The organism is Roseivirga sp. (assembly GCF_965216855.1).
In the GTDB taxonomy this organism is placed as follows: Bacteria; Bacteroidota; Bacteroidia; order Cytophagales; family Cyclobacteriaceae; genus Roseivirga.
Genome location: NZ_OZ244204.1, coordinates 2,464,632 through 2,522,302, shown reverse-complemented (window position 1 = coordinate 2,522,302; position 57,671 = coordinate 2,464,632). Strand labels below are relative to the sequence as shown.

Genomic DNA, 57,671 nt, shown 5'->3' with positions numbered 1-57,671 from the left:
TGTGTAAAGGCATACTGTATATTTAAGCGAAAATAAGAAAACTTTGGCCGGACTCTACCTACACGTTCCATTCTGCAAAAAAGCATGTCATTATTGTGATTTTCACTTCACTCAATCTCTTAAGCAAATTGATGAAATGGTAGATGCACTTTGCCTGGAGCTGGAGATGCAAAGTGAATTTCTGGGAAAAGACTCAATCTATACCATTTACTTCGGAGGTGGCACGCCTTCATTACTTGAGCATCAACACCTGAAGAAGATCATGAAGGTGATACAATATGAGTATGACCTGGCCAGCAATATTGAAATCACCCTGGAGGCCAATCCTGATGACCTGAGCCCGGAAAGGCTGGAGGCTTTTTACAGCAATGGCATCAACCGATTGAGCATTGGCATTCAGAGCTTTCATAATGAAAACCTGGAATGGATGAATCGTCAGCATACTGGTGATGAAGCGATAGAAGCGGTCTTAAATGCGCGACAAGCAGGGTTTGAAAACATTAGTATTGATCTTATTTATGCTGTCCCCGCTGTAGATCACTCCATCTGGGAAGCTGATTTGAAACAGGCCATCAGGCTCCGACCCGAGCATATTTCTTCTTACTGCTTAACAATCGAACCCCGAACGGCCTTCGGTAAATGGCTCGAAAAGGGTAGAATTCAGGAAATAGATGAGGACTTTGCTGCTGAACAATTCGAGATATTGTTAGACACCATGTATCGACATGGCTACGACCAGTATGAGATTTCCAACTTTGCGCAACCCGGATATGAATCAAGGCATAACAGTGCTTATTGGAAGGATGAGAAATATCTGGGTATAGGTCCATCGGCACATTCCTACAATGGTAAATTCCGAAAAGCGAATGTCGCCAACAATGCGAAGTACCTGAAAGGAATGGAAGAGGGCAAAATACCATTCGAGGTGATTACACTCAGTCGGGAAGATCAGATCAACGAGTATATTCTGACCTCTCTTCGTACTAAGTGGGGATGTAGCCTGGATTTGCTAAAGGAAAAGTATGGGGTAGACTTGCTGATGGAGCACCGGGATTACCTCAATAAAATCTCACTTCAGGACCTTATCTACGAAGATGAAAGGCACCTCATCCTGACTGATTCAGGCAAGCTCCTGGCAGATAAACTGGCGAGCGACTTGTTTATTGAGGCAGAAGAATAGGTTCACTTTTTCGAAGATTGCCATTCTTCAATCAACCCATCTATTTCTTCTGCTGAGAAATTATCGAAATAGTCGTTAAACATCTCTCTCACGAAATCTTCGCCTAAATCGGCATCTAAGTAATCATGCATCATTTTGATCTCCGATGCCTTCGTCTTTTTTGGCCCGAGGTCTTCATTGATCATTTTTACTACTTCTTCAGACATAAGGGCTATTCTTCTGAGGTTTCCCGTCCTGTCTTGAGCCGCAATTCTGAACTTAAAGAAGTTGAATCGGTTATCGGCATTTCTTGTCTGATATTCCATTGATTCCTTTGACCATGACTGTGCAATGTTTCTATACAGCTGACCGTGTTCGGTCATCATTCTTTCGGCATGTTCAAGCCTTTTGATAAATGAATGGAGTTTGGAGAGTTGATCGTAGAGCTCAAAGCTTACTACATCGGTTCCCTTCTGATTCATTGCATATTCTATGATTTTGTAGTTGTATTGTGGCTCGAGATAACGCCAGTTATAAAAGTCTCCTACCTCCCTTACAGCAAAAAGACTATCCCACTCCTGGTTCTTATCTGCCTGGAAATTGGCATAGCGAGGGAAGCTGGTTCTAAAGTCATCGAGTTCATATTTCAGACTGATTAAAACTTTATCTCTTTCCTGAGCAAGCTTTTGATTTTCAGCATATTGTTGAAAGAGAAAAGCCATATAAACACCGACAAAAACAACGAACAATTCAAGCAGAATCCATTTGAGGTTTTTACCAACTTTAAAAAGCTTTCTCATAAACATACAACCATACTTTCCTTAAATATTGGTTAATTTAATAGTGAAGACAAACGTCAAGCCCCGAATCAGTACATTTGACATCTGAACCTGAAAGAATTAGCGATGAGGAAGAATGAGAAAAGCAGAAAAGGTGAACCTGAATCATTAGGTGAGGCTATTCAGGAAATGTTGAAGTCATTTCACATTGAAGAGAAATTCCATGAAACCAATCTGATTAATTCATGGGAAAAAATTATGGGGGCTCCTATTGCCAAGCGTACCTCGAAGGTCTATATCCGAGACAAGAAGCTATTTGTTCACATCAGCTCAGCTCCTTTGAAACACGAACTCACCATGTCACGAGATAAAATATTGGTACTAATCGCCAGAGAGCTGGGAAGCTCAATCGTCAATGAAGTCATTATCAAATAAAAGGGGCACCAATTGGCACCCCTTTTACGATTTAAAAACATAGACTAATTTTTCTTAATCTCCTGCTGTAATTCTGCCTTCTTACTCTCAGGCATCCTTACGGTTTTGATCATATTATCTTCATTAATGAACTTATTCATGGCTTCAACAATGGCTTCCTTGGTAATAGCATCGGCTCTTTCATTACCCTGAAGAATCAATTCTAAATCGTCCCCCGAACGCAGGTATGCAGTCATAATGCCTTCCCAGTAATTATTTTGCTTAATCTGTTCTTCGAAGTTCTGTTTTCTGGCAGCAATCACCTTGTCCAGGTCTTCCTGAGTGAAATTGCCTTGTTTGATGTTCTCCAGTTCTTTCATAGCCGCTTCTGCCAGGGCATCGGCATTGTCTGGCTTACAAGGGAATGAGATATTGAACATGATGCGTGGATTCGGAATATCAACCACCTGTGCACTGGCTCCTGCTCCATAAACACCTCCCATTTCTTCTCTAAGGGTTTCAATCATTTTATTGGAAAGCAGACTGGCTGCTGCATTCATCAACCCATTGTTCTCCAATGAATATTCATAGTCCCCGCTGATGGTAATATTAACCTGGCTCTTATCATCTACTCCGACAAAAATATTCTGGTCGATGGTGCCATCTACTACCTCCAACCCTATATCGCGATATTTCTCATTGGAACGGGTGGCTGGTAAAGAGGCCACATAGGTTTCCAGCAAAGGCTTAAAGGTGTTCATGTCGATATTCCCCACAAAGACAAACTGGAAATCGGCAGCATCGGCAAACCTTTCCTTATAGATTTCTATGGCTTTATCCATTTCAATAGCATCGAAGCTGGCCTCATCAGGAAACTGTACTCTTGGGTGATTATCATACATGAGTTGCTGTCTCTGAATGGAGTACTGCAAATCAGGGCTTGAGCTAAAGTTGGCGTAGAGATTCTTGGTTCTGGTAATCCAGCTGTTAAAGGCGGCCTCATCCTCTCTTACTGTGGTAAACTTGAGATGTACCATTTGAAAGAATGTTTCCAGGTCTTTAATACTGGAAAAGCCGGTTACTCCCTCTTCATAGGCATTGACATAGGTTCTGACACTGGCTGTTTTTCCCGTCATAAATTTACCCAGATCAATCTGGCTCAGTTCTCCAAGACCCATTTCTGTCACTACGGTAGAAGCATTGGCAGCAGACCAATATACCTCATCGGGATATAGAGAGGTACCTCCATAGCTAAAGGCGGACATCCTGACCTCGTCATTTTTAAACTCAGTTGGCTTCACATAAACGGTTGCTCCATTACTGAGCGTCATTTTGGTAATGCCGGTTATCTCATTGGTCTCTTCGGAGGTAACTTTACCGGCAGCAGGAATCTTGGTAATCAGAGAAGAGGCAATTTCTTCTTCGGCATAAGGTTCAATGGTCTGATCAGAAGTAATGTTATCCAGAATTTCAATCATTGCATCCGCTGAAGGTATTTGATCGGCTACATCCGATTTAGCGGTTACTTCAATAGTTCTGTTTTCTTCGCTCCACCATTGCTTAAGTAAGGCGTTGATCTCTTCCAATTGAATCGTTGGAATCATCTTCTCTGCATATTCCAATCTTTGCTGAGGGCTGATCAATGAGCCTCCCTGCAGAAAGTGGCTGAGGTACTGGTTGATGATTCTCCATGATTCCATTTTATCGGCTTCCTTGGCATAGCGTTCAATAGAGTTCATGTAGGAAGCTTTCGCTCTTTCCATTTCCCCCGCAGTGAAACCATATCTTCTCACACGTTCATTTTCACGGACAGCGGCTCTCAAACCGCCTTCAAATTCTCCTTCTTTTACCTGAATACCAATGGAATACTCTCTCTTATCCTTGCCCAGCGAACTTCCATAGCCACTGTATGCATACTGGAAAGGAGGGTTTTCGGACTGAACCAACTCTCTCAACCTTTGATTCATCATTTGAGAGTAAAGGCTGTGCATGAGACTCTCTCTCAAGTCAGCCTCTGTATTTTCTGACTTATCTGTTCCCGGCTGGATAAAACTGATATTGATAGAGTTCCCGGTAGACTCATCGTCTGAAGCAATCGCTACACGTGTACCTTCAAAATCAGGCATGGTGTAGTACTTTCTTTCTCTTGGATTAGCCGGCATTTCAATGCCCCCGAAATACTCCTTCACCATGGCTTCCATTTCAGCCACATCGAAGTCGCCTACCGCAACAAGCCCCATAAGATCTGGTCTGTACCAGTCTCTGTAGAATCTTTTGGCAGCATCATACTCAAAGTGTTCCAGGATATCGGGCTCTCCGATAGGTAGTCTTTCTGCATATCTGGAACCAGCTAGTGTGATAGGCCAAATCTGCTTTCTCATGCGCTCATAAGCGCCAAGTCTAAGCCTCCACTCTTCCATAACCACTCCTCTCTCCTTATCAATTTCTTCATTCTCGAAAGTGGCCTGGTGCGCCCAGTCACTGAGAACAGTCATCGCATCCTTTACATTTTCAGGCTTATCTGAAGGAATCGGTAACATGTAGACTGTTTCATCGAAGCTGGTGTAAGCATTCAGATCTCCACCAAACTCAAGGCCCATTTTTTGAAGAAAATCGACCAACTCATTCTTCTCAAAGTTCTTAGTACCATTGAAAAGCATATGCTCTGTAAAGTGAGCTAAACCGAGCTGATCTTCATCTTCCAGAATGGAACCGGCCTTAATGGCCAGACGAAATTCGATCCTGTCTTCAGGCAGAGGATTGGATCTTAAATAATAGGTAAAGCCGTTGTCTAGCTTTCCGATTTTAACATTGGGATCTACAGGCAGTTCCTGAAAAGCCCATGATTGAATTGGACAGAGAATCCAAAAGGCTATGAAAGCCACCAGAAGTTTTTGACTTGTCTTTTGCATGATTTCGTGTTTACTAACTATTGAGTTAGTTCAATATAGAAATTATTGACTAAACACGAAATATTTTGACTTTATTTAATAAATAAGCCTAGCGTTTAATATCCTCTAAGATCTTTTTCAGAAACTTAGCTTCGTTAAGATTGGAGAGCCGCTGGATTAACTCTATGCGTTGGGCAACGAAAATGGCTGTCGCCAGAAACAGGAACAGAAGGAATTCATTGCTGGCCTGCACAAACAGAATTACATAGCTAATAATCAGGCAAAGAATAAGCAGCAAAACCTTATTAGAATTAATGTACCAAGTCAGTTCACGCTTCTTTTCCTTAGATCCGAACTTGCGATTCAAAACAGACTCCCTCTTCAAAACTAACCTTTGATAAGGGGAAAGAGACTTCCACTTTAACTGATCAATTCGCTCTTCTATCTTTTCTACCGTTTCCATCATTGACATCTTTGAACATACAAAACAATATTAACTTGACTTAACATTCAAGTAATATTCAATTAACATTACGAAAGCTCCTGTTAATGGTTTAAAGCAGGTTTGTTGCGGAGAAAGGCCTTTTGACGGATTATGATGATCAACACGCCCAGAAAGATGGCAATATCGGCCAGGTTAAAAATGGGTAGAAGGGCAATCTTCTTTCCTCCCCAAAGCGGAACCCAGTCGGCAACATAGCCTTCCCAAATGTCCAGATAAATCATGTCTATTACCTGACCGTGAAACCAGGGAGTAATTGAATTATAGGGAGCATTATCGAGGAGGGCTCCATAAAACACACTGTCGATGAGATTGCCAATGGCTCCTCCAAGAATGGCCGCCACACACCAGATGAGACCTTTTGAGTGCTGCTCCCGAACCAGGTAAATAATTAACCAGCTAAAACCACCTATGGCTGCTAATCTGAATAGGGAGAGGAACAGTTTACCATAGGTAGAGCCAAAGCTCAGACCAAAGGCCATTCCTTTATTTAGAATGTAATGGAGTTTGAACCATTCACCCAGCAGATCAATCTCACCTGCCGGGCCCATGGTCATATTAAAATGAACAAGCAACTTAATTGCCTGATCTGCTAAAACAATAATGAGGGTAAAGAGAAAGAACCTTTGGTGTTTCAAAATGAGACTATCTTCGCTTAATCTCTATCTCTAACGTTCTTTCATCAATTTCCACTTGTTGTGGCTCATTTAGCTTATCTGCAAATTCGAGCGATAAGGCCTGCGTCTCTGTACAAATATATTCCCGGTTAGCTTCCAGGGCATCATCTACAAACTGATCACCCCTTAAAACGGAGATGTCAATTTTATCCTGAACCTCAAGACCCATATCCTTACGCATATTCTGAACTCTGTTTACCAGATCTCTGGCCAATCCTTCCATCTTGAGCTCATCGGTTAAGGTAATATCAAGGGCCACTGTGGTTTTACCTTCAGAAGCTACTGACCAGCCCGGAATATCCTGGCTGCTGATATCTACATCTTCGAGGGTCAGTGTAATGGTTTCACCATCAATATCGAGATCATGAGAACCTTGTGATTCAATAGAAGCAATCTCTGCCTTACCCCAACCATTGACTGCAGCAACGATGGCTTTTACCTTAGGACCATACTTCTTACCAATAGACGGGAAATTTGGCTTAATACTCTTCACCAAAATACCACTGTCATCGTCAAGGAATTCAACAGCCTTCACATTCACCTCGGTCTTGATCAGTTCCTGAACGTGTTCGACATTATGTCTGACTGTTTTATCCAAAACAGGAATCATAATTCTGCTCAATGGCTGTCGAACCTTCAGTTTCTCTTTCTTTCTGAGGGAGTGGGTCAATGAAGAAATGGTTTGTGCCAGTTTCATCTGGGCTTCCAGTTCTATATTGATGCAGGCCTCGTCTGCTTCAGGGAACTGGCTCAGGTGAATTGACTCTTCCTGATCAAGTCCGCTAACCGCATTCAAGTCCTGATAGAGTTTCTCCATATAGAATGGAGCTACAGGAGCACCCAGTTTGGCAATCGTAATCAGACAGGTATAGAGCGTCTGATAAGCTGCTTTCTTATCTTCATTGTATTCGCCTTTCCAGAAACGTTTTCTGTTCAAACGAACATACCAGTTGCTCAGCTCATCGGTAACAAAGTCCATGATGGCTCTTGAAGCCTTAGTTGGTTCATAGGCATCATAGGCTGCATCTACTTCTTTGATCAGAGAGTTCAACCTTGAAAGAATCCAACGGTCACTCTCAGGTCTTTGACTGAGAGCAATGGGAGCATCTTCAAATCTAAAACCATCGAGGTTAGCATAAAGGGCAAAGAAGTTATAGGTATTGTAAAGTGTTCCAAAGAACCTTCTCTGCACTTCACCAACTCCTTCAATATTGAATTTCAGGTTATCCCAAGGGTTGGCGTTGGAGATCATATACCACCTGGTGGCATCCGGGCCATAATTGGCTATGGTCTCAAATGGGTTGATGGCATTGCCCAATCGCTTGGACATTTTATTACCGTTTTTATCCAGCACCAAGCCATTGGCAATTACATTTTTGAAGGCCACATTCTCATGCAGCATCACAGCCAATGCATGAAGCGTAAAGAACCATCCTCTGGTTTGATCTACTCCTTCAGCGATAAAGTCGGCAGGAAAATTCTTTTCGAAGATGTCTTCATTCTCAAACGGATAGTGCCATTGCGCGTACGGCATGGCCCCTGAGTCGAACCAAACATCGATTAAGTCTGGCTCACGAAACATTTTCTGTCCGCTGTCACTTACCAGAATCACATCATCTACATAAGGTCTGTGCGGATCGAATTCATCTCCGATAGATTCGCTCATAAATCCTGCAGCTACTGCCTTGTCTACTTCAGTTTTTAGTTCGGTGAGTGAACCAATACACTTCTGTTCCTTTTTATCTTCAGAAACCCAGATAGGAAGCGGAGTTCCCCAATAACGTGAACGGCTCAGGTTCCAGTCTACCAGGTTTTCTAACCAGTTACCGAAACGGCCTTCTCCGGTAGAAGCCGGCTTCCAGTTGATCGTTTTATTGAGTTCAACCAGTTTGTCCTTGTAAGCTGTGGTTTTGATAAACCATGAGTCTAGCGGATAATAGAGTACCGGCTTGTCAGTTCTCCAGCAATGCGGATAGCTGTGTTCATACTTCTCTACTCTGAATGCTCTGTTCTCCTCTTTTAGTTTGATGGAAATCTGCACATCGAGAGATTTCTCTGGCATCTCCTCCTCTCTGTAGTACTCATTCTTGACATACATTCCGGCAAAGTCTGTGATCTCTTTCACATACTTACCCTGCTTGTCAACGATTGGCACATCCTTTCCTTCTTCGTCTTTTACGAACACGCCAGGCATGTTATACTGCACAGAAGTTCTAAAGTCATCTGCACCAAAGGTCTTCGAGATATGCACGATACCTGTACCGTCTTCAGTCGTTACAAAGTCTCCGATCACCACGGTAAAGGCAGGCTTTGGAAGAGGTATGTAAGGCATAAGTTGCTCGTAGCTCTTTCCGGCAATGTCTTTACCCTTGAAGGTCTCTACTACTTCGAAAGGAATCAGTTTATCACCTTCCTTATAATCTTCAAGCTTCAGGTCTTTGGCCTTTTGGTTGAAGTATGAATTGACTCTATCCTTAGCCAGGATTACATTGATTGGCTGGAAGGTATATTGATTGAAGGTTTTCACCTTCACATAGTCGATGTTGGCACCAACTGCCAAACCATTATTAGCAGGCAAAGTCCATGGCGTGGTAGTCCAGGCCAGGAAGAAATCATTTTCCGTGCCCTCTACCTTAAACATAGCCGTAATAGACGTGTCCTTCACATCTTTGTAGGTACCGGGCTGATTCAGCTCATGTGAGCTAAGGCCGGTTCCTGCTGCCGGAGAATACGGCTGAATGGTATAACCTTTATATAGTAAGTCCTTGTCGTAAAGCCTTTTCAGCAGACTCCACAAGGTTTCTATGTAGTCTTTCTCAAAGGTGATGTAGGGATTGTCAAGATCTACCCAGTAACCCATCTTCTCGGTTAGGTCATCCCATTGATCTTTGAAACGCATCACCGTTTCGCGACACTTCTGGTTGTATTCCTCAACGGTAACTTTCACACCGATATCTTCTTTCTTGATGCCCAGCTCTTTCTCAACCTGTAGCTCAACAGGAAGACCGTGAGTATCCCAACCTCCTTTTCGCTTCACCTGAAAGCCTTTCTGAGTTTTGTATCGACAGAAAATATCCTTAACAGTTCGGGCCATCACATGGTGAATACCCGGAGTACCGTTAGCAGATGGAGGTCCTTCAAAGAAGGTGAAAGTCGGATTGCCCTCTTTCTGATCTACTGATTTTTCAAAAATGTTGTTCTTCTTCCAGAAGTCCAGTATTTCTTCACCAACCCTGGCGAATTCAGCTTGCTTATATTCTGTGTATTTCTTCACCCCTACTCAATTTCAGTTTGAAAATTACTTCTCAGTTGTTCCTATGAAAGGATCGTTTTCCTTGATTAAAAGATTCTGTGTGTCTATTTCTTCGTCTTCATCCTCAATGTAGAACTCATAATGCTCAATTAATGGATGGAAGTTTTTGTCTCTCTTACCACTGTCAAATACCATAAGCAGTGCCGGTAAAAGGGTCAGGTTGGTTAGCATGGCAAAGAACAGTGTTAATGAAGTCAAAAGACCCAGGGCCACGGTTCCTCCAAAATCTGAGAAGACAAAAATCACGAAGCCGAAAAAGAGTATGATGGATGTATACAGCATACTCGATCCCGTTTCTTTAATGCTATTACTAATCGCTATCGGCACAAAAAAGTTTTTGGCAAATAGCTCCTGTCTGTATTTCGCCAGAAAGTGTATCGAGTCATCTACAGAGATTCCAAAGGCAATACTGAAAATCAATGCGGTAGATGGCTTCAGTGGAATCCCAAAATAGCCCATAATTCCGGCCGTCATAATCAGCGGAATGAAGTTGGGTATTAACGAGATGATAATCATTCTGAAGTTTGCGAAAAGGACGGCCATAATCACCGCTATAATGGCGAATGCCAATAGCAAGGTCATTCTCAGGTTTTCAATAAGAAACTTATTCCCCTTTACGAAGAGTAATGTTGAGCCGGTTACCGCTGTTTGAACCTCCTCGTTATCACCAAAGACCTTCTCGATTTCCGGTTCTACTACATTGTTAATGAGTGAATCCATCCGCACAGAACCAATATCTGCCACCTTCAGAGATACACGCATTACCTGACCTGTGGAGTCTACAAATGAACTGAGGAAGTTGGCATTATTACTCTGATTACTCAGATAACTTAAAATAACATTCCTGTCGCTGGGACTCGGTAAGCCGTAGAACCTCTCATTACCATTATAGAAGGCCTGCCGAACGGCCTTGGCAAATGATACGATTGAAACAGGAGTCGAAACGTTTTCCAGGGGTTCAAGTGCTCTCTCCAGTCGATCTACGTTCCTCAGGTTTCTGGCATTGATGGTGGATTTAGGCTTTCCAAAATCAATAATGATTTCCAGCGGCATGACTCCACTGAAGTTATCTTCAAAGAAATACAGGTCTTGCTTGAGTGTCGACTTTTCGGGTATGTCATCGACCATATAGGCCACCGAATACAGCTTGGTTAAACCAATGACGGCAACCGTCACAATAACGGCTGTGGCTCCGAAGACTCTGTACCGGTGTCTGTGAACCAATAGGTCCAATAAGGTCAAGAACTTCCCTACGATTTTAAACTCAAGGTGCTTCAGCTGATTGTCCTTTGGTGGAGGTAGGTAGCTCAGTATACCTGGAATCAAAATGATACTCACAATGAAGGTTGCCAGGATATTGATACCTGCCACCATACCAAACTCTTTCAGCAGCTTGATGTCTGTAGTCAGTAAAACCAAAAAGCCTATGGCTGTGGTGAAGTTGGTAATGAAAGTAACCAGACCAATCTTACGAACCATGCGACTTAAAGCCCTGGTCTTATTGCCATGCTTCACAAATTCCTGATGGTACTTATTGATCAGATATACGGCATTAGGTATACCAATCACCACAATGATTGAAGGAATCAATCCGGTGAGTACATTAATCTTGTAGTTGAAAATGCCCACGGTACCCAAAACCCAGACCACCACTACTGAAATCACAATCAGTGGTACCATAACAGACACCCAGGATCTGAAGAATAAGAAAAGGATAAGGGCAGTTATGGCCAGTGACAGCACTATGAAAAGACGCAGTTCTTTATTGGTCTTTTCCTGCATCACGGTTCTCACGAAAGGCATTCCGGAGTAGTGAAGCTCTACGCCCGTTTCAGCACTAAAAGCTTCTCCCATTTGCTGAATACTTCGTACTAACCCATTGCGATCTTTAGAGTTCAGTACTTCCCGCTCCATGTTGATCAGAATGAGAGTAGCTCCGTTCTCCGGATTCAGCAACTGACCCGTGTAAAACTTCAGTTTCAGCGCCTCGTCCAAGAGTGAGTCCAGTTCATCCTGTGTCTTGGGATAGTCCGGAATCAGGGGAGTCAGGTCAAAGCTTCTGTTCTCAGTATTCTTGACCACATTCTGAAGACTGGCCAGTGAAATCACATTGCTGATCCCTTCAGTGGCAGCAATGCTATCGCTTAGTTCTTTATAGGCGTTGAAGTTATCCAACTCATACAGAGCACTGTCTTTAGTACCGACAACGAGTATGTTGCCATCTTCTCCAAAACGCTCTTTGAATTTCTGGAAATAGATATAGTTCTCGTCAGTACTGGGTACTGCGGTATTGAAATTAAAAGCCATCTGAACATCGCGCGCCATGTATGCCATAACAGCAGTAACTACAGCCAACGAGATGATGAGTATAAGCCTGTATTTCAGTACAATATGGGGAAGTTTAGACCACATTTTCGAATAAGAGCACAAAGGTAATATTTTCCCTATGGATTCATATCTGAAACCAAGGTTATTGAACCTTGCGCTTTAAGCTCTTCCGGGCAATGAAATTCCCGTAATTTTCCTGTACAAACTCATGGCATTGGTATCGGTCAGGCCGGATATAAAGTCCAACAGGGCACGGATGGCCAAATACGGAGTAGCCGCCTCTTCAATTTCCTGTTTGGTATCTTCAGGCAACAGCCTGTAGTTCACCTTGTCTTTCCGCGTAGGTTCAGGACTGATCACAGAAGGAACAAAAGCTCCAAGAAGGCCTTCGATCACCGTAAACCCCGCAGCTTCAATTTCAAGGACAGTCCTCGACCTGTAGATTTTCTGAATACTGACTTTGCTGATTTCAGCCAGATAATCTGTAGCCGGAATTACATCCGTCAATGCAGCATCAAAGTCCCCGTTCAAAATCTGATCTTCACAATCGAGAAATAGAGAGACACTCTGTGAGATCAGTTCGTTAATGGCAAGGGCCCTCAGGATTGAAATTTGCTCCTTTTTACTCCTTATATTATATAGCTTATTTTTATCGAAGCGATCTCCGATGACAGAGGCATATAATTCTACGGTTTCATCATGCCCGACAAGGCCCAGGTTGCACCCATCTTCAAGGTCAATGACATGGTAGCATATATCATCAGCAGCCTCAACCAAAAATGCCAGAGGGTGCCTGACCCACTGATAATCGGCCAACCTTTTCAATTGAAGTGATTCAACCATTCCACTGAAGAGCTCCTGTTCTGAAGCATAGAAGCCAAACTTCTTCTGACTCCTTCTGGGTTTGAAAGCATCCTCCACTTTCGAAGGTCTTGGGTACTTGGTAAAAGCGGCAAGAGTTGGAGCGGTCAGTTTCAACCCCTGATAGCCTGATTTGTTGAGCAAACGATATCCCTGGGCATTCCCTTCGAATTTAATGAGGTCTGTCCACTCCTGTTCTGTAAACTGAGACTCCAGGACCTGACTATTGCGAATAAAATACTCTGAAATGGCTTCCTCTCCTGAGTGGCCGAAAGGGGGATTTCCAATATCGTGAGCCAGTGATGCCGAGGCCACAATGACACCAAAATCATTGGCATTAATAGCTCCTTTTAATGCAGGCGTTCTTTCCAGCACCCTCTCTCCTACTAAGCGGCCCAGGGAGCGACCTACGCTACTCACCTCTAGACTATGCGTCAAACGATTGTGTACGAAATCGTGTTCGGGCAGGGGATGAACCTGCGTTTTATCCTGAAGCTTTCTGAAGGGATGAGAGAAGATTATTCTGTCAAAATCCCTGTCAAAAGAGGTTCTGGCGCTTTCATTCGTTTGTTGAGATTCAATGTTGAGCAGGTCTAACCATTTCATAAAGACAAATATGGTGTGTTCTTGCTAATAGCCTACAATTAATACCAATTTCCTTTTTAGGGTCAAAAAAGCACCAATCATAGGTCAAATTGCAAACCATTGCAGCTTTTACTGATAAAAAACACCTATTGAATGGCCATTTACGAAATGTCTTGAAAAATCAGTTAAAATATAAGCTGAAAAGAACCTCTATAACTGATTGATACCATTTGAGATATAACCTTAGTGTTAAATTTTGCAAACGTTTGCGTTAATTTTAACTTTATATACCTAGAAATTGCGCTTTAGGAATTGTACTTTAAGCATTCGATTGCACTTTTTGGGCCACTCGTGGCTCTAATCAAGTAAACTTAAAAATGATTGTATGAAAAAGTTTTTACTACTCCTTCTCGTTTTGTCGGTTGGTTTCCAAGGGGCACTACTGGCACAAACAAGAACGGTTACCGGTAAGGTAACAGGAGCGGATGACGGACTCGGCATTCCGCGCGTAAACATTACGGTGAAAGGTACAACAAGAGGTGTACCTAGTGACCTGGATGGAAACTACACCATCGAGGTATCATCGAATGAAACGCTAGTGTTCTCTTTTGTGGGTTATATCTCCAAAGAGGTACTAGTGGGTAATCAAACTACCATAAACGTAACTCTAGAGCCAGATTATGCTGAGCTAGACGAAGTAGTTGTGGTAGGTTACGGATCTCAGGAAAAGAAAGAGATCACAAGTTCAGTTGTTGCCCTTGACGCTGAAGAGTTTAACAAAGGTAACGTTAACGACCCGACTCAACTCTTACAAGGTAAAGTACCTGGTTTGAGTATCTACAACAAAGGTAGTAACCCTAACAGCGGTTCTACTATTCGTTTAAGAGGTATTTCAACAGTTGGTGCCAATGTTCAGCCATTAGTCGTAATTGATGGTGTTATTGGTGCATCCCTTGACAACGTTGATCCTAATGATATTGAGTCTGTAAACGTATTGAAAGATGGTTCTGCCGCTGCGATCTACGGTTCTCGTGGTTCTGCCGGTGTAATCCTTGTTACTACCAAGTCTGGCGACAGAGGCGGAAGAGGTCTTCAGGCATCTTATAACGGTTATGTTGCCAACGATAACGTTTTCAACTTCCAGCCGGTAATGACTCCAGATGAGTATATTGCTGCAGGTGGTAACGATCTTGGTTCAAGAACTGACTGGCAAGATGAGGTGACTCGTTCAGCCTTCTCTCACGTTCATAACATTGCGATCTCAGGTGGTTCAGAAAACACCACTTTCCGTGTTTCTACTAACTTCAGAAACATTGATGGTATCCTGAAAAACTCAGGTTTCGATCAGATCAATGCCAGAGCCAACGTAGATCACTACGCTTTAGATGATAAATTGAACATTAAGTTCAACATCTCAATGACTAACAGAGAGCAAGAGTTTGGTTTCAATGAAGCATTAAGATATGCTGCACTATTCAACCCAACTGCTCCAATCTTAAACCCTGATGGTAGCTACTTCCAGGCCATCTTGTTTGATAACTTCAACCCTGTTGCCATTATCGAGCAAAACGTAAATGAAGGACAGAGAAAGAACTTGAACTTCAATACTCAATTGAGCTATGAGGTTCTTCCTGACCTCACCTGGACTGCTAACTACGCTCAGCAGTACTCTACTTCTACACAAGGTACTTTCTACCCATCTAACTCACTATTCAGAGGTTTTAACAGAACTGGTTTAGCTTCCAGAAGAGCTGATGAGAGTAGATTTACATTGTTTGAAACTTACGGTTCATTCGTAAAAGATTTCGATAACGCTAACCTGACTATTTCTGCAGGTTATTCATTCCAGGAAGAGCAATTCAGTGGCTTTGGAATGGACGCTGGTAACTTCCCTAGCAACGAATTAGGATACAACATCATCGGTTCATCAGGTAACATTCTTGGTGATGGTGCTAACGTGAACTTATTCAGCTATGAGTCTCCGGAAAACAGAATTATTGCATTCTTCGGTAGAGTTAACTTCAACCTGAATAACGGAATCTTTATCAACGCTTCAGTAAGAAGAGAAGGTTCTACCAAGCTTGGTGAAGAAAACCAATGGGGTACTTTCCCTGCATTTGGTGTAGGTGCTGACCTGCTTCAATATCTTGATCTTGCTGCATTCAGCCAGTTGAAATTCAGAGCTGGTTATGGTGTGACTGGTTCATTACCAGGACCTTCAGGTCTTGCGCAGGATTCATTCTCTTACGGATTTGGTGGTGGTGGTTCTGTTTCTTTCAACAGAGCTGGTAACCCTGATCTGAAATGGGAAGAAAAAGCTGAGATCAACTTAGGTCTTGACTTCGGTTTACTCGGTGGCAAATTGAACGGTACAGTAGATGTATATTCAAGAGACATCAACGACTTCATTCTTGAAAGAACTGTTGATCCAGCCGTATTCGGTACTAACCTGAGATATGAAAATGCCGGTAAGTTGAATACTAAAGGTATTGAAGTTGCATTGAACTACTCAGGAATTGGTAGCGGTGACTTCTCTTGGTCTCCTGGTATCGTACTTTCTTCTTATGCAACTACTCTTGAGGAGTTCGTCATTGAAGAGCAAGTATTGGGTAACCTTGGTTCTCCGGGACAAAACGGTACTAACATGGTACGTGTAGCAGTTGGTGAGAGAATTGGTCAGATCTGGGGTCCTGTATTCTCAGGAAACGTAGATGCTGAAGGTAGACCAATCTTCGTAGACATTAACGGTGACGGTCAAATCAACTCTGACCCAGCTCAGGCACTAGATGATAATGCTGACTTCCAGGAATTAGGAAATGGTATTCCAACACTAGAGGTGGGTTGGACTAACCAAATGACTTATGGTAACTGGGATTTGAACATGTTCTTCAGAGCAGCCTTCGGTCATAGCTTAGTGAATACTTTCAGAGCATTCTATGAGCCAATCGATCCGGGAGCCATTAACTCTTATAACAGAACAAAAACTGATCTTCAGATTCCTGAATTGCAAGTTGCTCAGTACAGCTCACTTTATGTTGAGAAAGCTGACTTCTTCAGATTGGACAACGCTACTTTGGGTTACAACTTCGACATGACTAACAACAGCATGTTCAGCAACCTGAGACTTTATCTGAGTGTTCAGAATGCATTCGTAATCACCAACTATACTGGTATTGATCCTGATCCTTCATTGCAAGATTCAGGACCAGTTGATAACGGTGGTACTGCTGGTACTCCGAACCCACTTGTACCAGGTATTGACAGAAGAAATAACTATTTCTCTGCAAGAACCTTCACATTTGGTGTAAACGTTGGTTTCTAATTAAGAAAAGACAAAGAATATGAAACATATATTTAAACTATTTGCTGTTGCGCTTACCGTGTTCGCCATAGGTGCGTGTACAGATTTAGAAGAGGAAATCAAAGATGGTTTCACAGAAGACTTCGACCCGAATAACCCTGGTGTCGGTGTAAGCAACAACGTGAACAAAGCCCAGCCTAATGATGGTCTTGCGGCTGCTTTCAACAGATTGTTTGGTGGTACAGCAGGTCACAACGGCTACTTCTCAATTCAGGAAGTTTCTACTGACGAGGCTGTAATTACTCAAAAAGGTGGTGACTGGTTTGATGGTGGTATCTGGCTGGATATGCACAGACACCAGTGGACTTCTACTCACCCTGCTTTGAACAACTTCTGGAACACCGCTTATGGTGCTATCAACGAATGTAACCGTCTGATTGCTGATGGTCAGGATGCTGCTGGTGAAGCTCAATTGAGAACACTAAGAGCTTACTGGTACTGGAGATTAATGGACGTATTCGGAAGAGTAAAAATCGTTACTACTCCTGGTGTTGATGCTCCACAGGCTACAAGAGCGGAAGTATTCACTTTCATTGAAACTGAATTGACTCAATCTATTCCTAACCTTCCTTCAGGAAGACAAGAGTATGGTAGAGTAAGTGATATGGGTGCATATGCTTTCCTTTCAAGAATGTACCTGAACGCTGAAGCTTATATTGGTACTCCTCGTTATGCAGATGCTATTGCTGCTGCTGATATGGTAATCAACTCTGGTGTATATAGCCTGACTGATAACTTCGGTAGTGTGTTTGGTCCTGCTAACGTAGACGATCCTGAGCACATCTGGATTGTTCCTTTCGATGAGCAGACTGGTGGAGGTATGAACTTCTCTCAGATGACACTTCACTATCCAAGCCAGTTGACTTATAGATTAGCTGAGCAGCCTTGGAATGGTTATTCAACTCTGGAAGAGTTCTATAACTCTTACGCAGACACTGATGAGAGAAAAGCAGCTAGTTTCCTGGCTGGTCCTCAGTTTGACGTAAATGGTGCTCCAATTCTTGACCTTGCCTTCGATCCGGCAGATCCTGATGGTGCTCCAATTAACTATACTCCTGCAATCAATGAGTTGGCTCCAAGTGGAAGCCGTCAGGCAGGTGCCAGAATGGCTAAATTCAGCTTCAAGTTGAAAGGTAGATCTAACATGGATAATGACTATCCTTTGTTCAGATATGCTGAAGTAATCATGAACAAAGCTGAAGCTCAGGCCAGATTGACTGGTAACTGGAGTGATGCTACTACATTGATGTTGGTGAACATGGTAAGAGACAGAGCCGGTGCTACCGCTTACACTTCTCTTGATGCAGGTGAATTCCTTGCTGAAAGAGGACGTGAATTCTTCCAGGAATCACTAAGAAGAACTGACTTGGTCAGATTCGACAGATGGGGTGCTGCATGGTGGGAAAAACCTTCTCATTCTGATGATTTCAGAAAGGTATTCCCTATTCCTAATGAGCAGATTCTTGCTTCAAACGGAACCCTGACACAGAACTCAGGATATAATTAGAATTTAGTATAGAATTGATTAAAATGGGTTGTCGATTCGGCAACCCATTTTTGTATGAAAAAGACTGTTATTTTATTTTTTGCACTGGCCTTTATCTGGTCTTGCTCTGACAGGAAAAATGCCACCCTTTTTGAGAAAGTCGACCCTCAAAAAAGTGGGATCACCTTTACCAATACGCTTGATTATTCCGAAGAACTTAACCCCTATACTTACCGTAATTTCTTCAATGGAGGCGGTGTTGCCCTTGGTGATATCAATAACGATGGCTTACTCGATATTTTCTTTTCGGGAAATATTGTAGAAAATAAACTCTATCTCAATAAAGGGAACTGGCAATTCGAAGACATTACAGAACAAGCCGGTGCCACAGGTTCAGAATTCTGGTCTACCGGAGCCACCTTTGTAGATATTAATGCCGATGGCTGGCTCGACCTCTACATTTGTAAGTCAGGTCCTCCAAGTGACAAAGCCGGTCGAAAAAACGAACTCCTCATCAATCAGCAAGATGGCACCTTTAAAGAAGCCGCTGCTGAATACGGCCTCGACTTCAATGGCCTTTCAACACATGCCGCCTTTTTTGATTATGACAAAGATGGCGACCTCGACTGCTATCTTCTCACCAACTCCTTCAAATCTGTTGGAATTGGACAGGAAATCATCCAGGGACAAAGAGAAATCCCCAGTGCCGACAATGCTGGAAATAAGCTCCTCAGAAACGATAATGGATTCTTTACGGATGTAAGCAGAGAAGCAGGAATCTACAATTCAGATATTGGTTTCGGATTAGGTATTACCTTATCTGACTATAATCAGGATAGCTGGCCTGATATATTCGTTTCCAATGACTTTTTTGAAAAAGACTACCTCTATATCAACAACCAGGATGGCACCTTTTCAGAACAATCTGAAGATTATTTCGAAAGCCTGAGTATGGGTTCTATGGGAGCCGATGCCAGCGACTTGAACAATGATGGTCTGCCTGAAATTATGGTAACCGAAATGTTACCCTCCACCCTCTCCCGAAGAAAAACAAAGGCCACTTATGAATCATGGGACAAATACAGCCTGAACACCTCAAAGGGCTATTATCATCAATTCCCTAGAAATGTACTTCAGCGTAATGTGGGAGACGGTCAGTTCCTGGAAATTGGTCGGTTTGCCGGAGTCTCCGCTACGGAGTGGAGTTGGGGAACCCTCATTTTCGACTCTAACAACGATGGCCTCAATGACATCTTTGTTTCCAACGGTATTTATAAAGATCTGCTCGATAGAGACTACCTGAACTACATGGCCGATGAAGAAAGAATCAGGTCTATGATCAGAAATGACGAAGATGTGATTACCAGTCTGATTGATGTCATGCCATCTAAACCCGTTCGAAATGCCCTGTTCAAGAATAAGGGAGACTTCGAATTCGAAAATATAAGCGAAACAGAAGGCCTTGAAGAAGAAACTTTCTCCAATGGAAGCGCCTATGGTGACCTCGACAATGATGGTGACCTCGACCTGATCATCAACAATGTCAACATGCCGGCCTTTGTTTACAGGAACAATACCGATACCCTAAACAATCGTTCATTGAGATTGGCACTTAGAGATCCGAAGTCTGGTAACAAACTGGCGGTTGGCTCTTTTGTGCAAGCCTGGTCGGGCGACCTTCACTATTCTGCCTATAGTTTCCCATCGAGGGGCTTCCAAAGCTCTGTCGATCCGCGCATCCATATTGGAGTGGGTAGCAATCAGTTCCTGGACTCCATGAGAATAACCTGGCCCGATGGTACCATGAGTACCTACGAAAATGTGGCATCCAATCAATTGCATGAAATTACGAAGCCGGAAGTAACCACTCTGCCAAAACTTAATCGTTCCGGAAGTTCAGGCAAAGCACTGCAAAAGGCTGAAGACATTATAAAATACACCCATGAAGAAAATCTGTTTGTCGACTTCGACAGAGAGAGACTACTCCTTGAAATGTATCAAAATGAAGGCCCGGCTATCGCCATGGGCGATATCAATGGAGACCAGATTAACGACTTGTTCGTAGGAGGTGCTAAGAACATTTCCGGCATGTTCTTCCTCAGTCAAAACGGATCATATGTGGAAACAGAAAGTGCCGCACTCACGGAAAGCGAAATATCAGAAGATGTTGCCGCTACCTTCTTCGATGCAGATGGCGATGGTGATCAGGACCTTTATGTAACCAGTGGTGGAAGAGCCTTTAGCCCAAGTTCCTCAGCCCTGATGGACCGGCTGTATCTGAATGACGGAAAAGGTAATTTTTCAATTTCACCTTATGCACTTCCATTTACTAAATACTATAGCAATAGCACAGTATCTGCCGGAGACTTCGACAATGATGGCGATCTGGATCTGTTTATCGGAGAACGTTTCGATCCATTCACTTATGGTGAAGGAGGAAGAGCCTTCCTATTTGAAAATGATGGAAAGGGTCAATTCACGGATATTACAGAAAATGTTGCTCCTGAACTCCTGACAGCCGGAATGATCACTTCATCTGCCTGGTCAGACATTGATGGAGATAACGACCTGGACCTGATCTTAGCTGGAGACTGGATGCCTGTCCAGATCTTTGAAAACAATAATGGAAAGCTTGAGAAATCAGAAAGCATCCAACCACTAAGAGGATGGTGGCATACCCTGAAAGTGGCAGATGTAGACGGTGATGGTGACCTGGATATTATTGCCGGAAACCATGGTGAAAATAGCTTCCTGAAATCAGGTACCAGAATGTATATTAATGACTATGATCAGAATGGTACCAAGGAACAAATCTTCTGTGAGAACATCGATGGAAAATACTACCCTATCGTAGATAAGGATGAACTCATCCGACAAATTCCGTCACTTAAAAAGCAGCTGGTTTACTTCGAAGATTATGCTGATAAAAGCATAGATCAACTCTTCACTAAAGAAGTATTAGCCAATACTAAGATCTATGAAGTAGACGAAAGAAGAACCGGTATCTTCTATAATGAAAACGGGCAGTTTACATTCAAAGCACTTCCTAAAGAAGCTCAGTACGGCCCTGTTTACGCCATCGAAACAGATGACCTGAACAATGATGATGAAACAGATATTATACTGGGAGGAAACCAGTATTTGGTAAAGCCTCAATTTGGTAGATATGATGCCCTGAAAGGCTTAATTTTATTTGGCTCAAAAGATGGATTCAATAGCTCCAGACTGGAATTTTTGAATATTGATGGCCAAATTAGACACATTAAAAAAACCTCGTTCAATGGTAAAGACAAATACCTCTTTATCATTAACAATGGACCGTTGTTGACTTATGAGAAGAAGAATTAGTGTTCAGGTTTTATTTGTTATTGGTTTTGGCCTGTTCGTGTGGTCTTGTCAGTCGGAATACAGTAAGACATTAAATGAAGAGCTGGCCAGGGGTGTACGATATGACTCCCTCTTTTATGGCATTAGCTTTGGGCAGCCTAAAGGTGAATTCTTCGATCATTGCAGAAAGATGAATATCGAAGGCCTTTTCCAGGCAGCCAATAGAAAGAACTATGTTCAATGTGAAATCAAAGGGCCAAATAGTCCACTTGAATCTATTGAAATGTTCTTTTATCCGGATTTCGATGAGCAGGACAAAATCATTGGAATGGATATGGAGTATCGGTATAAGGCATGGTCTCCCTGGAACAAAGACCTGCATGCCGATAAATTGATCCCTGTATTGAAAGACTCCCTGCTCAAGTGGTATGGTGGTAATCAATTCATGGAGTTACCAGATGAAGATGAATCTCAAACGGTATGGGTAAAGGTTGATGGCAACCGTAGAATTGCCTTGAAGTGGAAAGATGAAGAAGTTGTACAAGTAAAACTCGCAGACCTGACTGCGACTAAATAATTTTTTATGAAGACCTTGAATAAAATAGCTGTACTGATTTTTTGCCTCTATGGCCTGGCAGCTTGCAAGTCTAAAGAAAAAGAAGAGCCTCTTTTTAGCATGATGAATGCAGAGGCTACAGGCTTCAGCTTTGAAAACAAGCTGGCCTACGATAGCGCCTTTAATATTTATACCTACCGGAATTTTTACAACGGTGGTGGTGTGTCCATCGGAGACATCAACAATGACGGTTTACCCGATATCTACATGACGGCCAATCAGCTTCCTAACAAGCTATATCTCAATAAAGGCAACTTTCAATTCGAAGATATTACAGAAGCTTCCGGCACGGCAGGTAACAGGGCCTGGTCTACCGGAGTGACTATGGTAGACGTAAATGCCGATGGCCTGTTAGATATTTACGTGTGTAACTCTGGTGATGTACAGGGAGATAACAAACAAAACGAACTCTTCATCAACCAGGGCAACCTGACCTTTGTAGAATCTGCAGCCGACTATGGCCTGGCTGACCCCGGCTATACCACTCATGCCTCTTTCTTTGATTTCGATAAAGATGGTGACCTCGATGTCTATATCCTCAACAATTCCTATCAGGCTATTGGTAGCTTTGACCTAAGAAGAAATGAGCGACCAAAACGAGATGTCCTGGGCGGAGATAAACTGATGGAAAATCGAGATGGTAAGTTCTATGATATCAGTGAACAAGCCGGAATTTATGGTTCTGTTATCGGGTTTGGATTAGGTGTTACGGTTGGCGATGTCAACGGAGACTCATGGGATGATATCTACGTATCGAACGATTTCTTTGAGCGAGATTACCTGTACATCAATCAGCATAATGGCACATTCGATGAGGTACTGACAGAGAAAATGAACTCCATCAGTGGTGCCTCAATGGGTGCAGATATGGCCGATATTAACAATGATGGCAACAATGATCTGTTTGTCACGGAAATGCTTCCGAACGACTACGAGCGCCTGAAAACAGTAACCACGTTCGAAGATTGGAACCGCTATCAGTACGGCCTCAATAATGGCTACTACCATCAGTTTACCCGAAACACTTTCCAAATCAACAATGGAAGTAACTTCTCAGAAATGAGTCGTATGGCCGGTGTTGAAGCCACTGACTGGAGTTGGGGAGCCCTTATCTTCGATATGGATAATGACGGCTATAAAGACCTCTATGTGGCCAATGGTATCTATAAAGATCTGACTGATCAGGACTATTTACAATACGCTTCAAGTGAAGAAATTATCAGCTCCATGGTGAGCAAAAACGGGGTTAACTACCAAAGTCTGATCGACATTATTCCTTCTAACCCTATCAAGAATTTCGCTTATAAAAACCAGAACGGAATCAGGTTTGAAGACGTAACCGAAACCTATGGCCTGGCTACACCAAGCTTTTCCAATGGTTCAGCTTATGGTGATTTAGATAATGACGGAGACCTTGACCTGGTAGTGAACAATGTAAATATGCCTTCTTTCCTCTACAGGAATAATTCCGAAAAGAAAGCCAGCAATAATTATATCGCTTTTACCCTGAAGGGAGAAGGAAGTAATACCTGGGCCATTGGCTCTAAAATCTGGATCGAATCAGGCGATAAAACCCATTATATCGAGCAACAGCCAACCAGAGGTTTTCAGTCGAGCGTAGACCCAAGACCATTCGTTGGGTTAGCCTCAGATGCTCCGGTCAATGTGAAAGTCGTTTGGCCATCAGGTAAAATGACTATGCTGAACAATGTTCAGCCCAACCAGCGAATGATCCTCTCTGAAGCGGAAGCAGATGATATGACACTCGATACCGAAGATGGAACATCTAACTCCGTATTCAACCAGACCGCTCTCAACATTAACTTCAAACATGAAGAAAACAACTTTGTAGACTTCGATGTAGACCGCTCTCTCTTTCTTATGAAGAGTACCATGGGACCAAAAGTTACTCATGGTGATGTGAATGGTGATGGCATTCCTGACCTCTATGTCGGAGGAAGTAAGGACCATGAGGGGACCATACTTCTGGGAACAGCAGACGGATTCACAGAAACTACATCCAACCAATTTGCCAAAGATGCTATCTCTGAAGATGCTCAAAGTGTGCTCTTCGATGCAGATGGTGACGGTGACTTAGACCTCTATGTTTGTAGTGGAAGTATCGAGTTTTCTTCCAGTTCTTCAGCTTTTGAAGATCGCATGTATTTCAATGATGGAAAAGGTAATTTCACCAGGTCGGCACAACAACTTCTACCAAGTGCTTCACGATATGTAAGCTCCTCCACCGTTGCAGCCGCTGACTTTGATGGTGACGGAGACATAGACCTTTTTGTAGGCGAAGGTAGCAAGCCTATGCAGCATGGTGTGCCGGGCGATGGCTTCTTACTTCAAAATGATGGCAAAGGACAGTTTACGGATGTAACCGATTCCCAGGGCCCAGAGCTCAGAAAACTCGGAATGATCTCCGGCAGCTTATTCACAGATATAAATGCCGATGGAACTCCTGACCTGGTCGTAGTAGGTGAGTATATGGGTATCGAAATTTTCATCAGTGAAAATGGAAAGTTTGTCAAAAGTACCCCTGCCAACCTGGAATCACTCAAGGGCTGGTGGAATGTAATTCATGCGGCAGACATCGACAACGATGGAGACATGGACTTCATAGTGGGTAACCATGGCCTTAACAGTCGTTTCAAAGCCACTGAAGACGAACCTATCTCTCTATTCGTAAAAGACTTTGACAGTAACGGTACCCTGGACCCAATTTTATCGAAGTATATGACCGATGGAAAAGCTTACCCTTATGGATTGAGGCATAACCTGATCGACCAGATTAAAGGACTGAAAAAAGTATTGCCTGACTATACCTCATTCAAAGACATGAGTATAACCGACATCTTCTCGGCCGATCAAATGCAGAACGTATTGGAACTTAAGGCCACTGAAATGACCAGCAGGTTGATCATTAATCAGGGCAACATGCAGTTCGAAAGCAGAGAACTACCGGCACAGGCTCAGATCAGCCCGGTTTATGCCATTGCCTCCGGAGATTTTGATCGTGACGGTGATATTGATATTATTTTGGGAGGAAACCTCTACTCTGTGAAACCAGAAGTTGGCCGATACGATGCCAGTTATGGCACGTTCCTGAAAAATGATGGCCAGGGTAATTTTACTGCGGCTCAACCTAAAGAAGGATTTCTGGTTCATGGTGAAGTGCGTGACTTTGCCGTATTCAATGACTTTGTCATCGTAGCCAGAAACAATGAGGAATTAGTAAAACTGAAGTACTAAACCTTTCACAGCTAAAACCGCATTCATTGAAAAATAGAAATACAGGTATAGGTAACAGGATTCATGCTGTCTGGCTGGGAATCTTTTTAGGGGGCATACTCATTTCATCGTGTTCCGAAGAAAAAGACCAACCGGCTCTGTTCAGGCGTGTTCCTATTGAAGAGTCAGGCATTGATTTTACCAATACCCTGACAGAGTCGCCCGACTTCAACATTATTGAATACCTCTATTTCTACAATGGCGGAGGTGTAGCAGCAGGAGACATCAACAATGACGGACTGATTGACCTCTATTTCACCGCTAACCAAAAACCCAATCGGTTATATCTCAACGAAGGTAACTTCAAGTTCAAAGACATCACCCAATCTTCCGGCATAAGCGAAATTGGCAACTGGTCAACCGGAGCTACCATGGCCGATGTAAACGGAGATGGCTATCTGGATATCTACTTATGTCAGGTAGGAGATTATAAAGACGCTAAAGGAAGAAATCAGCTCTTCATCAATAATCAGGATGGCACTTTTACCGAGCAGGCCGAGGCTTATGGCCTTGACTTTGTCGGGTTCTCTACACATTCCGCCTTCTTTGACTATGACAATGACGGAGATCTTGATCTCTACCTGCTGAACCACTCCATCAAAAACCCGGAGGTATTTGTGCCAATCAACGAACGCTTTGAAAATATTCCCGGGGGAGACAAAATTTACCAGAATCAACTGGCTCAGGGAGAAGACAAGTTCATCGATGTAACCCCTGAAACCGGAATCTATTCCAGTGCTCTTGGGTTCGGTCTGGGACTGGGCATCAGTGATATTAACAAAGATGGCTGGCCAGACATTTATGTCTCTAACGACTTCGCTGAAAACGACTACCTCTACTTCAATCAACAAGACGGAACTTTCAAAGAACAGCTCGAATCACATATTCAGCATACCAGCCGCTTTTCCATGGGTAACTTTGTGGCTGATATCAATAATGACGCTCAGGTAGATATTTTCACCACAGACATGCTGCCTGATGATCCGGAAATCTGGAAAAAATCTATCGGGGAAGATAAAATAGAGGTCTACCGCATCAAAGAGCAATTCGGTTATGGCGACCAGTATGTAAGAAACACCTTACAGCTAAACCTCGGAAATGGTATGTTCTCAGATATCAGCCTTTTCTCCGACAACTTTGCTACTGACTGGAGCTGGTCTCCCCTCATTTTCGACATGGACAATGATGGTTTGCAAGACATTCACATCACCAATGGCATCTATAAAAGACCTAATGACCTGGATTTTGTCAACTACATGAACAGCAATCCCGGTTCTATGGAAGACGATGAACTCGAACAAGCCAGAATCAATTCTCTGCCAACGCTAAAGATCCCAAACTATGCCGGCTTGAATAAGGGAGAAGGTCGGTTCGACAGCCAGATCAAGGACATGAGATTGGGCTTCGAAGAACCCTCTTACTCCAATGGTTCCACTTATGCCGACCTGGATAATGATGGCGACCTTGACCTGATTATCAACAACCTCGAGCAGGAAGTATTCCTTTATGAAAATCAATCGCCAAAGACCAACGGCTATCTCAACATTAGATTCAAAGGACCTCGGTTCAATGCCTTCGGTATTGGAGCCAAAGTCTATGTGACATCCTATGAGCAAATGTTCTACCGTGAGAACTTCAACTCAAGAGGTTTTCAGTCAAGTACCAGCCCCGAGCTACATTTTGGTTTAGGAGAAACAGAAGGACCTGTGAGCCTGGAAGTGGTATGGCCTGATGGCAAAACACAGCACATAGAAAAACAAGAAATTAATCAGACCATTGTGATCGATTACAATGAGGCGGAAGAGGGTAAGATTGATACTGGCAGCAAGACTCAAACCTACCTGAGCATTGCCCGCTCAGGCATAGATTACAAGCACAGGGAAGATGAATTTGACGATCATCTCAGAGAGTATCTCCTTCCTAGAAAATACGCCCATGAAGGACCTGCTATGGCCGTTGGAGATGTCAATGGAGATAAACTAGACGATATCTATTTTGGCGGAGCCAAAGATCAGCCGGCAGAACTCTGGATTCAGAAGAGAGATGGCACCATGGAACGTAAACTTGAGGTGGTCTTCGAGCAGCTACAACGAGCCGAAGATATTTCTGCCGAGTTCCTCGATGTAGATGGTGATAACGACCTCGACCTCTACATTATCAGTGGAGGAAATGAATTTCAGGATGGACATCTCTTCACTTATGACAGGATTTACCTGAATGACGGGCAAGGCAATTTCAACTTTTCTCCGGGAGCACTGGACAGAGTAGGCTCTCAAGGTAGAACCACCGCCATCGCTGACTTTGATGGTGACAGTGATCCGGATGTATTTGTCGGGTCAAATGTGGTAGCAGGAGCCTATGGACAAAATCCTCCTCACTTTCTGCTCATGAACAATGGTCGCGGATTCTTCCAAAACCAGACGCAAGCCAGAATGCCATTCTTCATGAATCTGGGAATGATCAATGCTGCTGAGGCCATCGACTTTGATGCTGATGGAGATATGGACCTTGTTATAGCTGGTGAATGGACCGGTATTCAGTTGCTGCAAAATGATGGCCGGGGAGTGTTCAGCCTGGTAGAAAACGAATTGTCCACACTCAATGGCTGGTGGTACAGTCTTCAGGTAACTGATATCAATGGAGATGGAAAGCCGGACCTACTGGCCGGAAATCTGGGACTGAACTCCAAGTTAAAAGCTTCCAAAGAAGAGCCGGTATCTCTTTATTACAGTGACCTGGATGGCAATGGGCAATCGGACCCCTTCATTTTCCATTTCCAGAATGGCAAAGAAACTCCTTTTGCCTCTCGGGATGATCTCATTAAGCAAGTTTCGGCTATCAAAAAGTTACACTCCAATTATCAGGAGTATGCCCAAAACTCAAGCCCTGAAGATATTCTGGGGGAAAAATTCCCTGAGATGCCTCATAAAACAGCAGTTGAGTTCCGTTCTATGGCATTTATCAACCAAGGTAATGGTCAGTTCAAAGCATTGGCTATGCCGGAAGTAGCGCAGCTCAGCCCGGTAATGGATATGGTAACACAGGATTTCAATGAAGACGGGAACCCCGATGTGTTGCTTTTCGGCAACCTGTATGGCTTTAGAACCGATTTTGGAAGGGCCGATGCTAAGCCCATCACGCTGCTGCTAGGGAATGGCGATGGTACATTCACCCCAACAGACGATCATACACTTAATACCGGTGAAAGCTGGGGCGAGTACCGTAAAGCAGCCAAAATTGAATTGAACGGCACCCACTACATTATTGCCATTAGAAATAACGACTCAGCAGTATTACTGAAAGTAAATTCTAACCAGTAACAGATTTCTGTGTCAGGCTTTTAAGTTTTTATCCCATATTGATGATAATAGTTCATCAACCTGACAGGTCTATGCAAAGGAGAATACTGCTTTTTCTACTTATCGCTTTAGTAATTTATGGCTGTAAACCCGCAGAATACGGCTTCAGAAAAAAAGACATCAATGCTGCTCAAAGACTCTACGGTCTCGATTTTGAGGATGAAGCTGTAGACACTATGTATAATTATCTGGGCCGGAACAAGCGCGGATATGATAACCTGAGAGAGTATTCCATAGACAATGAAACCTTTCCCGCTCTCACCTTTGACCCACATCCTTCAGGCTTCATTATGCCTCAGGGGAATCAGGAAATCCTTTTCCCGGCTGTTCCAAATGATGTGCAGCTTCCGGCTACTGATGAAGAAATTGCCTTCCTGAGCATACCCGAACTTGCCTCTCTTCTGAAGAGTCGAAAGCTTAGCTCAGAAAGACTTACCAATATTTATCTCGACCGCATTGAAAAGTTCGATGGTCAATTACAGAGCGTCATCACTGTCACCCGAGATCTCGCACTGGAACAGGCCAGAAGAGCGGATCAGGAAATAGCCTCGGGTAATTACAGAGGCATCCTTCACGGAATACCCTATGGGGTAAAAGACCTGATGGCCGTTGAAGGCTATCCTACCACCTGGGGTGCTGAACCCTACAGGAACCAGCAAATCGACTACACTGCTACTGTAGTGAAAAGACTGGAAGAACAAGGTGCCGTACTGATCGCCAAATTAGTATCAGGTTCCCTGGCGCGTGGTGATGTCTGGTTTGGTGGAAAGACTAAAAACCCCTGGGATCTGAGTCAGGGAGCCAGTGGATCATCGGCCGGGTCAGGGTCTGCCACCTCTGCTGGATTAGTAGCCTTTTCTCTGGGAACCGAAACCCTTGGCTCCATTACCTCTCCTGCAACCCGAAATGGTGTGACAGGCTTAAGGCCAACTTACGGACGAATCAGCAGGCATGGAGTGATGAGTCTCAGCTGGTCAATGGATAAAGTAGGCCCTATTTGTCGTTCTGCGGAAGACTGTGAAATTGTACTTTCAGCCATCTATGGCAAAGACCCTTTAGACCCGACAACCAACCTCGTTCCCTTTGCTACCAATTCCTCCAATCCGAGAGACTTCAAAATTGCCATACTTCAGGAAGACATTAGTTCCGACTCCACCAGTGAGTCAGGTAAAAACCTCATTGCCGCAGTTGAATTACTCAAAAAAGAGTTGAACACTGCATTTGAGTCAGTAGAATTACCTTCGGAATTTCCCTATCGCGCCTTTGACATTATTCTACGGGCAGAATCAGGAGCCTTCTTCGACCAACTGGTAAGAAGCGGAGAAGTAGACAATATGGTTGAACAAACTGAAGGCTCAAGAGCCAACTCACTAAGGCAAGCTCGGTTTATTCCGGCTGTAGAATACCTTCAGGCCAATCGTGAAAGAAGAAGATTGATTGAAGAGGTTAACCAGCTATTCAGGGATTACGATGTAATTATTGCCCCTACCTTCCGAAGCCGTCAAATGCAGATTACCAACCTTACAGGGCATCCGGTCATTTCTATTCCCACAGGCTTTGATGATCAGGGCAGACCTACCAGCATGACACTGATCGGGAATCTTTACGAAGAAGACAAAATCCTGAACCTGGCCAGGTACTACCAGCAGCTCACCTCATTTGATGACCAGCATCCGCCCCTATTCTACTCAAAAGGGAATAAGTGAGAAATTGAGGAAAAAAGTCAATCAACCCTCATTCCCAAAATGGCGCGAAATAGAGTGAAACTGACATTTTTATTCGCGATTTAGCTTGACCAAATGCCTGATAGTCATAACATTTGTAATCCTAAAGAAAGGATTAGTGATGAAGAAGTATTTTTTATTAACGCTACTAACAGCTTTAATCACCGTTACCGCGTGTGACAGTGGTGTAAAGGAACTAGCAATTGAGTCTGATGTATATCATCAGACCATGGACAAGCTATCAGATATTATTGTCCATGACATTTTTTCGCCTCCGGTAGCCAGCAGAATCTACGCTTATCCAAGCATTGCCATGTACGAAGTATTGGCAAAGAATGACCCTGGTTACAACTCCCTTGCCGGTCAATTGAATGAATTAGAATCCATTCCCGATCCAAAAGGAGAAGTCTCTTATGACCTGGCCGCATTACAGGCCTTTATTAACATTGGCAAAGCCCTTATTTTTTCTGAAGCAGATATGGAATCATATCGCGAAGAGCTTTATAAAGAATTGGGTAAAGGAGTGAATAAAGAGTTTTTCAATGCCTCTTTGGCTTATGGTGATGAAGTATCAGCTCACATATTGAAATGGGCAGATGGTGATATGTACAAGCAAACGCGTACCTATCCTAAGTTTACTGTAACCAATGACCCTACACGTTGGCAGCCAACCCCTCCGGGTTACTTTGAGGCCATCGAACCGCACTGGACACAAATCAGACCTTTTGCCATTGACTCTTCTAATCAGTTTGTTCCTGAAAGACCAACTGAGTTCAATATGGACAAGAACAGCAAGTTCTTCCAGGAGGTCATGGAAGTGTATAAAACCGGAAATGAGTTATCTCAGGAGCAGAGAGAAATTGCTTCTTTCTGGGACTGTAACCCATATGTTATGAACGTAACCGGTCACGTAATGGCAGCTACCAAGAAAATTACTCCTGGTGGGCACTGGATTGGTATCATCAAAATTGCCTGTAAGCAGGAAAACACCAATGCCATGAAAACAGCTGAGGCCTATGCCTTGACTTCAGTGGCTTTGGCTGATGGCTTTATCAGCTGTTGGGATGAGAAGTTCCGTTCTAACCTGATTCGTCCAGAAACAGTGATCAACAAATACATTGATGAAGAGTGGTTGCCTTTACTGCAAACCCCTCCATTCCCTGAATATACCAGTGGACACTCTGTTATTTCCAATGCCGCAGCGGTGGCTCTGACTTCTATCTTCGGGGACGATTTCGCTTTCAGAGATGATACGGAAGAGAAATACGGACTGACAGTAAGAGAATTCGACTCGTTCATAGATGCTTCAGAAGAGGCTGCAATCAGCAGACTTTATGGAGGTATTCACTATATGCCAGCCATCGAAAACGGAGTAACCCAAGGTAGAAAACTTGGAGGCTATGTGGTTGATAAACTTGAGCTTCGAAAAGAGGCCCTAAGCCAAAATGAAGAGTAAGCTTCGTTAAACAAAATATGCAAGCCGTTCTCCTTCCGAGAGCGGCTTTTTTTATGCCCGGGTTTCCCTGTTAATTCTATGATTTTAGCCTTGAAGTCGCTATACTTATAAGATGTGACTATTGCACTTTGGCAGCATTTGCCAACGTCACGTAACCGACAGTAATGCCTTCATTTAACCGGGGTATTACTGAAACTTAACTAATGATTGTATGGAAACGCTAGGATTAGAGCTATGGGATAAAATCATCATAGCCGTCTACCTCATTGGTATTGTAGTCTACGGTATCAAAAAAGGAAAACAAGAGAGCTCTGAAGACTATTTTCTTGCCGGCCGAAACATGGCCTGGCCCATTGTAGGTATCTCTCTCTTTGCAGCCAATATAGGCTCAAACACACTCATAGGATTGACTTCTGATGCCTTCCAGACCAATGTCGCAGTTTATAACTATGAATGGATGGCTGCTGTGGTTCTGGTAATCTTCGGCCTGTTCTTCCTCCCCTTCTACTTAAAGTCAAAGGTTTATACCATGCCGGAATTTCTGGAGCGCAGATACGATACTCGTACACGCTATCTCTTCTCCGGTATTACCATCATTGGTAATGTGATTATCGATACAGCTTCCGGCTTATATGCCGGTAACCTGATCCTGAAAATTATTTTCCCAGACTATCCTTCCTGGATGATTATTGCCTTTCTGGCGGTAGCTGCCGCGGCCTATACTATTCCGGGAGGACTTTCGTCCGTAGTTCATACAGAGGTAATACAGGCAGTGTTGCTCATCTTCGGGTCTTTCCTTGTCACCTACTATGCCTTCGATCAGGTAGGTGGCTGGCAAAACATGATCGATGGACTGAATAACCTGCATTCATCGGGAGAGCTGGAAAAAAACTCCGGTGAAGTGCTGAGCCTCATACGGCCCAACTCCGATGAAGCCATGCCCTGGCTGGGGCTGTTGTTTGGTGTCCCACTACTAGGCTTTTATTTCTGGGCCAATAACCAATTCATGGTGCAAAGGGTGCTTTCTGCCAAAGACCTCAACCATGGTCGTTGGGGAGCCCTTTTTGCCGGTTTGCTAAAGCTTCCGGTGCTCTTTATTATGGTAATTCCTGGTGTGTTAGCCATTTTACTCTTCAAAGACCTTGATATCAGTTTCCTGAATTATCAGGTACCTGTGGAGGGAGGTTTCGCTACCTGTACCACACTGAGTGACTGTCCTAACATGACTTACCCTGTGCTCATCTACAGACTGCTACCGACAGGTATTTTGGGACTCGTTATTGCAGGATTATTGGCCGCGATGTCGTCCAGTATATCTGCCACGCTGAATTCGGCTTCCACACTTATCACTATGGACTTTACCCAGAAGATCAGGCCCAATATGACCTCCAAGCAATTGGTGAGAGCCGGTCAGGTTGCCACCTGTGTACTGGTTATTTTGGCGGCAGCCTGGGCACCAATGATTGAGAGTTTTCAATCACTATGGACCTACTTACAGCAGATTCTGGCCTTTATTTCTCCACCAATTGTAGCCGCCTTTGTGATTGGTCTGTTCTACCGAAGAGCCAATGCCCAGGGTGGATTCTGGAGCCTGGTGATTTCCTACCTGCTGGTTATCAGCTGGATTATTTACTGCTTTGGCAATTATGGAGGTATCAGCACGGAAGCCACAGGAGTTCATTTCCTTTACACCGTACCTATTCTGTTTGTTATTGCCATGGTGCTCAATGTGGGGATTAGTCTTGCCACCGCAGCTCCTGATCCAGAGAAAGTCGAAGAAATGATCTGGACAAGTAAGATTTACAGAGATGAAACCAAAGAACTCAAAGGGTTACCCTGGTATAAAAACTACAGGACACTTTCTGTTCTGCTGTTAATAGTCACAGCCGCTATTGTGATTTGGTTTGCCTGATGAAGGAAGGATGTATTAGGTGCTAGGCGTTCTGAAAGTCAATCTTCTGGCAAGCAGAACTTCCTAGGTTTAATACATCCTTCAACTATTCTCACAGGGATTAAAAGTCTCCTGTTTTTTGAAACTGACTGCATAATAAAATACCTTAGGCCACCTGATTAAACAGGCCTCAAATCCATGTATAATCCTACTGCACATCTCAAGTTAAAAGAGCTTAAAGCCAGCACATTAAAAGCCTACGATGAAAAGCTTTCTGCTGACTTCCAAACACGGCTAACTGCTTTGTTTTCGGATATTTTCAGCCGTTTCGTCAAGCTATATGGAGAGCATGAACATTTTCAGCCAGCTCTTGAACTGCTGCTTCAAAAGATGGCCGAAGCCTCAATTGGCAGACCGGCCTATCTACTGAAGTCTGACTCACTAAGAGAGGAAAATCCCGGATGGTTCTGTAGTGAGGATATCGTAGCCATGATGCTCTATGTAGATCGGTTTAACAAAGATCTCAAAGGCATTATTGAAAAGCTCGACTACTTCGATGAGCTTGGTGTAAATATGCTCCACCTGATGCCGCTTTTCGATTCTCCTAAATTCAAAAGTGACGGAGGATATGCTGTCAGTAATTACAAGAAAGTAGACCCGAAGTTTGGCACCAATGCCGACCTGAAAGCAGTGACCAAGGCGCTCAAAAAATCCAATAAGCTCCTCATGCTCGATTTTGTGGTGAACCACACCTCTGACGAACACGAGTGGGCCAAAAAGGCTAAAAAGGGAGAAGCTTTCTATCAGGACTACTATTATACTTTCGATAACAAAACGGTTCCCATGCTCTTTGAGCAGGCGATGCCGGAGGTTTTTCCTGAAAGCGCTCCCGGCAACTTCACCTTCGACCAATCGATGGACAAATGGGTAATGACTGTCTTCAATCAGTACCAGTGGGATCTCAATTATACCAACCCCTATGTGTTTGTGGAGATGCTCAACAATGTGCTGACCCAGGCGAACATGGGAGTGGATATTTTCCGAATGGATGCGGTAGCCTTTGTCTGGAAGCAGATGGGCACCAGTTGTCAGAACCTGCCCAATGCCCACCAAATACACCAGCTTTTTAAGCTATGTACTCAGGTTGTAGCTCCGGGAGTTGCCTTCCTGGCAGAGGCCATTGTTACCCCTGAAGAAATCGTTAAGTACTTTGGTAGTTCAGAGGTTTGGAGCAATGAACATGACATGGCCTATAATGCCACACTAATGGCGCTGATGTGGAATTCGATAGCCACCAGAAGTACTCGGGTGATGAAAGCCAGCCTCCGCGATAAACCTAAGAAACCAAAAGGGACTACCTGGGTCAACTATGTACGCTGTCATGACGATATAGGCATGGGCTTCGAAGACCGGCATATTCAGGAGTCGGGCTTTGATCCGGCTGCACATCGAAAGTTCCTGACCAAATTCTTTACCGGAGACTTCAATGGCTCTTTTGCGAAGGGTATGCCTTTTATGTACAACCCTAAAACAGATGATGCCAGAATATCAGGAAGTCTCGCTTCTTTGGCCGGACTGGAGCAAGCCACTAAAGAAGGAAACGACCTGGGTATTAAAAGATCCATCGCCAGAATTAATCTGTTACATGGAATTATCCTCGCTTTCGGAGGTATCCCTGTCATCTATTCGGGTGATGAAATTGCCATGTTGAATGATTACTCTTTTCTGGAAGATGAGTCGAAGAGTGATGACAACCGTTGGATGCACAGACCCAAAATGGATTGGCAACTGGCCGAAAAGCGCAAACAAAAGAAAAGCCCTCAGGCACAGGTATTTCAGGCCTTACAGCACATGATCAGCCTGAGAAAGAACTGTCCTGAACTGGGAGATCACAACAATTTTAAACTCATTGAAACCTCCAACGAGCATGTCTTCGCTTTTGAAAGACAGTGGCAGGGTAAAAGCATTATGGTGGTAGCGAATTTCAGAGACGATGACCAACAGGTCTACAGTCACCTGTTATTTCCGCAAAGCCTCATCAATCCTTTTGCCATGAAGGACCTATTGACCGATCAAAAAGTACAGGTGGAAGAAGGCCGATTATACCTGGCCCCTTATCAGTTCTATTGGCTAACAAATCAATAACGACATGAAAAAAATCTGGTGGAAAGAAGGCGTAGTTTATCAGATCTACCCGAGGAGCTTTAACGACTCCAACAATGATGGCATTGGAGATATCAGAGGCATCATTGAAAAACTGGATTATATCAAATCACTGGGGGTGGATATCATCTGGTTATGTCCCGTATATGAGTCGCCCAATGATGATAACGGCTACGATATTTCCAACTATCGGGGCATTATGGCCGAATTCGGAACGATGGCTGACTTCGATGAACTGTTGGCCGGAGTACATGAAAGAGGCATGAAACTGGTAATGGACCTGGTTGTAAACCATAGTTCTGACGAGCATGAGTGGTTCATTGAATCCAGAAAATCAAAAGACAATCCCTATCGAGACTATTATATCTGGAAACCAGGTAAGCATGGAGGTCCGCCTAATGATTGGGAAGCCTTCTTCGGAGGATCTGCCTGGGAATATGACGAATTAACCAATGAATACTACCTCCACCTTTTCACCCGAAAACAACCGGATCTGAACTGGGAAAATCCGAAAGTCAGGAAAGAGGTACAGGACATTGTCAAATATTGGTTCGATAAAGGCATTGATGGTTTCCGAATGGATGTCATCTCTTTGATCTCGAAAAGACCGGAGTATACCCATATGGTATCTCCTGTATTTGAAGAAACCATTGCCAGACAGTACGCCAACGGACCTAGAATTCACGAGTTCCTTAAAGAACTGAACCGTGAAGTACTCAGCAAATACGATATCATGACCGTTGGTGAAGGCCCGGGAATTACCCTTGATCATGGTCTGGACTATGTTGGGGAAGATCGGGAAGAGCTGAATATGGTTTTCCATTTTGACCATATGTTCATTGATATGGGCAAGGGAGGCAAATTCGATCCTGTGCCTTACGATCTGGTCGAATTCAAAAACATCTTTAATCGCTGGGATGAAAAGTTGAAAGATAAAGGCTGGGGCAGCATATTTCTTGGAAATCATGATTTTCCGAGAATTGTTTCTCGCTATGGCAATGACGGCCCCTATCGTGAAAAAGCTGCCAAGTTGCTGGCTACCATGCTTCTCAGCATGCGAGGGACTCCATACGTTTATCAGGGTGATGAGATTGGTATGACCAATGTGGCTTTTCCTACGACCTATGATTACAGAGATATTGAAACCATCAACTATTTCAAGCATCTGGAATTAAATGGCGAAAATCCACTAGACCATATCCATAATGTGCACAAAATGGGCAGGGACAATGCCCGAACCCCAATGCAATGGAGTGGTGATGCGAATGGTGGATTTTCCACGGTGGAGCCATGGATCAAGTCTAACCCAAATTATGAAGAGATTAATGTGGCCAGCCAGGAAAGAAGCAAATATTCTATTCTGAACTTCTACCGTAGAATGATTCAATTCCGGAAAGACAATCAGACACTGGTTTATGGTGACTATGAGTCAGTATTAAATGAGCATCCTCAGATTTACGCCTATCGCAGGTGGGATAATGAGAACGAGTTTTTGGTGGTACTCAACTTCTCTGATCAGGAGATAGATTTTGAACCGATCATTACGGGCCTCGAACTACTTATTTACAACTATGATGATGCTACAGAAGATTTACTCATGAGAGCCTGGGAAGCTAAGCTCTTTAGAGTACATGATTAATAATTGATAATGTCTATATTTGATATATATAGACATCGATATGAATGTTAGCCTTACCTCAAAACAAGAGAAGTACATCTCGGACCAAATTGCCTCTGGCGATTATCAAAATGCCAGTGAGCTAGTTCGGGATGCCCTTAGATTACATCAGGTATATCGTGAAAAACTGATAGCCGATCTTAAGCAGGAAATTGAAAAGGGATGGGATAGCCCTACCAGTCAAAGGTCCATTAAGGATATCCTTCATTCAAAAAAGGCCTAGAGCTATTCGCTGAAATGAGTAGATATTTTTTAAGTCAAGCAGCTGATCATGACATAGAGAATATCTTTGATTTCGGAGTTTATAGGTTTGGGAGGAATCAAGCAGAAAGGTATTTGTTAGAGCTTGATGACTGTTTAACTCAATTGGCCAAAAATCCACACTTGGGAAGACCAAGACACGAGTTAAAACAAGGCTTATACAGTTTTTCGAAAAGAGCTCATGTACTTTTTTATCAGGTGCTACCAGATCATATCAAGGTGATACCTGTTCTTCATGCCCGCCAGGATATTCCCGGAAGTATCAATTTGTAATAGGCTTATCTTCTTCAGGTACAATCTCTACTTTCAAAAAAGTATGATAGTCCCTTTCATCGGCATATCTTCTTTGAAACCACATAAAGCCAGATTGGGTGCTTAATCTGTCAAACCGATAAGGCCCGATATCCAGCTTCAGCTTCCCTAAGAACCGCGATTCATCAAATAACAGATATTGCTCACTGAAATACTTCTTACCTGCTTCCTTATAAGCTTCACTCTCCCACCATCTCGATGTTTTTCGCAAGTCACGATATACCGATTCGGGAATGCCGGTATTACTTGCCAAAACAATCATCCTTCCGGTACTATGAATAAAGTAGTTAGTTCTGTACCTATCAGGTTCAAGCCTTTCTCCAAACGCAGTTGTTTCAAAATCAGGCTTAAACTCTTCAGGTAAGGCAATCTGGTTAAGAAGCTGATTGGATTCCGCGTCCCAGATATAAAGTATACTATCGCTGGCCAAAGTCTGAGCAAATTTACTGTCTTGGAGGTGGGTCATATATGGAAAGCCGCGATCAATATATCGTCCAATAGTTCTGTAAATACTAGTCTCCGGCTTATGCATAACCGGCCTGGATTCTCCATTCTCCAGGTCCATCAAATAAACCATCTTTACAGAATCCTGAAATGCCTGAGTACTTTTATCCGGTCCGGGAGGGTTGGTAATGAAAGCTACCATTTTGTCTTTGCTCCCTTCTTGATAATGAAAGTGCATTTGAGGAAATCCGCCTAATCTAGTCCAGCTATTCACCTCAATTGGATAAGAATACCGTTCAATCAGTCCATCATTTTTATCAAAGAGATAGAAGTAATTTATCCCATAAGCCATCAATTGATTTTCCCCATAAAATATCCAACCAAAATCATTGTCCCCTACATAATTAGGTCCTTCCACGTGAGGGTTAAATTGAGAGACCACATTAGCTTCTTTATCAATGACCAGTATGTCCTTTTGCGACTCAAGCAGGAATTCGCCCGTCTCATCATTGTAGTCCAGGAGTTTGACTTCAGGTAGCCAGTCAAAAGTCAATGAATCGGTGACTATGGCTTTGTAGTTCCTGATTTCTCCTGACTTTGAGGATTCATTGGATTGGGTACACGAGAAGAGAAATGCAATAAGAGTAAAGAAAAGAATATTGAGTTTGTGCTTATTTTTCATTGTAGCTTTTAATTACAGAAGGCTGATGTTTCTTTGTAAACGCTTATTTTAAAGTAATAATTATTCGAGTATGTCTGATAAACTTTGGGGAATAGATTTAGGAGGTACCAAAATTGAAGGTGCAGTATTGAAATCAAAGGAAGATCCGACTCCTTTGGTCCGAAAACGAATTGATACAGAGGCCGACAAAGGCTACCAACATGTTTTACAGAATATCAAAAGACTAATTGATGACCTGGCCGAAGAGGTGGGCGAAAGACCGGCTATTGTAGGCCTGGGCACACCCGGTGCCATAGATCCTCCAACCGGCCTGATGAAGAACAGCAATTCCCAAAGCCTGAATCATCAACCTTTCAAAGTAGATCTGGAAGCACTTTTGGGCATTCCAACACGCATGGCCAACGATGCCAATTGCTTTGCTCTGGCAGAAGCCCGTATGGGTATTGTGCCTGAGATTGATCCGGAAGCTCAGGTGGTATTTGGAGTCATTATGGGTACCGGCTGCGGTGGCGGAGTAGTCGTTAATGGAAAAGTAATCAATGGTAAGCAGGGGATTGGTGGTGAATGGGGCCATAATTTTTTGGATGAATCTGGCGGACCGTGCTACTGTGGTAAATCCGGCTGTACAGAAAAGATCATCTCAGGTACCGGACTGGAAGACTTCTATGAGCAGCAAACAGGTACGCGAAAACGCCTGAAGGAAATATTGCCCGCTGCAAGAAGTGGTGAAGACGCGGCAGCTGTCCAAACGCTGGACCGGCTGATTCACTTCTTTGGTTTAGGTATTTCAACCATCATTAATGTGCTGGACCCTGATGTCATTGTACTAGGTGGCGGTGTAGGTAATGTGGAAGAACTCTACACCCGAGGAGTAGAAGAGGCTGCGAAGTATGTGTTCAACCCCAGATTAGATACCAAAATAGTTAAGCCTAAGTTGGGAGACAGTGCCGGTGTCTTTGGTGCAGCATTTCTCTGTGAATAAAAAAGCAGCCTGATCTTACGATCAGACTGCCTGATTTGGTATTTATGTAATGACTACCTGTCTTTGGTATCAATTTTAGCTCCTTCTGGTTTTGTTGTTGCATTCTTTACATGCTCCTCCAACCAACTATCCATTTCCCAAAGCATGTGCAAAATAGATTCCTTGGCTGCATAACCATGGCTTTCTGCAGGAAGCATAACCAACCTGGCCGTTCCACCATGCCCTTTAATCGCATTGTAGAATCTTATACTCTGAATAGGGAAAGTTCCTGAGTTATTATCTGCCTCACCATGAATCATCAGCAAAGGTTCATTCACTTTATCCGCATGCATAAAGGGTGACATGTAGTTATACAAGTCTGGATCTTCCCAATAAGTACGCTCCTCTCTCTGGAACCCGAAAGGGGTCAATGTACGGTTATAAGCACCGCTTCTGGCAATGCCCGCTGCAAAAAGGTCTGAATGAGCCAATAGGTTCGCGGTCATAAAGGCACCATAGCTATGGCCTCCTACGCCTACACGGTTGCGATCTCCAACTCCCAGTTCAACCACGGCATCAATAGCTGCCTCAGCATTCATAACCAATTGCTCTCTGAAAGTATCGTTCGGCTCTTTGTCTCCCTCTCCTATAATCGGAAACTCTGTATTGGCCATCACGGCATAGCCTCTTAGCACCCAGAACAAAGGCGAACCTGAGCTCACACGGGTGAAAGAATAAGGGGTGCCTCTTACCTGTGCTGCTGTTGCCACAGATTTGTATTCTCTTGGGTAAGCCCACATTAATACGGGGAGAGGTCCGTCTTTTTCTTTATCATAACCTGCGGGGGTGTAGAGTACAGCTGTCAGATCAACTCCATCAGCACGTTGGTACTTAATGATCTCTTTGTTGACAGCAATCATTTCTGGTTGAGGATGAGGGAAGTCGGTAATAGCGGTTAAACTCCCTTTCTTCAGGTCTCTGATAAAATAATTCTGAGGGTCCTTCTCTGACTCACGAATGGTCATAATGACGTTGGCTTTCTCATCGAGGATTTCCAAAGGTCTTTCGTAGTAAGGTGCTTCAGATCTGAATAGAATCTCCTGCTTTTGATTTTTCAGGTTAAATCGACTCAGGAAAGGCCTGTCTCCTTCCGGAGAACCACCCACGCTGCTCATAAACACATGGTCTTTGTCAAATTTCAGCACATAGCGACCATATTGGTTTTTCACGGTAATGGGATTTCCCGGATCATTATAGCGATCGGTAGTAGGCCTTTCAATGATTACATCTCCAGGAGTTCCCGGCCTCGATGGATCAATAATGGTGCTTTTTTCCATCCGGTTGGCCCACCATTGTTCATTAAGCCATGCCCTGTTTTCGTCTCCCCAGACAATGCCGCCATATCTAAGACTTGTGGCCGCCAGTTTGGTGGGCTGCCCGTTGAAGGGAGCAGACTGCATATAGACAATATCTCTTTCGGTTACATCCAGGTTAGGATCACCACCATCGTTAGCTTCGGCCCAATATAAAGTCGATGGCTGGTCTGCTCTCCAGTTGACGTTACGCATGCCTTTACGGGTAGCATCAAAGCCTTTAGGCCTTACTTCATCCAAAGGAATCTGTGCCAACAGTTTCACCCTATTTCCTCTGCTATCCCAAACTTCATAGTTAAAGGGAAAGCGGGAAGCGGGTACCAGATATGAGAAAGGCTTTTGAATAGTTTCTACCAACAGATATTGACCATCGGGTGAAATATCGTATCCTTTAATAATGTCTGGTTGACCCAGGTTAGTACTATTACCATTCAGGTCGATCTTCTTCAGTTGAACCGTAGTATAATATTCGAACAGCGCTTCATCATAAGCATTTTCCAGTAAGTCCTGATAGGTACGCGATGGTGCCTCAGCACCGGCAGTCTCCTGAATGACCGGTCCTTTAGGTGCCCTTGGTCTGACGGGCTGCGGTCCTCTTCCATCCACAATAGCACTGACAATGAGCGACTGCCCGTCAGGCATCCACTCGTAAGCAGATACATAGGCATTATTCACAATGGCTTCTGTGAGCTTCTTAGCCTGTTTGGTCTCAATATTGGCTACCCACAACTCAATACCATTTTCAACAGTATGGGTAAAAGCAACTTGTTTCTCATCGCTTGACCACGATACATTGCTAATTGCCGGATTGGAAGGCATATTGGCAAAGACAAAGGTTTCACCTGTCTTGATATTCTTCAGGCTTAAGCCGGTCATTGGGTTTTGACGGCTTCTTCCATTCGTGGCAGGATTGATCCTTGTACCACCAATTCTCAGTTCAGGAGCAGAAACCTCCTCTATGCTGGGATATCCCGGTCTCTCCATCAAGAGCATCCATTCTGCTTTGGAATCAATACTTACCGCAGGAGTAGATGGCGCTTCTATCAGCTTGGCGATAACCTCAGGAGGCCTTTGATAAGTATCCTGAGCGGATAGCTTGGGTACTGTGCTAATGAGCAATGCCGTAACCAAAAGGGTAGCAGCATAAATCTTTAGTTGTGATAGCTTTTTCATGATCTATTCAATGGTTGACATACTGAATATAATCACTAATTGGCTGATTGACAGATAATTTATCCTAATGCCAGCATGTTGATGTAAATGGTTAGTTCAGCGGAGCATCTTCGGTTTGGCCAAGCTTATCAACCTTAAAGTGCATTTTTCCATCATTCATGCGATCATAAGCCGGAACGAATTTCTTCCCCCATTCAATTTCCTCTGATACGTAGCTCATACGGTCATATACCGGGCGAACATAGGTATCGTCAAAAGCCTTGAACATAACGATGACTTCTACCTGGCACTCTTCAAACCGTTCTTCCGTCCAGCCATAAATAGGGCTTTGCTCATCGATAGGATGTACAATAGTCCAGCTCATGGACAGGAAGTTAATTTTATTCCTTTCAAGCTCCACGCGTTCAAAAATCCTTCTATCATGGGCAGCATCCCAATAGGAAACAATCATATCCACCTCCAACTCAATCAATTGGTTTTTGCTGCGGTTGGCCAGCCTGAACATTAAACCATTTTCATTCCTGTAAGGAGCAACAATGGCCGTAGGACTATAAATTATATTCTGTCTTGGACGTGAAAAACGGGCGAATAATAAGCCGGTGGCAATGGCAAAAGTCAACAGGCCCACAAACGACTCGACCGCAGCAATCATACTCACGGTATTGGATAAGGGACTCAAGCTTCCAAACCCAACAGTAGTAATGGTTTGGGTTGAAAAGAAAAAGCAAGACATGAAAGAATCGAATGTACCATGGGATTGAACGCCAGAGATTCCTCCCTCTCCTGCTAAAAAGTAAAGTGTGGCAAAGAACAGATTAACTACTGTAAAGATAAGGGTGATGAGCAGCATGAAGTTGAGCCACTTCATGGCAATGAGCTCATGATACACATCGAGCGATTGCCAGAATCCCATTCCTGACTTCTTTACATTGAAGTCTCCTCCCGAAGTAATCAGCCGGGTATTTTTGGAATAACCCTTTTCTCCGAAACCTAATTCACTACTTCTTCTGTATCTCCTGGTTGTTTTTGCCATAGCCGTTACTGAAAGATAAAATGTTAAATCTTACGAAATTTTTCGTAGATAGCTTGGAACTACGAATATGTTCGTATATAATTGAAGTACGAAATAAATCGTACTATGAGAATTTTGTTACTTAGCCTCTACTTACTTTGCTCAGGAGCGGAGAAAGATCCCAAGATGGAGATTCTAAAAGATTGGATTTCCACTCAAAACGATGGAAGCACTTCAGCTATCAATCAATTCATAGACCAACACTTTTCTCCAGAGCTTAAAGAGAATATGAAAAATCGCGAGGATCATGTGGCCTTCTACAGACAAATCATAGATGAGTTTGGTGAGGTACAAGATCTGATTTTTAAGGAAATGGAGGTTACAGATACTAAGCTCAAAGTTCAGCTACTCAAAAAAGGTTACCCTCTCGCTCCGGAACCCTCTCCCGAAGAAATTCTGGTGGTGGAAATTGATGTTCTCAAGGACAATCCGAAATACCTCTCAAGAGGTCTGGGTATGGGTGCCCTCATCTGCTATATCAAAAGATAAACAACAAGGTCATGAAACTCAGATATCTCTTATTCACTTTAGCCCTTATCTATTCCCTGCAGTTGTCAGCCAGTCAGGAAAGCAATGAGGCCTCTTTATTACTCAAAGCCAGCAGCGAAGCCTGTAAATCGCTGGAAAGCATCAGCTATAAAAGCTTATTCTATCAGGAAGGAATCAAAGTAGAAGCACAGGTGATTCAGGAATACGCACCCGTACCCAACGTGGGTTTTGGTACAACCAAAGTACTGGTCAAAGGAGAGTTTGAGGCACCCAATCGGGTACAGCCATTTTCTTTCTCCTATGATGGCCAGTTTTTCAAATTTCATGAAGAAGGAAAAGGTGAGGTTCAAACCATTGAAAACCCAGATGCCCGGGCCATTGGCAGAACCCTGGGCTTCCCCTATTTCCTCCTGGTCAATAATGCCTTTGCTTCAGAAGAGGGGATGGATCAGCTTATCAACTCGATGGACAGGGCCGAATTGATGGGGAAATCGGAAATAGAAGGAAGAAGCTGTCAGCAGGTAAGGATTTACAGAACTCTGAAAAACCCAGCTACTCAGGAAGCAATCCCCTCATACTCAGATTGGTTTATTGATGATGAAACCAGGCTACCCATTGGTTTCGAAAGTAAAAGCATACGCAAAACAGTCATCATTGAAAGCCTGCAAGTCAAAAGTCAGGTAAAATTCGACATCAATGCTGGGGGAAGTAAGGATGAAAAGAAGGTATTAGGAAATGAGGCCAAAACCGATGGTTTACCCAAAGTAGGTAGCCGTTTTCCTCAGTTCAGTTTAAATGATGTCGATGGCGAAGTTAAGAGCTTAGACAGTTTCGATTCAGAAGTCTTCATTATTGATTTCTGGGGTACCTGGTGTGGCCCCTGTCTCATCGCTATGCCTGATCTACAGGCCCTTCACCAAAAATACAAAGACCGTAAGGTCCAGGTTATAGGCATCTCTGTTCGTGATGCACCTGGCAAAGCAGAAAAATTTGTGGCCAGTAACAGCTATACCTACGAATTCCTGGTTCAGGGAGAAGAACTGGCTAAAACACTTAAATTAGATACTTACCCTTCAATCTTCGTAGTAGACAAGACCGGAAAGATTCTTCATGCCGAGAAGGGTCGAAGAGAAAACGCTCCAAAAGAGATTGAAGCCATCATAGAAAAAGCATTAAAACAAAAAAAGCCATGATCAAACCCACAGAAAGTGAACTTGAGATTCTGAACATCCTCTGGAAGGAAGGACCATCCAGTGTTCGATTGGTCAATGAGAAGATGAACGAGCACAAAGAGGTTGGTTACACTACCACATTGAAGTTGATGCAGATTATGGCTCAAAAGGGTCTGGTAGACCGTGACGAATCGAGTCGAACGCACATTTACGCAGCCAGGGTAAAAGCAGAAGACATCCAGGGCGAATTACTGGACAAGCTTCTGAATACGGCTTTTGGGGGGTCAGCCAGTAAGCTGGTACTGAGTGCCCTCGGGTCTGGTAAAACATCGGCCAAGGAGTTAGAAGAAATTAAGGCATTAATTGAAAAACTGGAGCAAGATGGAGATCAATAACAATTACCTCGACACCATAGGCCTTAGTCTGGTACATTCATTATGGCAGGGAGCCCTCCTCCTCTTTATAGTGTTTTTACTATTGGTGATGTTGCGTCATAAAAGCGCACGTCTCAGGCACGCAGTTACACTTACAGGCCTGATGTCCTTACCCATCATGTTGCTGGCCAATCTCATCTTCTTCTGGCCGGAAACCGCTGTGGATAACAGTGCAGTAGCTGCACTCCATCCAGAACAGCTTTCCCCAGTATTCATGCTGTCGGGAGAAGGCACTACTGCTAATCCACAAAGTCATGTTGTGGTAATGTGGCTCACCAAAAACGCCTCAATAATTGCCCTCATCTGGACCATAGGAGTTGCTCTCTTTGTATTAAGAACTCTTGGCTCCGTGATTTGGATGAGGCGTTTGGTTTCTCAATCAGTAAGTATAAAAGGAAAGTCAGTAAATGGTCTTCTGGAGAGAGTGAAGAGCATTATCGGTATCCAGAGACATGTACAGATACGGTTGAGCTCCTGGATCAGCAGTCCGGTTATACTCGGGGTTGTTCGCCCCACCATCCTGTTTCCAATAGGCTTAATAGAAGGTCTCTCCACCGAAGAGGTTGAAGCCATTCTCTACCACGAATTGGCCCACTTGAAGCGAAATGATTTTGTTATCAACATCATTATCAACGTCTTACAGATTGTCTTCTTCTATCACCCCTCTTTCTGGTGGTTGAAAAGTCAGCTTGACAACGAAAGGGAATTCGCAACCGATGAATTAGCTCTGCATTACTCAGACAAGAAATTACCAATGATTAAAGCATTGGCCAAAGTGCAGGCGTTTAGCCTGAACTCTCCTGCAGTTGGTTTTGCAGGTAACTCCAAAAATCAAGTATTAAAAAGGATTAACGTAATGATGAATTCAAAACAACAACCCCACTGGCTTAGCGCCACTTTTACTATGGCCATACTGCTGGTTGCATTTGCTTTAATGAGTGCAAAACCGCAGCAAATGGAACCTTTGAAGCAAGAGCCTACCGTGCAGAACATTAATGAAGAAGAGGCCGCAGACCTTCAGATCATTGAGCCTCAGGAGAAAACGCTGAAGGAAGAACCTAACAAAGAAGAATCGGAAGGGACCCAGCGTTTGGTTCAACCCCAAACCGAACCTGATCAGACACTTATTCAGTCTGACACCATTAAGGTTTCCGATGCCATTCTTGAGCTCATTTCAAATAAGGATGCCTATGAAATAGAACTGGATAATGAGGGCAAGCTGACACAAATTTCCAAAGATGGAAAGGAAATATCAGGCCGTGACTTTGAGACATTTAAGGAAGCCTATGCCCAGATTCAACAGTTTCGAAAAGAAGAGGTCGTCAAAATAGAGGAAATGAGGCGTCACGAAGAAGCCTTAGCAGCGCAGGTACGCCAGGTTGAAACAGCTAACCGGGTAGTGAAGTCATATTTTGACTCTGATAAATTCCAGAGGCTCAATCAACTGGAAACAGAGTATAGTCAGTTACAAAGAAAGGTGGAGACATTAGCCAAAGAAAAGGCTCAGTTAGAACAGCATGACCTCCAATTAATTGAAGAGCATCAGACCCGTATGGATGCACTCGCCAAAGAGCTTTTGGAATTACATAAGGTTAGACTCTATAATGACCAGATTGACCGGACACTACACATTCGTAATGTTAAGGAGCAATTGAATGAATTGGGAGAACAGGAAGATCTTCAGATGAAGGTCAAAATGATTGATGAACTGAAAGGGAAACCACTCATCGAACTTAACGGAGAGCTCAGAGAAGATTTAAAGCTGAGCGACATCAACATGATGAATGTGGAATCCATTAGCGTCATCAATGCCGAACAGATGGAGCAACTTTACCCAAAACGGAAGGTAAAGGGCTATGCGGGCATTATCAGAATAACCACAAAGAAATAGCAGGGGCGTCTTCCCGGCTGCAGCCATCTCTCTTTCGATCATTAAGAGAGATGGCTGTTTCATTCATTAGTCATTTAGTCTTTTCCTGACGAGAGGTCAAACAATCCATAGCTTTCCCTACTTTTAAGGCTATGGGAAAAAAAGTCTTGATCACAGGAGGTACCGGGTTGGTAGGTTCACACCTGATACCATTGCTTCAATCTCATGGCCATGAAGTGGCCATATTGAGCCGTTCCAAAGACCCTGGTAAACCTTACCCTGTTTTCGAATGGGACTATAAGCGGGAGTACATCGAAGAGGGCGCCCTAGAGGGGATTGATACGATTATTCACCTGGCAGGAGCGGGTGTGGCTGACCAAAAATGGACCGCGGAACGAAAAGAAGAGATTTATAATAGCCGCACTAAAACCTCATACCTGCTTTATAAAACCCTGAAAGAGCAAAAACATCAGGTGAAAAATTTTATCTCGGCTTCAGCCATCGGTTACTATGGCCTAGACACCGGTAATATCAACCTTAAAGAAACCGCTCCTGTAGGCCACGATTTTCTTGCTCACGTAGTCGATGCCTGGGAAACTTCCACGACCAAAATAACCGATCTCGACATTCGCCTGGTACAACTTCGGATAGGTGTTGTGCTAAGCAGTCAGGGAGGTGCACTGACAGAGTTATTGAAACCACCTGTAGCTGCCCCATTGAGTAAAGGGACGCAATACATGAGCTGGATTCACATCTTAGACCTCTGTAGAATGTTTGTCTTTGCTCTGGAAAATGAAGAAATGGTGGGCACTTTTAATGCTGTTGGCCCTAAACCAGCAACTAATAAAGAACTGACTAAAGAGGCTGCAGCCGTCTTTGGCAAAACCTTTCTCCCTATTCCTGTTCCGGCTTTAGTACTCAAACTCATGCTGGGAGAAATGGCCAAAATGGTGATTGGAGGAAACCGGGTTAACTGTGAGAAAATCATGGAAGCCGGCTTCAGATTTGAATATCCCAAACTATCTGAAACCTTGAAAAACCTCAAGGCTTCAGGCCAATGATTATTAAATTGCTCTTTATCTAAACTTAAAGGAACCTTGATAAACAGTCCCCGTTTAGAAGTAGGCTTTCGCCTATATTTAACATAAACAGTACAGAATGAATAACGAAGATAAAATCAAACAGGCTTTTAAAGACAGAGACTGGAACGAGATAAAAACCCATGATTCATGGGTAATATTTAAAGTAATGGCCGAAATGGTAGAAGGCTTTGAGAAGTTGGCGAAAATCGGCCCATGCGTCTCCATCTTTGGTTCAGCCAGAACCAAACCCGGAACGGAATACTACCAGATGGCTGAAGAGATTGCAGCGAAACTTGTCCGACATGGCTATGGAGTAGTTACAGGAGGCGGCCCTGGTATTATGGAAGCTGGTAACAAGGGCGCTAAAAGCGAAAACGGTAAATCAGTAGGACTTAATATTGAATTACCCCATGAGCAGGGTAACAACATCTACATAGACCCGGATAAACTCATTTCGTTCGATTATTTTTTCGTGCGTAAGGTAATGTTTGTGAAGTACTCACAAGGCTTTGTAGTGATGCCGGGAGGTTTCGGTACACTTGATGAGCTTTTTGAAGCGATTACCCTTATTCAGACCAATAAAATCGGAAGATTCCCTATTGTGTTAGTAGGAGAAAAATTCTGGGGTGGCTTGATTGACTGGGTCAAAGGCACCATGCTGACTGCGGGAAACATCAGCCCTCAGGATCTCGACCTGATCAGCATTGTAGAAACCCCAACTGATGCCGTTAGAGTAATCGATGAATTCTATTCTAAATACCTGTTATCTCCGAACTTCTAATGATCAAACACATTCTTTTTGATTGTGATGGTGTCTTAATTGATACGGAAATAGTAGCCGCTGAAGTGGTTACCTCCTGGTTGAATTCTGAAGGAGTGAATATTGATATCGAGACTTTTATCTCTTCCTATACAGGAAAGACTTTCTCAGATATTCTACAGCTTATCAAAGATGAGGGACATCTACCCCAGGACATTGATGTGCGCGACTCCGTCAGGCATATGGATGAAGCTATCAGGAATAATATGAGGCCTATTTCCGGTGTACACGAGATGTTATCTGGCGTACCGGTTACTGCCAGTATGGTGTCAAACAGTGCAGCAGACTATGTTTTTGAAGCGATTCAGATGCTGGAAGCAAATCATATCTTCGAGCAACGGGTCTTCTCTGCAGAGATGGTCCCCAAGGGTAAACCCGATCCGGCTGTTTATCTCCTGGCCCTTGACCGACTTGGTCTAAATCAAGATGAAGTTCTTGTGGTGGAAGATAGTGTAGCAGGAGTCAGTGCCTCCGTGGCAGCTGGCCTGAAAACCGTTGGCTTTTTGGGAGGTACTCATGTTCGTGCTGGTCATGGAGATAAGCTCTTGAAATTTGGAGCAGAGGAGCTGATTAATAGTCACCAACAACTGCACAGTTATTTCGATCGGTTCAGGTGAAACGTGAAAAGCCGGAAGAATCACTGAAGTGATTACTGCCGGCTCACTATCAACCTCCAGTTGTTACTGCTCCTTCTGTCTGACTGTGAAATCGTAGTTGATTCGTCTTTTCAGATAGTCTTTCAACGGTTCCAACCCAATGGCCTTTCTTCTTTGATCGACATACTCAGGTGACTCTATTGGGAATGGCTCGAGCTCTCTTTTGTCATTGTAACGGAATTGCATGCCATAAATCTGTGGCAATCCATCATTCACCAGCACCCTATCCTGAATTTTAGCGTACTCAAGACAACTGCCCTCGCCATCTTCACAGGCCTTCTTGATCATCGGTAAATAATCCTTCCGCACCTGATCATCAGGATGATGATTAATCACTAATAAAGGAGCATCGGCAGCCAGGTCTCCAACCATGGAGTAGGTAGGCCAGCCATATTGTTGAATGAGGGTCTTCATCCGACTAAAGTTATCGTTCGTAATAAACTGGCCCTTCAGAAAAGTCAGCGGATAAAACCAGTGAGGTACAGAACCGCTTTTTGAAAACTCTACTTTCGCCAGGTCAACGTAGTAATCCAGTGACTGGTCCTTCATAATGATAGCGAGTAGTTCCTTGGCGTATTCCGGGTTTTGAAGCCTGCCGTGAACCCTTTGATATTTCTCCATTTGATTGGCTACTACCCCATCCCACTTCGGACTGGTGCTCAGTGAGTAGAAATTGAAATCTGCTAATGGCATCAGCTCATTATTGTCCTGGAGAGCGATATTCAGGAAATAAAAGGCTGTATCTACCTCACTCATCAATGCCAGCGTTTTAGCCAGGGTATAGGCATTTTCGCGATCGTTCGGGTTTTCCATAAAGGCTCTTCCAAGGGATTCCATTGCTTTTAGCAATTGGCCCTCCTCCAATAATTGTTTACCCTCCTTTTGTGCCATCAGTCCGGTTGAGGCAAGACATAATAGTATCAATGTTGTTTTTAATAATCTCATTGTAATTCAGTTTATGAAGCCAAACTAAAGTGAGATGAAAGACGCTTATCACGATTCGCGGGAAACAACCCTTTCTATACCGGTTTTGATTGAGATGACAGAATAGTTGTCGAAACCCTCTCCGAATTGGTCAAAAAGGGATGTTACTGGAATTAATCGTCAGATATAGGCACCTTGCTATGATAAAATCGAAATGTCCATGAAGAGTCAGGGTTATGTCAACATCTTAATGAGTGCAATAGGCCTGCTGCTCTTCTTTTTCCTGATATTAAGTTTTGGAAATGATAATGGCCATTACGTTTGGGTTTTCTCTGGCTTTCTAACTTTACTGAGCCTGGGAGGCTTGTCGGTCTCAAAGCATTTCATCATTCGAGAACTTATTTCAACGCAGCACAGCTTAAAGTTTTTCTCCCGAGCCATTCTACTCATTCTGGCCTGCGCAGTTCTAATCCTTTGTTTCAATATCCTCGCCTTGGGTTATCTACCAGGATTGGATATCCATGGCACGCCAGCCTTGATCAAAAACTTCTACACTACGCTGATACTTGTAGTACTTATCCTCTCCTTTGGTGGATTTATTGATATTCGAAAGGCACATCTTCAGACTCTCGAGGAAAATCATTTGCTGAAACAGGAAGCCCTTCAGGCCAACATAGAAGCCAAAGCTCAGCAGCTCAGTTTTCTTAAAGCTCAATTACATCCCCATTTTCTGTTCAATACCCTCAATACCATTTATGGCCAGTCACTCACCAAATCTGACAAGACACCCAAAACCATTTTGAAGCTTTCCTCTCTGCTGGATTACTTGCTCTATAACAGTCAGAAAGATCAGGTGCCATTAGAAATGGAGGTGAAACATATTCAGGAGCTTATTGAACTGGAACAAATCAGGTTCGGAGATAGACTCGAAGTGCATTTTCTAAAGCCAGAGGTAGATAAGATCAAAGATATCTCTGTTGCCCCAATGCTATTTCTCCCATTCGTTGAAAACGCCTTTAAACACGGAGCCACTATCGATGGAAAGTTTCGCTGTCAGTTCAGCCTCAAGGTTGCTGATCAGAATATTCACTTCGAGGCCGAAAATTCCTGCAATAAATCAGAGCCTGAAGCAACAGGAATTGGCCTTAGCAATATCAGAAACAGGCTTAATCTGATCTATGGTTCTGCTTATTCGCTTAATTTGTCTCAGGATGAAGACGAATATCGCGTCAATTTGAAAATACCTCTTAAGATATGATTCGATGTGCCATTGTAGATGATGAACCTACTGCCAGAGATATACTGGAGCTGCACATTCAGGATATACCTGACCTGGAAGTAGCAGGCCTCTGCAAAAATGCGATGGAGTTATTGAGGTTAGTAGCCAGAGAAACCATCGACCTGATTTTCCTGGATATCCACATGCCGGAAGTCTCAGGGCTTGTTTTAGCAAGTTCACTTGACAAAAATATTAAGATCATTTTCACCACTGCTCACAGAGAATATGCTATTCAGGGCTTCGATTTGCAAGCTGTTGACTATTTATTGAAGCCCATTTCACCGGAAAGACTCCGCAAGGCGGTGGATAAGTACATAAGGGAGCGAGGGTCTGAGCATGAAGGTTCAAATCGGCAGCAAAGGTTTATAGACATTAGTTCCGATCGCAGGGTGAAGCGAGTTCCAACCGATGAGATCATGTTGATTGAAAGCCTGAACGATTTTGTCATTGTTCACTGCAAGGAAGAGCAGATCAAAACACGCATGAATATTTCGACTATGGAAGAGCTAATCGGCAGTGGATTCATCAGAACTCACAGATCATACATTGTCAACAAGGCCTATGTAAAAGCTTATAATAAAGAGTATGTTCAGCTTGAGGGTAGGGAGATTCCTTTGAGTCGAAAATACAAAGAGTCGGCATTGTTAATGTTGAAGGGTAACTAGAAACGACCAAATTTAAGCACCAGGCCATAATTCAGGCTTTCAAGCGAAGACTCTGGAATAACTTCTTCACTATTCTGATTCAATAGACCCGAGCCGGCTACATCACGGTAACCCATACCAAAGCCAATTTTCATAAAACTGGTCACATTTACTTCCAGCTCCAAACCGGCTTCCAGCACAAAGAAGGCCTTTTGATTTTCCCACTGAGCCGGATTACGGATTGTTCCTGCTTCATGATAAGTATAACCACCAGCACCAATCATGATCGGTATATTGAGGTGAACAACACTTTTGGGAAACAAAACATACTCCAGGGCAAGACCTCCGTAGCCCCCCTCTAGCTCAATATCCATGTTGGCCACAGGGCTAAAAAAACTATCGGAGAGAAGTCCATTTCCACTGAAACCGATGGCTAAATTCGGTTTAGCATAAAACATTACTCTACCTCCTATTAACAAAGAAGGTGTATTATTCAATTCAGTATACCCTGTATAAGAGGCAATACCGAAGCGAAACTTCTTATCCCCGGGAGTTTTTGCCTCTTTCGTTTTTTCGCGTTTCGCTTTTTTATTGTCCGTTGCGTATTTGTCCCATACAGTCTCCTGTTCAGGAATTTGGTAGCGCGGCTTCATGGGTGTATAGTCAAGCTGGTATGGAGCTATTTTATATACCGGAAAGTGATAGGCCTTTAAATCAGCCGTGTAATAGAATTGTCGGGAGGAGGAATCAACGATCTGCTCACCTTGCCCATTGCCGGAACCCAAACCAGCTGCCGGAACTTGCTTTTGAAGGCTGTCCATATCAGATGTTGGCATTATGGTTGAGCTTGTTGTTTCCGATACTTCCAGCATTGCAGTGCCTTTTGACTTGGTGCTGGAAGTCTCCGGCTGAATTGAACTCTCCTCTAAGGCTTTCGTCTTAGCTTCAGATTGGGTGGTATCTGGATTGGTTACAACTTTTGCTTTTTCCGGCTCAGCTTCTTTCGGAATTCGCTTTTTCCTTAGTAGAACCTGACCGTTCATTTCATAAGACTCCATCAACTGACCAGCAAAAAGTTCGGCCAGAACAGAACGAACTGTGGCTTGTTGCCTATTGATATTGACCCGCTTCTTTACATCAAAGACTTCAGGAGAATAGACAAAGGATAAATCGCTGGTCTCTATTGACTTGAGAATTTCCTCAATAGAAGTATTGCTGAATTGTACCGTTACTTTCCTTTCAAGCAATCCCGACTGCTGAGCAAAAAGCGGTGCTGAGCAGAACATAATCAAAAAATAAATGGCCGAGATTTTCATGAAAAAATGTTGAAGCAAATTTAAGCGTTTAAGCCTGCAATTCACTGAGTGTGAACCGACAGGCCTAAACTTTTTGTGGTCAATCAGTAATATTTTAGAATTTTCCGAATTTGAGATTAAACGATGTGCTGAAACCTGTCATGGCATCCTGCTCCAGAATTCTGGCTCCTGAATCGAGATAGGTTAAGTCTATATCTGAGGTAACTCTGTACTTAACGCCCAATCCGAAGCGAACAAATGGTAACAGGTTAAACTCGATGTCTACTCCCGGTTCAACCACAAAGAATGCCTGAGAATCTTCAGAATCATAGAAGTCAAAGTCTCTGTTCGACTGCACATAGCTAATTCCTCCTGCTCCAATGGTTACCGGAAAGCTTAAATGAACAGGACTATGCGGCATAGCGATAAACTCAAGCATGAGGCCTCCATAGCCCCCTGTAGTCAGGTAGCGATTATCAAGGTTTGCATCGTATGCCCTTTCAGTGATAAAACCGGTTCCCGCTAAACCAATACCAAATTGGTGATTGATTAACCAGGCGCCCTGGCCTCCGATTGTGATCGCGTCAGCATTGGCAATCTGGGTATAGCCAACTGTAACTGCCCCATATCCACCATTTGATCGGATTCCCCCATTGTTGAAGAGGGTACGCATTTTTTGTGGATCATCCTGAGCTTGCAGGTTCAACGCTCCGAAGAACACTGCCACCATTAAAATGGCTTTAAAAAATCTGTTGTTCATGATATTTTGAGTTGTTATTTCTTACTGGCAGGAGCCACCATTGACCAAAATGATCTCCTGCTGTCGATTAAAAGATGTATTAAATAATAGTTCTAAAGTATTCAGTATGTTGTCCAGGCCTTCCTGGTCGTAGCGCGCAGTAAGCGTACAGTTTCCAAAAGCCGAATTCTGCAATTCAAACCTCACATTGTATGCATTGCCGATGTCTTCAAAAACCCTGCTCATTGGTGTGTTTTCAAAGACCAGCGTACCTGTTTGCCAGGCTTGGAAGTTTCTATTGCTATTGTCCGTTTTCTCCAACAAGCCATTAGCCCCCATGGCCACTCGTTGACCTGGCGTAAGAATGACTTTCTCATTCGCAGTAGAAAAACTAACCTTGCCTTCTACCAGCACCAGCTCAAGACCTGAATAGGAAGTAGCCGTTCGCAGGTTGAATGAAGTACCCAATACCCTGGTTTCAGTTTCATCAGCGAAGATCACAAAAGGTTTTTCCGTGTTTTGAGCTACATCGAAAAAGGCTTCTCCTTCAAATTCAACTATTCGCTCATTCCCGAAAGTTTCTGGATATTTTAAGGTAGCTCCCTTTTTTAAAGTGACTACTGTACCATCTGGCAAGCTCAGCTCAGACTGACTATCTGCCCTAAAGCTGATTTGTTGTGGAGGGCTATACAGTAGATTCTTCATCAAAAAGGCAGCAGATATCAAAACGATAACGGCAGCTGCTACGCGCCAGAAGATTCGGTTATTACCTTGCTGATGCTCGTTGATCTTTGACTGTATGCCCTGCCAGTTCTTATCCATGTCGATACTATCGAGCAAAGAGAAAGATTGTGCATTGGCCCACAACGCTTTGAGTTGATGGATGTATTGTGCATTGTCTTCAGACTCTGCCATCCATTCCTCAACTACCTTAGTCTCCTCCGCATTGGCGGTTTCTGAAAGGTATTTGAGCATCAATTCCTGCGATATGTCACTTGGGTTATTCATCGGCTTTCATGTGTATGACGGGTGAACTCAAATTCACACGTACGGGTAATTGAAATTTTTTTAAAAATCAGCTGAGCCAGAAAGCAATTGCCAGTAAAAAGGTCTTCAAATAGGGGTAGATATCTTCCCTCAATCGCTTCAGCGCTTTACTAATTTGTGCTTCTACAGTACGTTTGGAAATATTCAGCTCATCGGCAATCTCCTGATTCTTTTTGCCTTCAAACCGATTCATTTTGAAGATGAGCTGACATTGCTCGGGGAGTTGCTTGATACTCTGATAAACTTTTTCTTCCAGTTCGGACTGCATCATCAATGCCTCACTATCCTGCCCTTCCAGTTCGGATGAAAATTTTATTTCATCGTGATGCTTCTCACGGGTTTTCCTTGATCGAAGAATATCGAGACATTTATTTCTCACTGACTGATAAAGAAACGCCTTGAGCGAGCTGTGAAATTGCAGCCTGTCCTTCTGTTCATAGAGTTTTACAAAAACATCCTGAACCAGGTCTTCGGCTGTTTCCTGATCAATCGAAAAGCGTGTAGCAAAAAGCACCAAAACCTTAAAGTATATTTCAAAGGTTTCCTGGAAGGCTGTCTCATCTCCTCTGGACAGACGCTGTTGAAGCACTACTTCCTGCTCACTAGACATGCTGCAAAGTAGATGAAAAATGATGAATCACTATTGGAAAACTTGCCGCGATTAGCTTACTTTGAATTTCAAAGTACTTTTGACATGTCAAATAAATACGTTCAAGACATAGCCGAGATTCGGCAAATGATGGAAAAGTCTTCCCGCTTTATTTCCCTAAGTGGGCTATCGGGGGTAATGGCCGGAATCTACGCATTGATTGGTGCCTACATTGCCTGGAAGCTAGCTTATACCAGTGAGGATCTTATTTATGATCAATTATTGATCAGAGATGTAAGAGGAAACCTGACCTGGCTAATTCTGGATGCTCTGGGAGTGATGTTTCTAGCCATTATTACAGGCATATATCTTACGAAAAAGAAGGCCAAAAAGGATGGCGTAAAAAGTTGGGATAAGACAGCTCAGCGAGTTTTAATAAACCTATTAGTACCACTTGTAACAGGTGGAGTGCTGGTAATCATTTTTTAT

General features: G+C 43.5%; 42 protein-coding genes (2 of these 42 cut by a window edge). 26 read left to right on the top strand and 16 right to left on the bottom strand.

The genetic code is table 11. The features are described from left to right. Positions 1-13, bottom strand: partial view of a ShlB/FhaC/HecB family hemolysin secretion/activation protein gene (locus ACOOEY_RS11235; protein ID WP_420384808.1) — the start only. 1,748 nt of this gene lie to the left of the window's left edge; only the first 13 of its 1,761 coding nucleotides appear in the window; its start codon is at positions 11-13; the stop codon falls past the left edge of the window. A 30-nt stretch (positions 14-43) separates the two neighbouring features. Here ACOOEY_RS11235 and hemW point away from each other — a divergent pair, with 30 nt between their 5' ends. Then, the gene (hemW, locus tag ACOOEY_RS11230; protein ID WP_420384807.1) at positions 44-1,180 is read left to right on the top strand and encodes a radical SAM family heme chaperone HemW; all 1,137 of its coding nucleotides are present in this window, start codon (positions 44-46) and stop codon (positions 1,178-1,180) included. A 2-nt stretch (positions 1,181-1,182) separates the two neighbouring features. Here the strand turns inward: hemW and ACOOEY_RS11225 are convergent, their stop codons facing one another. Beyond that, complete coding sequence (locus ACOOEY_RS11225) at positions 1,183-1,959, bottom strand: hypothetical protein (protein WP_420384806.1); 777 nt, start codon at positions 1,957-1,959, stop codon at positions 1,183-1,185. Between the two features lie 105 nt (positions 1,960-2,064). On the opposite strand from ACOOEY_RS11225, the gene ACOOEY_RS11220 reads away from it, so the two are divergent. Further along, entirely contained in the window at positions 2,065-2,373 is a 309-nt protein-coding gene (locus ACOOEY_RS11220; RefSeq protein ID WP_420384805.1) for a DUF721 domain-containing protein, read from the top strand. 44 nt (positions 2,374-2,417) lie between these two features. Here ACOOEY_RS11220 and ACOOEY_RS11215 read toward each other — a convergent pair whose 3' ends face one another. The 6 genes from ACOOEY_RS11215 to dgt all read right to left on the bottom strand — a co-directional run bounded on the left by ACOOEY_RS11215 (position 2,418) and on the right by dgt (position 13,530). Then, positions 2,418-5,264, bottom strand: coding sequence for a M16 family metallopeptidase (locus ACOOEY_RS11215; protein ID WP_420384804.1), 2,847 nt, complete (start codon positions 5,262-5,264; stop codon positions 2,418-2,420). 88 nt (positions 5,265-5,352) lie between these two features. Beyond that, positions 5,353-5,709, bottom strand: coding sequence for a hypothetical protein (locus ACOOEY_RS11210; RefSeq protein ID WP_420384803.1), 357 nt, complete (start codon positions 5,707-5,709; stop codon positions 5,353-5,355). Positions 5,710-5,789: 80 nt separating this feature from the next. Further along, positions 5,790-6,383 carry a lipoprotein signal peptidase gene (locus ACOOEY_RS11205; protein ID WP_420384802.1) on the bottom strand — a complete coding sequence of 198 codons (594 nt, stop codon included), beginning with the start codon at positions 6,381-6,383 and terminating at the stop codon, positions 5,790-5,792. 7 nt (positions 6,384-6,390) lie between these two features. Further along, on the bottom strand, positions 6,391-9,696 hold the full coding sequence (ileS, locus tag ACOOEY_RS11200; RefSeq protein ID WP_420384801.1) for an isoleucine--tRNA ligase: 3,306 nt from the start codon (positions 9,694-9,696) through the stop codon (positions 6,391-6,393). Between the two features lie 24 nt (positions 9,697-9,720). Next, a complete protein-coding gene (locus ACOOEY_RS11195; RefSeq protein WP_420384800.1) occupies positions 9,721-12,147 on the bottom strand; it encodes an efflux RND transporter permease subunit in 2,427 nt (808 codons plus the stop codon). Positions 12,148-12,222: 75 nt separating this feature from the next. Continuing rightward, positions 12,223-13,530, bottom strand: coding sequence for a dGTP triphosphohydrolase (gene dgt / locus ACOOEY_RS11190; RefSeq protein ID WP_420384799.1), 1,308 nt, complete (start codon positions 13,528-13,530; stop codon positions 12,223-12,225). A gap of 364 nt (positions 13,531-13,894) precedes the next feature. Here dgt and ACOOEY_RS11185 point away from each other — a divergent pair, with 364 nt between their 5' ends. The 13 genes from ACOOEY_RS11185 to ACOOEY_RS11125 all read left to right on the top strand — a co-directional run bounded on the left by ACOOEY_RS11185 (position 13,895) and on the right by ACOOEY_RS11125 (position 38,398). Continuing rightward, positions 13,895-16,831 (top strand): SusC/RagA family TonB-linked outer membrane protein, encoded by a 2,937-nt coding sequence (locus ACOOEY_RS11185; RefSeq protein WP_420384798.1) that lies wholly within the window; start codon positions 13,895-13,897, stop codon positions 16,829-16,831. A gap of 19 nt (positions 16,832-16,850) precedes the next feature. After that, positions 16,851-18,377, top strand: coding sequence for a RagB/SusD family nutrient uptake outer membrane protein (locus tag ACOOEY_RS11180; protein ID WP_420384797.1), 1,527 nt, complete (start codon positions 16,851-16,853; stop codon positions 18,375-18,377). Positions 18,378-18,431: 54 nt separating this feature from the next. Beyond that, positions 18,432-21,704 (top strand): VCBS repeat-containing protein, encoded by a 3,273-nt coding sequence (locus ACOOEY_RS11175; protein ID WP_420384796.1) that lies wholly within the window; start codon positions 18,432-18,434, stop codon positions 21,702-21,704. After that, entirely contained in the window at positions 21,688-22,260 is a 573-nt protein-coding gene (locus ACOOEY_RS11170) for a hypothetical protein (RefSeq protein ID WP_420384795.1), read from the top strand. The genes ACOOEY_RS11175 and ACOOEY_RS11170 overlap by 17 nt, the downstream gene beginning before the upstream one ends. A 6-nt stretch (positions 22,261-22,266) precedes the next feature. Beyond that, positions 22,267-25,554: a VCBS repeat-containing protein gene (locus tag ACOOEY_RS11165; RefSeq protein ID WP_420384794.1), complete on the top strand. Its 3,288-nt coding sequence runs from the start codon at positions 22,267-22,269 to the stop codon at positions 25,552-25,554. 26 nt (positions 25,555-25,580) lie between these two features. Then, complete coding sequence (locus ACOOEY_RS11160; RefSeq protein WP_420384793.1) at positions 25,581-28,913, top strand: VCBS repeat-containing protein; 3,333 nt, start codon at positions 25,581-25,583, stop codon at positions 28,911-28,913. A 71-nt stretch (positions 28,914-28,984) separates the two neighbouring features. After that, the gene (locus tag ACOOEY_RS11155) at positions 28,985-30,658 is read left to right on the top strand and encodes an amidase (protein WP_420384792.1); all 1,674 of its coding nucleotides are present in this window, start codon (positions 28,985-28,987) and stop codon (positions 30,656-30,658) included. A gap of 139 nt (positions 30,659-30,797) precedes the next feature. After that, a complete protein-coding gene (locus ACOOEY_RS11150) occupies positions 30,798-32,132 on the top strand; it encodes a vanadium-dependent haloperoxidase (protein ID WP_420384791.1) in 1,335 nt (444 codons plus the stop codon). 211 nt (positions 32,133-32,343) lie between these two features. After that, on the top strand, positions 32,344-34,044 hold the full coding sequence (locus tag ACOOEY_RS11145) for a sodium:solute symporter (protein WP_420384790.1): 1,701 nt from the start codon (positions 32,344-32,346) through the stop codon (positions 34,042-34,044). Between the two features lie 177 nt (positions 34,045-34,221). After that, on the top strand, positions 34,222-36,168 hold the full coding sequence (locus ACOOEY_RS11140) for an alpha-amylase family glycosyl hydrolase (RefSeq protein WP_420384789.1): 1,947 nt from the start codon (positions 34,222-34,224) through the stop codon (positions 36,166-36,168). 4 nt (positions 36,169-36,172) lie between these two features. Continuing rightward, the gene (locus ACOOEY_RS11135; protein ID WP_420384788.1) at positions 36,173-37,825 is read left to right on the top strand and encodes a glycoside hydrolase family 13 protein; all 1,653 of its coding nucleotides are present in this window, start codon (positions 36,173-36,175) and stop codon (positions 37,823-37,825) included. 40 nt (positions 37,826-37,865) lie between these two features. Next, entirely contained in the window at positions 37,866-38,087 is a 222-nt protein-coding gene (locus ACOOEY_RS11130) for a type II toxin-antitoxin system ParD family antitoxin (RefSeq protein ID WP_420384787.1), read from the top strand. A gap of 14 nt (positions 38,088-38,101) precedes the next feature. Beyond that, positions 38,102-38,398, top strand: coding sequence for a type II toxin-antitoxin system RelE/ParE family toxin (locus tag ACOOEY_RS11125; protein ID WP_420384786.1), 297 nt, complete (start codon positions 38,102-38,104; stop codon positions 38,396-38,398). Here the strand turns inward: ACOOEY_RS11125 and ACOOEY_RS11120 are convergent. Then, positions 38,388-39,563 (bottom strand): hypothetical protein, encoded by a 1,176-nt coding sequence (locus tag ACOOEY_RS11120; protein ID WP_420384785.1) that lies wholly within the window; start codon positions 39,561-39,563, stop codon positions 38,388-38,390. The genes ACOOEY_RS11125 and ACOOEY_RS11120 overlap by 11 nt on opposite strands. A gap of 70 nt (positions 39,564-39,633) precedes the next feature. Between ACOOEY_RS11120 and ACOOEY_RS11115 the strand changes: the two genes are divergently transcribed. Next, positions 39,634-40,545, top strand: coding sequence for an ROK family protein (locus ACOOEY_RS11115; RefSeq protein WP_420384784.1), 912 nt, complete (start codon positions 39,634-39,636; stop codon positions 40,543-40,545). 53 nt (positions 40,546-40,598) lie between these two features. Here the strand turns inward: ACOOEY_RS11115 and ACOOEY_RS11110 are convergent, their stop codons facing one another. Both ACOOEY_RS11110 and ACOOEY_RS11105 read right to left on the bottom strand, forming a co-directional pair. Next, complete coding sequence (locus ACOOEY_RS11110; RefSeq protein ID WP_420384783.1) at positions 40,599-43,070, bottom strand: S9 family peptidase; 2,472 nt, start codon at positions 43,068-43,070, stop codon at positions 40,599-40,601. Positions 43,071-43,161: 91 nt separating this feature from the next. Continuing rightward, positions 43,162-44,103, bottom strand: a complete 942-nt coding sequence (locus tag ACOOEY_RS11105; protein WP_420384782.1) for an ion channel — start codon at positions 44,101-44,103, stop codon at positions 43,162-43,164. A gap of 105 nt (positions 44,104-44,208) precedes the next feature. Here ACOOEY_RS11105 and ACOOEY_RS11100 point away from each other — a divergent pair, with 105 nt between their 5' ends. From ACOOEY_RS11100 to ACOOEY_RS11070, 7 genes are all read left to right on the top strand, one after another. After that, positions 44,209-44,631: a hypothetical protein gene (locus tag ACOOEY_RS11100; RefSeq protein ID WP_420384781.1), complete on the top strand. Its 423-nt coding sequence runs from the start codon at positions 44,209-44,211 to the stop codon at positions 44,629-44,631. Positions 44,632-44,642: 11 nt separating this feature from the next. Then, positions 44,643-45,824, top strand: a complete 1,182-nt coding sequence (locus ACOOEY_RS11095; protein ID WP_420384780.1) for a TlpA family protein disulfide reductase — start codon at positions 44,643-44,645, stop codon at positions 45,822-45,824. Then, positions 45,821-46,198, top strand: a complete 378-nt coding sequence (locus tag ACOOEY_RS11090) for a BlaI/MecI/CopY family transcriptional regulator (protein WP_420384779.1) — start codon at positions 45,821-45,823, stop codon at positions 46,196-46,198. Before ACOOEY_RS11095 ends, ACOOEY_RS11090 begins: the two co-directional genes overlap by 4 nt. Then, on the top strand, positions 46,185-48,128 hold the full coding sequence (locus ACOOEY_RS11085; RefSeq protein ID WP_420384778.1) for a M56 family metallopeptidase: 1,944 nt from the start codon (positions 46,185-46,187) through the stop codon (positions 48,126-48,128). Before ACOOEY_RS11090 ends, ACOOEY_RS11085 begins: the two co-directional genes overlap by 14 nt. 131 nt (positions 48,129-48,259) lie before the next feature. Next, positions 48,260-49,168, top strand: a complete 909-nt coding sequence (locus tag ACOOEY_RS11080) for a TIGR01777 family oxidoreductase (protein WP_420384777.1) — start codon at positions 48,260-48,262, stop codon at positions 49,166-49,168. A gap of 97 nt (positions 49,169-49,265) precedes the next feature. After that, on the top strand, positions 49,266-49,970 hold the full coding sequence (locus ACOOEY_RS11075; RefSeq protein WP_420384776.1) for a TIGR00730 family Rossman fold protein: 705 nt from the start codon (positions 49,266-49,268) through the stop codon (positions 49,968-49,970). After that, the gene (locus tag ACOOEY_RS11070) at positions 49,970-50,626 is read left to right on the top strand and encodes an HAD family hydrolase (RefSeq protein WP_420384775.1); all 657 of its coding nucleotides are present in this window, start codon (positions 49,970-49,972) and stop codon (positions 50,624-50,626) included. The genes ACOOEY_RS11075 and ACOOEY_RS11070 overlap by 1 nt, the downstream gene beginning before the upstream one ends. Before the next feature lie 63 nt (positions 50,627-50,689). Here ACOOEY_RS11070 and ACOOEY_RS11065 read toward each other — a convergent pair whose 3' ends face one another. Beyond that, entirely contained in the window at positions 50,690-51,610 is a 921-nt protein-coding gene (locus tag ACOOEY_RS11065) for a DUF6624 domain-containing protein (protein ID WP_420384774.1), read from the bottom strand. Positions 51,611-51,809: 199 nt separating this feature from the next. On the opposite strand from ACOOEY_RS11065, the gene ACOOEY_RS11060 reads away from it, so the two are divergent. Then, complete coding sequence (locus tag ACOOEY_RS11060; RefSeq protein WP_420384773.1) at positions 51,810-52,847, top strand: sensor histidine kinase; 1,038 nt, start codon at positions 51,810-51,812, stop codon at positions 52,845-52,847. Beyond that, a complete protein-coding gene (locus ACOOEY_RS11055) occupies positions 52,844-53,533 on the top strand; it encodes a LytR/AlgR family response regulator transcription factor (RefSeq protein WP_420384772.1) in 690 nt (229 codons plus the stop codon). The genes ACOOEY_RS11060 and ACOOEY_RS11055 overlap by 4 nt, the downstream gene beginning before the upstream one ends. Here ACOOEY_RS11055 and ACOOEY_RS11050 read toward each other — a convergent pair. From ACOOEY_RS11050 to ACOOEY_RS11035, 4 genes are all read right to left on the bottom strand, one after another. Then, positions 53,530-54,828 (bottom strand): STN domain-containing protein, encoded by a 1,299-nt coding sequence (locus tag ACOOEY_RS11050; protein ID WP_420384771.1) that lies wholly within the window; start codon positions 54,826-54,828, stop codon positions 53,530-53,532. The two genes, ACOOEY_RS11055 and ACOOEY_RS11050, sit on opposite strands and share 4 nt — an antisense overlap. Positions 54,829-54,922: 94 nt before the next feature. Continuing rightward, positions 54,923-55,567 carry a hypothetical protein gene (locus ACOOEY_RS11045; RefSeq protein ID WP_420384770.1) on the bottom strand — a complete coding sequence of 215 codons (645 nt, stop codon included), beginning with the start codon at positions 55,565-55,567 and terminating at the stop codon, positions 54,923-54,925. A gap of 21 nt (positions 55,568-55,588) precedes the next feature. After that, the gene (locus ACOOEY_RS11040; protein ID WP_420384769.1) at positions 55,589-56,554 is read right to left on the bottom strand and encodes a FecR family protein; all 966 of its coding nucleotides are present in this window, start codon (positions 56,552-56,554) and stop codon (positions 55,589-55,591) included. A 67-nt stretch (positions 56,555-56,621) separates the two neighbouring features. Further along, positions 56,622-57,203, bottom strand: a complete 582-nt coding sequence (locus ACOOEY_RS11035; protein ID WP_420384768.1) for an RNA polymerase sigma-70 factor — start codon at positions 57,201-57,203, stop codon at positions 56,622-56,624. 84 nt (positions 57,204-57,287) lie between these two features. Between ACOOEY_RS11035 and ACOOEY_RS11030 the strand changes: the two genes are divergently transcribed. Then, positions 57,288-57,671, top strand: the 5' portion of a protein-coding gene (locus tag ACOOEY_RS11030) for a hypothetical protein (protein ID WP_420384767.1). Its footprint extends 234 nt past the window's final position; the window shows 384 of its 618 coding nt (coding positions 1-384); it begins with the start codon at positions 57,288-57,290; its stop codon lies off the right edge, out of view.

Excerpts from the sequence above, each read along its gene's own strand:
- ACOOEY_RS11225 (WP_420384806.1), bottom strand. The coding sequence starts at position 1,959 with ATGAGAAAGCTTTTTAAAGTTGGTAAAAACCTCAAATGGATTCTGCTT.
- ACOOEY_RS11220 (WP_420384805.1), top strand. The coding sequence starts at position 2,065 with ATGAGGAAGAATGAGAAAAGCAGAAAAGGTGAACCTGAATCATTAGGT.
- ACOOEY_RS11215 (WP_420384804.1), bottom strand. The coding sequence starts at position 5,264 with ATGCAAAAGACAAGTCAAAAACTTCTGGTGGCTTTCATAGCCTTTTGG.
- ACOOEY_RS11210 (WP_420384803.1), bottom strand. The coding sequence starts at position 5,709 with ATGATGGAAACGGTAGAAAAGATAGAAGAGCGAATTGATCAGTTAAAG.
- ACOOEY_RS11195 (WP_420384800.1), bottom strand. The coding sequence starts at position 12,147 with ATGTGGTCTAAACTTCCCCATATTGTACTGAAATACAGGCTTATACTC.
- dgt (WP_420384799.1), bottom strand. The coding sequence starts at position 13,530 with ATGAAATGGTTAGACCTGCTCAACATTGAATCTCAACAAACGAATGAA.
- ACOOEY_RS11185 (WP_420384798.1), top strand. The coding sequence starts at position 13,895 with ATGAAAAAGTTTTTACTACTCCTTCTCGTTTTGTCGGTTGGTTTCCAA.
- ACOOEY_RS11180 (WP_420384797.1), top strand. The coding sequence starts at position 16,851 with ATGAAACATATATTTAAACTATTTGCTGTTGCGCTTACCGTGTTCGCC.
- ACOOEY_RS11175 (WP_420384796.1), top strand. The coding sequence starts at position 18,432 with ATGAAAAAGACTGTTATTTTATTTTTTGCACTGGCCTTTATCTGGTCT.
- ACOOEY_RS11170 (WP_420384795.1), top strand. The coding sequence starts at position 21,688 with ATGAGAAGAAGAATTAGTGTTCAGGTTTTATTTGTTATTGGTTTTGGC.
- ACOOEY_RS11165 (WP_420384794.1), top strand. The coding sequence starts at position 22,267 with ATGAAGACCTTGAATAAAATAGCTGTACTGATTTTTTGCCTCTATGGC.
- ACOOEY_RS11155 (WP_420384792.1), top strand. The coding sequence starts at position 28,985 with ATGCAAAGGAGAATACTGCTTTTTCTACTTATCGCTTTAGTAATTTAT.
- ACOOEY_RS11150 (WP_420384791.1), top strand. The coding sequence starts at position 30,798 with ATGAAGAAGTATTTTTTATTAACGCTACTAACAGCTTTAATCACCGTT.
- ACOOEY_RS11145 (WP_420384790.1), top strand. The coding sequence starts at position 32,344 with ATGGAAACGCTAGGATTAGAGCTATGGGATAAAATCATCATAGCCGTC.
- ACOOEY_RS11140 (WP_420384789.1), top strand. The coding sequence starts at position 34,222 with ATGTATAATCCTACTGCACATCTCAAGTTAAAAGAGCTTAAAGCCAGC.
- ACOOEY_RS11135 (WP_420384788.1), top strand. The coding sequence starts at position 36,173 with ATGAAAAAAATCTGGTGGAAAGAAGGCGTAGTTTATCAGATCTACCCG.
- ACOOEY_RS11130 (WP_420384787.1), top strand. The coding sequence starts at position 37,866 with ATGAATGTTAGCCTTACCTCAAAACAAGAGAAGTACATCTCGGACCAA.
- ACOOEY_RS11125 (WP_420384786.1), top strand. The coding sequence starts at position 38,102 with ATGAGTAGATATTTTTTAAGTCAAGCAGCTGATCATGACATAGAGAAT.
- ACOOEY_RS11120 (WP_420384785.1), bottom strand. The coding sequence starts at position 39,563 with ATGAAAAATAAGCACAAACTCAATATTCTTTTCTTTACTCTTATTGCA.
- ACOOEY_RS11115 (WP_420384784.1), top strand. The coding sequence starts at position 39,634 with ATGTCTGATAAACTTTGGGGAATAGATTTAGGAGGTACCAAAATTGAA.
- ACOOEY_RS11110 (WP_420384783.1), bottom strand. The coding sequence starts at position 43,070 with ATGAAAAAGCTATCACAACTAAAGATTTATGCTGCTACCCTTTTGGTT.
- ACOOEY_RS11105 (WP_420384782.1), bottom strand. The coding sequence starts at position 44,103 with ATGGCAAAAACAACCAGGAGATACAGAAGAAGTAGTGAATTAGGTTTC.
- ACOOEY_RS11100 (WP_420384781.1), top strand. The coding sequence starts at position 44,209 with ATGAGAATTTTGTTACTTAGCCTCTACTTACTTTGCTCAGGAGCGGAG.
- ACOOEY_RS11095 (WP_420384780.1), top strand. The coding sequence starts at position 44,643 with ATGAAACTCAGATATCTCTTATTCACTTTAGCCCTTATCTATTCCCTG.
- ACOOEY_RS11090 (WP_420384779.1), top strand. The coding sequence starts at position 45,821 with ATGATCAAACCCACAGAAAGTGAACTTGAGATTCTGAACATCCTCTGG.
- ACOOEY_RS11085 (WP_420384778.1), top strand. The coding sequence starts at position 46,185 with ATGGAGATCAATAACAATTACCTCGACACCATAGGCCTTAGTCTGGTA.
- ACOOEY_RS11080 (WP_420384777.1), top strand. The coding sequence starts at position 48,260 with ATGGGAAAAAAAGTCTTGATCACAGGAGGTACCGGGTTGGTAGGTTCA.
- ACOOEY_RS11075 (WP_420384776.1), top strand. The coding sequence starts at position 49,266 with ATGAATAACGAAGATAAAATCAAACAGGCTTTTAAAGACAGAGACTGG.
- ACOOEY_RS11070 (WP_420384775.1), top strand. The coding sequence starts at position 49,970 with ATGATCAAACACATTCTTTTTGATTGTGATGGTGTCTTAATTGATACG.
- ACOOEY_RS11065 (WP_420384774.1), bottom strand. The coding sequence starts at position 51,610 with ATGAGATTATTAAAAACAACATTGATACTATTATGTCTTGCCTCAACC.
- ACOOEY_RS11060 (WP_420384773.1), top strand. The coding sequence starts at position 51,810 with ATGAAGAGTCAGGGTTATGTCAACATCTTAATGAGTGCAATAGGCCTG.
- ACOOEY_RS11055 (WP_420384772.1), top strand. The coding sequence starts at position 52,844 with ATGATTCGATGTGCCATTGTAGATGATGAACCTACTGCCAGAGATATA.
- ACOOEY_RS11050 (WP_420384771.1), bottom strand. The coding sequence starts at position 54,828 with ATGAAAATCTCGGCCATTTATTTTTTGATTATGTTCTGCTCAGCACCG.
- ACOOEY_RS11045 (WP_420384770.1), bottom strand. The coding sequence starts at position 55,567 with ATGAACAACAGATTTTTTAAAGCCATTTTAATGGTGGCAGTGTTCTTC.
- ACOOEY_RS11040 (WP_420384769.1), bottom strand. The coding sequence starts at position 56,554 with ATGAATAACCCAAGTGACATATCGCAGGAATTGATGCTCAAATACCTT.
- ACOOEY_RS11035 (WP_420384768.1), bottom strand. The coding sequence starts at position 57,203 with ATGTCTAGTGAGCAGGAAGTAGTGCTTCAACAGCGTCTGTCCAGAGGA.